Source organism: Bacteroides sp. Ga6A2, from assembly GCF_000702225.1.
Classification (GTDB): Bacteria; Bacteroidota; Bacteroidia; order Bacteroidales; family Bacteroidaceae; genus Ga6A1.
Window position 1 is genome coordinate 1 of record NZ_JNKX01000011.1, and the last position, 57,671, is coordinate 57,671.

At 43.2% G+C, this 57,671-nt stretch carries 52 protein-coding genes, 4 tRNA genes, 1 pseudogene and 1 riboswitch; of the genes and pseudogenes, 25 read left to right on the top strand and 32 right to left on the bottom strand.

What is annotated here, in order from left to right:
- The first annotated feature begins 283 nt into the window (after nt 1-283).
- A complete protein-coding gene (locus T538_RS0102320; protein WP_031531901.1) occupies nt 284-1,450 on the top strand; it encodes a MalY/PatB family protein in 1,167 nt (388 codons plus the stop codon).
- A gap of 77 nt (nt 1,451-1,527) precedes the next feature.
- Here T538_RS0102320 and T538_RS0102325 read toward each other — a convergent pair whose 3' ends face one another.
- Entirely contained in the window at nt 1,528-1,914 is a 387-nt protein-coding gene (locus tag T538_RS0102325) for a hypothetical protein (RefSeq protein WP_031531902.1), read from the bottom strand.
- Nucleotides 1,915-2,393: 479 nt separating this feature from the next.
- Here T538_RS0102325 and lepA point away from each other — a divergent pair, with 479 nt between their 5' ends.
- A complete protein-coding gene (lepA, locus tag T538_RS0102330; protein WP_031531904.1) occupies nt 2,394-4,175 on the top strand; it encodes a translation elongation factor 4 in 1,782 nt (593 codons plus the stop codon).
- Between the two features lie 306 nt (nt 4,176-4,481).
- On the opposite strand, the gene T538_RS0102340 is transcribed toward lepA, so the two are convergent.
- Entirely contained in the window at nt 4,482-5,408 is a 927-nt protein-coding gene (locus T538_RS0102340; protein ID WP_031531905.1) for a bile acid:sodium symporter family protein, read from the bottom strand.
- Between the two features lie 13 nt (nt 5,409-5,421).
- Nucleotides 5,422-6,495 carry a tRNA 2-thiouridine(34) synthase MnmA gene (gene mnmA / locus T538_RS0102345; protein ID WP_031531906.1) on the bottom strand — a complete coding sequence of 358 codons (1,074 nt, stop codon included), beginning with the start codon at nt 6,493-6,495 and terminating at the stop codon, nt 5,422-5,424.
- 167 nt (nt 6,496-6,662) lie between these two features.
- On the opposite strand from mnmA, the gene cysK reads away from it, so the two are divergent.
- Complete coding sequence (cysK, locus tag T538_RS0102350) at nt 6,663-7,610, top strand: cysteine synthase A (RefSeq protein WP_031531907.1); 948 nt, start codon at nt 6,663-6,665, stop codon at nt 7,608-7,610.
- Between the two features lie 3 nt (nt 7,611-7,613).
- A complete protein-coding gene (locus tag T538_RS0102355; RefSeq protein ID WP_031531908.1) occupies nt 7,614-7,907 on the top strand; it encodes a hypothetical protein in 294 nt (97 codons plus the stop codon).
- Here the strand turns inward: T538_RS0102355 and T538_RS0102360 are convergent.
- The 3 genes from T538_RS0102360 to T538_RS0102370 are packed head-to-tail and all read right to left on the bottom strand — an operon-like array spanning nt 7,885 to nt 10,766.
- Nucleotides 7,885-8,943: an endonuclease/exonuclease/phosphatase family protein gene (locus T538_RS0102360; RefSeq protein WP_051655826.1), complete on the bottom strand. Its 1,059-nt coding sequence runs from the start codon at nt 8,941-8,943 to the stop codon at nt 7,885-7,887. The genes T538_RS0102355 and T538_RS0102360 overlap by 23 nt on opposite strands.
- Nucleotides 8,944-8,957: 14 nt before the next feature.
- A complete protein-coding gene (locus T538_RS0102365) occupies nt 8,958-10,430 on the bottom strand; it encodes a right-handed parallel beta-helix repeat-containing protein (protein WP_031531910.1) in 1,473 nt (490 codons plus the stop codon).
- Between the two features lie 30 nt (nt 10,431-10,460).
- Entirely contained in the window at nt 10,461-10,766 is a 306-nt protein-coding gene (locus tag T538_RS0102370) for a hypothetical protein (RefSeq protein ID WP_031540756.1), read from the bottom strand.
- A gap of 66 nt (nt 10,767-10,832) precedes the next feature.
- On the opposite strand from T538_RS0102370, the gene T538_RS0102375 reads away from it, so the two are divergent.
- The 10 genes from T538_RS0102375 (at nt 10,833) to T538_RS0102420 (ending at nt 15,655) form a co-directional block, all read left to right on the top strand.
- Nucleotides 10,833-11,042: a hypothetical protein gene (locus T538_RS0102375; RefSeq protein WP_031531913.1), complete on the top strand. Its 210-nt coding sequence runs from the start codon at nt 10,833-10,835 to the stop codon at nt 11,040-11,042.
- A 22-nt stretch (nt 11,043-11,064) separates the two neighbouring features.
- On the top strand, nt 11,065-11,688 hold the full coding sequence (locus T538_RS0102380; protein WP_031531914.1) for an OmpH/Skp family outer membrane protein: 624 nt from the start codon (nt 11,065-11,067) through the stop codon (nt 11,686-11,688).
- A 76-nt stretch (nt 11,689-11,764) separates the two neighbouring features.
- Nucleotides 11,765-12,007 (top strand): hypothetical protein, encoded by a 243-nt coding sequence (locus T538_RS0102385; protein ID WP_031531915.1) that lies wholly within the window; start codon nt 11,765-11,767, stop codon nt 12,005-12,007.
- 74 nt (nt 12,008-12,081) lie between these two features.
- A tRNA-Gly gene (locus T538_RS0102390) sits at nt 12,082-12,154 on the top strand.
- Nucleotides 12,155-12,162: 8 nt separating this feature from the next.
- Nucleotides 12,163-12,245, top strand: a tRNA-Leu gene (locus T538_RS0102395).
- A 24-nt stretch (nt 12,246-12,269) separates the two neighbouring features.
- A tRNA-Leu gene (locus T538_RS0102400) sits at nt 12,270-12,352 on the top strand.
- Nucleotides 12,353-12,373: 21 nt separating this feature from the next.
- Nucleotides 12,374-12,446, top strand: a tRNA-Gly gene (locus tag T538_RS0102405).
- 265 nt (nt 12,447-12,711) lie between these two features.
- Nucleotides 12,712-13,044, top strand: a complete 333-nt coding sequence (gene speD, locus T538_RS16935) for an adenosylmethionine decarboxylase (protein WP_034538764.1) — start codon at nt 12,712-12,714, stop codon at nt 13,042-13,044.
- Between the two features lie 2 nt (nt 13,045-13,046).
- A complete protein-coding gene (locus T538_RS0102415) occupies nt 13,047-14,552 on the top strand; it encodes a polyamine aminopropyltransferase (protein ID WP_031531917.1) in 1,506 nt (501 codons plus the stop codon).
- A 26-nt stretch (nt 14,553-14,578) separates the two neighbouring features.
- Nucleotides 14,579-15,655 carry a DUF4178 domain-containing protein gene (locus tag T538_RS0102420; protein WP_031531918.1) on the top strand — a complete coding sequence of 359 codons (1,077 nt, stop codon included), beginning with the start codon at nt 14,579-14,581 and terminating at the stop codon, nt 15,653-15,655.
- An 80-nt stretch (nt 15,656-15,735) separates the two neighbouring features.
- Here T538_RS0102420 and T538_RS0102425 read toward each other — a convergent pair whose 3' ends face one another.
- The 3 genes from T538_RS0102425 to T538_RS0102435 form a co-directional block, all read right to left on the bottom strand.
- Nucleotides 15,736-17,370 carry a GLUG motif-containing protein gene (locus T538_RS0102425; protein WP_031531919.1) on the bottom strand — a complete coding sequence of 545 codons (1,635 nt, stop codon included), beginning with the start codon at nt 17,368-17,370 and terminating at the stop codon, nt 15,736-15,738.
- 139 nt (nt 17,371-17,509) lie between these two features.
- Complete coding sequence (nspC, locus tag T538_RS0102430; protein WP_031531920.1) at nt 17,510-18,697, bottom strand: carboxynorspermidine decarboxylase; 1,188 nt, start codon at nt 18,695-18,697, stop codon at nt 17,510-17,512.
- A gap of 39 nt (nt 18,698-18,736) precedes the next feature.
- Nucleotides 18,737-21,115, bottom strand: a complete 2,379-nt coding sequence (locus tag T538_RS0102435; RefSeq protein WP_031531922.1) for an ATP-dependent helicase — start codon at nt 21,113-21,115, stop codon at nt 18,737-18,739.
- A 205-nt stretch (nt 21,116-21,320) separates the two neighbouring features.
- Nucleotides 21,321-21,412: riboswitch (TPP riboswitch) on the top strand.
- A gap of 37 nt (nt 21,413-21,449) precedes the next feature.
- Between T538_RS0102435 and T538_RS0102445 the strand changes: the two genes are divergently transcribed.
- From T538_RS0102445 to T538_RS0102465, 5 genes are all read left to right on the top strand, one after another.
- Nucleotides 21,450-22,100: a thiamine phosphate synthase gene (locus T538_RS0102445; protein ID WP_031531923.1), complete on the top strand. Its 651-nt coding sequence runs from the start codon at nt 21,450-21,452 to the stop codon at nt 22,098-22,100.
- 25 nt (nt 22,101-22,125) lie between these two features.
- Nucleotides 22,126-23,853 (top strand): phosphomethylpyrimidine synthase ThiC, encoded by a 1,728-nt coding sequence (gene thiC, locus T538_RS0102450; protein ID WP_031531925.1) that lies wholly within the window; start codon nt 22,126-22,128, stop codon nt 23,851-23,853.
- Between the two features lie 67 nt (nt 23,854-23,920).
- Nucleotides 23,921-24,529: a thiamine phosphate synthase gene (locus tag T538_RS0102455; protein WP_031531926.1), complete on the top strand. Its 609-nt coding sequence runs from the start codon at nt 23,921-23,923 to the stop codon at nt 24,527-24,529.
- Between the two features lie 41 nt (nt 24,530-24,570).
- Nucleotides 24,571-25,509, top strand: a complete 939-nt coding sequence (locus T538_RS0102460) for a ribose-phosphate pyrophosphokinase (RefSeq protein ID WP_031531929.1) — start codon at nt 24,571-24,573, stop codon at nt 25,507-25,509.
- A gap of 76 nt (nt 25,510-25,585) precedes the next feature.
- Nucleotides 25,586-26,377, top strand: a complete 792-nt coding sequence (locus T538_RS0102465) for a hypothetical protein (RefSeq protein WP_155992961.1) — start codon at nt 25,586-25,588, stop codon at nt 26,375-26,377.
- Nucleotides 26,378-26,454: 77 nt separating this feature from the next.
- Here T538_RS0102465 and T538_RS0102470 read toward each other — a convergent pair whose 3' ends face one another.
- Entirely contained in the window at nt 26,455-26,760 is a 306-nt protein-coding gene (locus T538_RS0102470) for a Dabb family protein (RefSeq protein ID WP_031531932.1), read from the bottom strand.
- 530 nt (nt 26,761-27,290) lie between these two features.
- On the opposite strand from T538_RS0102470, the gene T538_RS16940 reads away from it, so the two are divergent.
- On the top strand, nt 27,291-28,589 hold the full coding sequence (locus tag T538_RS16940; RefSeq protein ID WP_034538780.1) for a permease: 1,299 nt from the start codon (nt 27,291-27,293) through the stop codon (nt 28,587-28,589).
- Nucleotides 28,590-29,174: 585 nt separating this feature from the next.
- Here T538_RS16940 and T538_RS17535 read toward each other — a convergent pair.
- The 3 genes from T538_RS17535 to T538_RS0102500 form a co-directional block, all read right to left on the bottom strand.
- Nucleotides 29,175-29,489: a hypothetical protein gene (locus T538_RS17535; protein ID WP_031531936.1), complete on the bottom strand. Its 315-nt coding sequence runs from the start codon at nt 29,487-29,489 to the stop codon at nt 29,175-29,177.
- 87 nt (nt 29,490-29,576) lie between these two features.
- Nucleotides 29,577-30,140, bottom strand: a complete 564-nt coding sequence (locus T538_RS0102495) for an outer membrane beta-barrel protein (protein ID WP_031540758.1) — start codon at nt 30,138-30,140, stop codon at nt 29,577-29,579.
- Nucleotides 30,141-30,375: 235 nt separating this feature from the next.
- Nucleotides 30,376-30,888 (bottom strand): flavin reductase, encoded by a 513-nt coding sequence (locus T538_RS0102500; RefSeq protein ID WP_031531938.1) that lies wholly within the window; start codon nt 30,886-30,888, stop codon nt 30,376-30,378.
- Between the two features lie 194 nt (nt 30,889-31,082).
- Here T538_RS0102500 and T538_RS0102505 point away from each other — a divergent pair, with 194 nt between their 5' ends.
- Nucleotides 31,083-31,574 (top strand): hypothetical protein, encoded by a 492-nt coding sequence (locus T538_RS0102505; RefSeq protein WP_031531939.1) that lies wholly within the window; start codon nt 31,083-31,085, stop codon nt 31,572-31,574.
- A gap of 89 nt (nt 31,575-31,663) precedes the next feature.
- Here the strand turns inward: T538_RS0102505 and T538_RS0102510 are convergent, their stop codons facing one another.
- The 19 genes and pseudogenes from T538_RS0102510 to T538_RS0102600 all read right to left on the bottom strand — a co-directional run bounded on the left by T538_RS0102510 (nt 31,664) and on the right by T538_RS0102600 (nt 51,049).
- Complete coding sequence (locus tag T538_RS0102510) at nt 31,664-33,283, bottom strand: glycosyltransferase family 39 protein (protein ID WP_031540759.1); 1,620 nt, start codon at nt 33,281-33,283, stop codon at nt 31,664-31,666.
- A gap of 15 nt (nt 33,284-33,298) precedes the next feature.
- Nucleotides 33,299-34,267, bottom strand: a complete 969-nt coding sequence (locus tag T538_RS17540; protein ID WP_031531941.1) for a glycosyltransferase family 2 protein — start codon at nt 34,265-34,267, stop codon at nt 33,299-33,301.
- 3 nt (nt 34,268-34,270) lie between these two features.
- Nucleotides 34,271-35,218 carry a glycosyltransferase family 2 protein gene (locus tag T538_RS0102520; RefSeq protein ID WP_031531942.1) on the bottom strand — a complete coding sequence of 316 codons (948 nt, stop codon included), beginning with the start codon at nt 35,216-35,218 and terminating at the stop codon, nt 34,271-34,273.
- 4 nt (nt 35,219-35,222) lie between these two features.
- Nucleotides 35,223-36,107, bottom strand: coding sequence for a DUF4422 domain-containing protein (locus T538_RS0102525; protein WP_031531943.1), 885 nt, complete (start codon nt 36,105-36,107; stop codon nt 35,223-35,225).
- Nucleotides 36,108-36,126: 19 nt separating this feature from the next.
- Nucleotides 36,127-37,086: a glycosyltransferase family 2 protein gene (locus tag T538_RS17545; RefSeq protein ID WP_051655828.1), complete on the bottom strand. Its 960-nt coding sequence runs from the start codon at nt 37,084-37,086 to the stop codon at nt 36,127-36,129.
- Nucleotides 37,074-37,865, bottom strand: a complete 792-nt coding sequence (locus T538_RS0102535; protein ID WP_031531946.1) for a glycosyltransferase family 32 protein — start codon at nt 37,863-37,865, stop codon at nt 37,074-37,076. The genes T538_RS17545 and T538_RS0102535 overlap by 13 nt, the downstream gene beginning before the upstream one ends.
- Before the next feature lie 63 nt (nt 37,866-37,928).
- A pseudogene (locus tag T538_RS19195) lies at nt 37,929-38,075 on the bottom strand (DapH/DapD/GlmU-related protein); the annotation flags it as partial.
- A 554-nt stretch (nt 38,076-38,629) separates the two neighbouring features.
- Entirely contained in the window at nt 38,630-39,247 is a 618-nt protein-coding gene (locus tag T538_RS0102545; RefSeq protein WP_051655829.1) for an acyltransferase, read from the bottom strand.
- A 56-nt stretch (nt 39,248-39,303) separates the two neighbouring features.
- On the bottom strand, nt 39,304-40,380 hold the full coding sequence (locus tag T538_RS17550; protein ID WP_031531950.1) for an acyltransferase family protein: 1,077 nt from the start codon (nt 40,378-40,380) through the stop codon (nt 39,304-39,306).
- Complete coding sequence (locus T538_RS0102555; RefSeq protein ID WP_051655830.1) at nt 40,377-41,177, bottom strand: glycosyltransferase family 2 protein; 801 nt, start codon at nt 41,175-41,177, stop codon at nt 40,377-40,379. The genes T538_RS17550 and T538_RS0102555 overlap by 4 nt, the downstream gene beginning before the upstream one ends.
- A complete protein-coding gene (locus T538_RS17555) occupies nt 41,174-42,031 on the bottom strand; it encodes an alpha-1,2-fucosyltransferase (protein WP_031540760.1) in 858 nt (285 codons plus the stop codon). The genes T538_RS0102555 and T538_RS17555 overlap by 4 nt, the downstream gene beginning before the upstream one ends.
- Nucleotides 42,032-42,037: 6 nt before the next feature.
- Complete coding sequence (locus T538_RS0102565; RefSeq protein ID WP_369794964.1) at nt 42,038-42,967, bottom strand: glycosyltransferase family 4 protein; 930 nt, start codon at nt 42,965-42,967, stop codon at nt 42,038-42,040.
- A gap of 202 nt (nt 42,968-43,169) precedes the next feature.
- Nucleotides 43,170-44,207 (bottom strand): acyltransferase family protein, encoded by a 1,038-nt coding sequence (locus T538_RS0102570; protein ID WP_031531956.1) that lies wholly within the window; start codon nt 44,205-44,207, stop codon nt 43,170-43,172.
- Nucleotides 44,204-45,634 carry a hypothetical protein gene (locus tag T538_RS0102575; protein WP_031540761.1) on the bottom strand — a complete coding sequence of 477 codons (1,431 nt, stop codon included), beginning with the start codon at nt 45,632-45,634 and terminating at the stop codon, nt 44,204-44,206. The genes T538_RS0102570 and T538_RS0102575 overlap by 4 nt, the downstream gene beginning before the upstream one ends.
- An 11-nt stretch (nt 45,635-45,645) precedes the next feature.
- On the bottom strand, nt 45,646-46,809 hold the full coding sequence (locus tag T538_RS0102580; protein WP_031531959.1) for a polysaccharide pyruvyl transferase family protein: 1,164 nt from the start codon (nt 46,807-46,809) through the stop codon (nt 45,646-45,648).
- 45 nt (nt 46,810-46,854) lie between these two features.
- Nucleotides 46,855-48,204: a hypothetical protein gene (locus T538_RS0102585; protein ID WP_031531961.1), complete on the bottom strand. Its 1,350-nt coding sequence runs from the start codon at nt 48,202-48,204 to the stop codon at nt 46,855-46,857.
- A complete protein-coding gene (locus tag T538_RS18755) occupies nt 48,194-49,465 on the bottom strand; it encodes an ABC transporter ATP-binding protein (RefSeq protein ID WP_031531962.1) in 1,272 nt (423 codons plus the stop codon). Before T538_RS18755 ends, T538_RS0102585 begins: the two co-directional genes overlap by 11 nt.
- Before the next feature lie 12 nt (nt 49,466-49,477).
- Nucleotides 49,478-50,320 carry an ABC transporter permease gene (locus T538_RS0102595; RefSeq protein ID WP_031531963.1) on the bottom strand — a complete coding sequence of 281 codons (843 nt, stop codon included), beginning with the start codon at nt 50,318-50,320 and terminating at the stop codon, nt 49,478-49,480.
- 6 nt (nt 50,321-50,326) lie between these two features.
- Nucleotides 50,327-51,049, bottom strand: coding sequence for a polysaccharide biosynthesis/export family protein (locus T538_RS0102600; RefSeq protein ID WP_197025741.1), 723 nt, complete (start codon nt 51,047-51,049; stop codon nt 50,327-50,329).
- Between the two features lie 279 nt (nt 51,050-51,328).
- Between T538_RS0102600 and T538_RS0102610 the strand changes: the two genes are divergently transcribed.
- The 4 genes from T538_RS0102610 (at nt 51,329) to T538_RS0102625 (ending at nt 57,198) form a co-directional block, all read left to right on the top strand.
- Nucleotides 51,329-53,404 (top strand): beta-galactosidase, encoded by a 2,076-nt coding sequence (locus tag T538_RS0102610; RefSeq protein ID WP_031531967.1) that lies wholly within the window; start codon nt 51,329-51,331, stop codon nt 53,402-53,404.
- A 147-nt stretch (nt 53,405-53,551) separates the two neighbouring features.
- Nucleotides 53,552-55,024 carry a glycoside hydrolase family 28 protein gene (locus T538_RS0102615; RefSeq protein WP_051655832.1) on the top strand — a complete coding sequence of 491 codons (1,473 nt, stop codon included), beginning with the start codon at nt 53,552-53,554 and terminating at the stop codon, nt 55,022-55,024.
- Nucleotides 55,025-55,153: 129 nt separating this feature from the next.
- Nucleotides 55,154-55,747 carry a MarC family protein gene (locus T538_RS0102620; RefSeq protein WP_031531970.1) on the top strand — a complete coding sequence of 198 codons (594 nt, stop codon included), beginning with the start codon at nt 55,154-55,156 and terminating at the stop codon, nt 55,745-55,747.
- Between the two features lie 77 nt (nt 55,748-55,824).
- Nucleotides 55,825-57,198: a sodium-dependent transporter gene (locus tag T538_RS0102625; protein WP_031531971.1), complete on the top strand. Its 1,374-nt coding sequence runs from the start codon at nt 55,825-55,827 to the stop codon at nt 57,196-57,198.
- Nucleotides 57,199-57,671: the final 473 nt, after the last annotated feature.

Here is a 57,671-nt window from a genome sequence, read left to right on the forward strand (position 1 = left end):
TTTTATATTGCATGTTGTAAAGATACGAAAACTTTACGACATAACGAAGCCCTGGCTTGAGAAAGTCGGGGCTTTGATATAAAAAAAGGATGTGCCTATTTTGACACACCCTCTTATAAATCCTCGGCAATTATAAAAGCAATTTTGAATTATGAATTCTGAATTGTTAATTGTCAACTGTGAATTGTTAATTGCTTTGAATTGTCAAAGAATAAACTTGCAGATGAGGCAAACATTGGCTATCTTTGCCCATTGCTATAACATTTTTCACCAATCATTTTATATGGAGACATACAATTTTGACGAGATAGTGAACAGACGCGGCACAAACTCGTACAAGTGGGACGTTTCGGACAAGGAGAACTTTCTGCCGATGTGGGTTGCCGACATGGATTTCAGAACATTACCTTATATTATAGAACGACTTCAGCAGAGGGTTGCACACGGCATATTTGGCTATACAGCCGTGCCCGACAGTTATTACGATGCGGTTACAAACTGGTTTGTACATCGCCACAACTGGCTCATGCAGAAGGAATGGATAATCTACACATCGGGCGTTGTGCCTGCCATCTCGGCAATAATAAAGGCAATGACACAGACGGGCGACAAGGTTCTGGTGCAGACTCCGGTCTACAACTGCTTCTTTTCGTCGATAAAAAACAACGGATGCGAGGTTCTATGCAACGAACTGATATACGAGGACGGCACTTACAGAATTGACTTCGACGACCTTGAGCAGAAGGCTGCCGACCCTAAGACAACGGTAATGATTCTGTGCAATCCGCACAACCCTGCCGGACGCGTGTGGACACGCGACGAACTCGCACGCATAGGCGAAATATGCCTGAAGAACGATGTCTTCGTAATTGCCGACGAAATTCATTGCGAACTTGTGATGCCGGGACACCGCTACACTCCATTCGCCTCAATATCGCCAGAAATTCTGGACAACTGCGCCGTGTGCACATCGCCAAGCAAGGCATTTAACATTGCTGGACTACAGATTGCAAACATCACGATTGCAAACAACAAGACAAGGCGAAAAGTAGACCGCGCCATAAACATAAACGAGGTTTGCGACGTAAATCCGTTTGGCGTGGAGGCTCTGCAAGCGGCATACAGCAGCAAGGGAGCGGAATGGCTCGAACAACTGAACGCGTATCTGTACGACAACTACTTGTGTCTGTGCGAGTTCTTCGAGAACAATCTGCCTCAGTTCCCTGTTACAAAACTCGAAGGAACGTATCTTGTGTGGGTTGACTGCTCGGTTCTGGGCAAGCCGTCGGACGAACTTTGCGGCGAACTTCTTCAGGCTCAAGGACTTTACCTGAACGAAGGAACGATGTACGGCACATCGGGCATCGACTTTGTGCGCATAAACATAGCCTGCCCAAGAGCGGTTTTAATAGAAGGTCTGCAACGATTCAAGAATTATGTAGTTTACTGATTTTCTGAATTTAAGATATAAAAAACTGCCGTCCGATTTTCTTGCATCGGGCGGCAGTTGCCTTTTCTTCTTCCAAATCAATAGTCGTTTTTCGTAAAAGTTTCGGAGATAATCAGTTTTCCGTTTCCGTAGAACTTGTATTGCAGCGTTGCGCCCTCGTCCTTCTGCTGTTTCAGGCTCACATCGTTTACAATATTGTCCCGCAGAGTCTCCCTCATCTTCGACTTCAGTCTTTGCTGAACATCGGGCTTAAGAAATTCGCCGTCGAACGAGTAGTTGAAGACGAAAACGTTCTTGTCTTCGTCGTAACTTACGCTGTCGAGCACGTTGTTCTTGTCAATCCGCACCGGACAACGGTCGTTCTGCTGCTCGGCAAACTCCTTGATTTTCGTTCTTTTAAGGTTTCGCGATGCACATCCGGCAACGAGAAGAGCCGACAGAACTATAATCAGATATTTTCTCATCGTTTTATGTTTTTTTGGTTGCGCAAAAATAAAGAAGAAAAAACAAAAATTAACTAATAAATGTTAAAAAAATGCATTTATATTTAATAATATTTGTTCATATTATATATTTTTTGTTTCTTTGCTCCCGATTACAGAACTCATAGCGAAATCGCTATTTTTAGTAAACAGTATTATACTTTAAAGAACTTTTATTTTAACAATTAAACAAGAGAGGAAAGATGGAACAAGTCATTAGAATTATGGTAGCGGCATTTTCAGCCGTATTGCTTTACATCTGCAATATGCTGATTATGTAAAAGCATCATTCGCAACGACAAACAACAAAGCTTTAAATGTAAGAAGATTTAATGAGTGGCATTGTTCGCTTTCAAGCGTCAATGCCACTTATTTTTATGCCTTCGCGAGGCTGCCGATTTGGTGCTTTACGTTCTTTTTTGTATCTTTACACCCAATTTTCGAATCGTATTTTATAACAGATGAAACATATCAGAAATTTCTGCATCATAGCACACATCGACCACGGAAAGTCAACGCTGGCCGACCGTCTGCTCGAATACACAAACACCATAAAGGTTACCGAGGGACAAATGCTCGATGACATGGATCTTGAGAAGGAAAGAGGAATCACCATCAAGAGCCACGCCATACAGATGGAGTACGAATACAAGGGCGAGAAATACATTCTGAACCTTATCGACACTCCGGGACACGTAGACTTCTCTTACGAGGTGTCGCGCTCTATCGCCGCATGCGAGGGCGCGCTGCTTGTTGTCGACGCCACTCAGGGCGTGCAGGCACAGACAATCTCGAACCTTTACATGGCTATAGACCACAACCTCGAAATCATTCCGGTTATAAACAAATGCGACATGGTTAATGCCATGCCCGAAGAGGTTGAGGACGAAATCATAGACCTTATAGGCTGCGACCGCGAAGACATAATACGCGCATCGGGAAAGACCGGCGAGGGCGTTGAGGACATCCTCCATGCCATTGTCGAAAAAGTGCCTCATCCTGTAGGCGACGAAAACGCTCCTCTTCAGGCACTTATCTTCGACTCGGTTTTCAACAGCTTCCGAGGCATCATTGCATACTTCAAGATTGTAAACGGCTCGATAAAGAAAGGCGATCAGGTTGAGTTCATCAACACCGGAAAGCAATATTCAGCCGACGAAATCGGTGTTCTGAAGATGGATTTGTCGCCACGTCAGGAACTGCATTGCGGCGACGTGGGCTACATCGTTTCGGGCATCAAGACAGCCACCGAGGTTAAGGTGGGCGATACGCTTACGCACATTGCCAACCCAAGCAAGGAGGCTATTGCCGGATTTGAAGAAGTGAAGCCGATGGTCTTCGCAGGTGTTTACCCTATCGAGACCGAGGATTTCGAGAATCTGAGAGCATCGCTCGAGAAACTTCAACTTAACGACGCATCGCTTACTTTCATGCCTGAGAGTTCTGTTGCGCTGGGCTTCGGATTCCGCTGTGGATTCCTCGGACTGCTGCACATGGAGATTGTTCAGGAGCGACTCGACCGCGAATTCAACATGGACGTGATAACCACCGTGCCAAACGTATCGTACATGGTTTACGACAAGCACGGCGACTGCAAGGAAGTACACAACCCAGCCGGAATGCCCGACGTTACGCTCATCGACCGCATCGAAGAGCCTTACATTCAGGCATCTATCATAACCACAGCCACTTACATCGGTCCTATCATGACTCTGTGTCTGGGCAAGCGCGGCGAACTGATAAAGCAGGATTTCATCTCGGGCAACCGCGTTGAACTTCAGTTCTACATGCCTCTGGGCGAAATCGTCATCGACTTCTACGACAAACTGAAGAGCATCTCGAAGGGTTACGCATCGTTCGACTATCACCAGTGCGGATTCCGTCCAAGCAAACTGATAAAACTCGACATTCTGCTTAACGGCGAGCCTGTTGACGCGCTCTCAACACTTACGCACGTTGACAACTCGGTAGACTTCGGCCGACGTATGTGCGAGAAGTTGAAGGAACTTCTGCCACGCCAGCAGTTTGACATCGCTATTCAGGCAGCCATAGGCGCAAAGATTATCGCCCGTGAGACTGTAAAGCAGGTGCGAAAGGATGTAACGGCGAAATGCTACGGCGGTGATATCAGCCGAAAGAGAAAGTTGCTCGAAAAGCAGAAACGAGGCAAGAAGCGCATGAAGCAAATCGGCAACGTTGAAGTGCCGCAGAAAGCCTTCCTCGCTGTATTGAAGCTTGATTAAAAGATGATAAATAAAGCGGTTATGAAATTATTCAGTAACCGCTTTTTTATATGTTTGCAGCCCCCTCTTCTGAATATTGTTTTAAACTTTTTAACTTAACAAATTGTCAGAATCCAGATAACTAACAAACTTACTTATAATCATTTTATTGCGTTCAATGATATCTTCTTCATTAAAATCATCTTTAAATTCTGCAAGATTAATAAGTTCTCTAATTTTCGCAGGCTCTTTTCGGATCACAAAAAAGCGATTCTATCGTTTTTTGCTCAATATTTATATTACTAATATCACTATTTTTTTCACTTATCACTTTTCTCCTCTCCCATACCACTTAGCAACAAGCGCGCCGCTGATATTGTGCCACACGCTGAAAATCGCTCCGGGGATTGTAGCCAACGGGAAAGCAGCAAAATGAAGTACGGCAAGGCTTGATGCAAGACCTGAATTCTGCATTCCGACCTCTATACTTATTGCCACATTCTTTGGGTGAGACAGATGCAGAAGATGTCCTATCAGATAGCCCAAGGCCAATCCGCTGACATTATGCAGCATAACCACCAGAACAACCAGCAATCCACCGTCCAGCACCTTGCCGGCGCTGTGCGCAACAACAATGGCTACAACCAAGGCAATCATCACCGACGAGAATGCAGGCAGATAAACCACGGCACCTCGGGTAAACTTAGGCAGAAACTTCTGGCAAAGCAAGCCGAGAACTATCGGCGCAATAACTACATACAATATGCTCTGCAACATTCCGAAGGTATCGACATTAACCATAGTTCCGGCCAAAAGCCACACCAGCAAAGGCGTAAGCACGGGCGCAAGAATTGTAGAAACGGCAGTCATGCCAACAGACAAAGCCAAATCGCCCTTTGCCAAATATGTGATAACGTTCGAGGCCGTTCCGCCCGGACAATAGCCAACGAGGATTACTCCAAGAGCGAGTTCTTCGGGAAGTGCGAAGATGCGCGTAAGAGCCAGAGCCACAAGCGGCATGACCGTAAACTGAGCCAGACAGCCAAGCAGAACATCCCTCGGGCGGCTCGCCACAATGCGAAAATCGGTTGGCGAGAGCGTGAGTCCCATGCCGAACATTATCAGTCCGAGCATCGGGTTTATAGCCGATGTGCTAACATAATTGAACGGCACAGGAAAAAGCACCGCAACAACTGCCGAAAGGAGCACCAGCGCTCCCATCCAATGGGCTATAAAATTACAGATTTTCAGCATATTCGGTAATCGTTTAGAATATACGAATCTCACCGCTGCCAATGCACAGGCGGTGCTCTTCGTCGTAAACCACACAGAACTGTCCGGGTGCAACGCCGTGTATTGGCTCGTCGGACTTTATCCCCCATGTGCCGTCCTCGCGCATCGAAATTGTTCCCGGGTTATACTCGGGCGTGTGGCGAATCTTGAACGTTATGCGATGCTCGCCACCATCCTCGCCCCACGGATTTTCGGTTATGAAATGAAAATCTTCCATATACCACTCGGTGCTGTAGGCATCCTTCGGACTGTATCCGTGCGAAACCCACAGAATGTTATTCTTCACGTCTTTCTTAACCACAAACCACGGACCGCCACCAAAGCCAAGTCCCTTGCGCTGACCGATAGTGTGAAACCAGAGTCCTTTGTGCTCGCCTATTATCTTTCGGCTATCGATGTCAATTACGCGTCCCGGATGCTCTCCCAAGAATCGGCGCACATACTCGCGGAAATCAATCTGCCCGAGGAAGCAAACGCCCTGACTGTCCTTTCTGTTGGCATTGATGAGGTTATTCTTCACGGCAATTTCGCGCACTTCTTCTTTGTGCAGAGAACCGATTGGAAACATCGACTTGCTTACCTGCTGATAGTTTAGTTGGCAAAGGAAATCGGTCTGGTCCTTCACCGGGTCGGGACTCGTTGCCAGCCACACCTTACCATTATGAATGACAGTCTGAGCATAGTGTCCTGTAGCGGTAAAGTCGAATTCGTGTCCGATTTTCTCTTCGAAACAACCGAATTTTATGAGTTTGTTGCACATCACATCGGGGTTTGGCGTGAGTCCGCGACGCTCCTTGTCCATCGTATATTTTACAACCTGATCCCAATATTCGTGATGAAGGTCAATCTGCTCTAACTTGCAGTCGTACTTTCGCGCAAGCCACTGGCACACTTCCCAATCTTCCTCAGAAGAACAGTTCCACGCTTCCTTCTCTTCGGGACCAATGAGAATATAAAACAGAGTAGGACGATGTCCCTGCTCACACAACATATGAAGAGCGACGGCACTATCAACACCGCCCGATAATAACAATGCTATATTTTCCATAAAAGGGTTGATTTTAGACTGCAAAATTAGTGTAAAAAAGTCAGAAAAACAAAATATACCATATAGATGGTATGCGATTACTTTGCTGTCGGTATTGGAACAAACAAAAAAACGCCCTATCTTTGCAATATCAAACATAAACAAAAACCATACAAAAAAATACAATTATGAGCAACATTGCAAACCAACTAACCGAACTTATCGGTCGCACACCACTCGTAAGACTGAACCGTTTCGGAAAAGAACTTAATCCGGGAGCAGAAATAGTAGTAAAAGTAGAATCATTCAATCCCGGCGGAAGCGCAAAAGACCGTATCGCCCTCGCAATGATTGAGGATGCCGAGAAGAAAGGCCTTCTTACTCCGGGCGCAACCATCATAGAGCCAACAAGCGGAAATACAGGTGTTGGACTCGCACTCGTAGCAGCCGTAAAGGGCTACAAACTTATACTTACAATGCCCGATTCGATGAGCATTGAGCGTCGCAATCTTCTGAAGGCTTACGGCGCAAAAATCGAACTCACTCCGGGAAAGGACGGAATGCAAGGCGCAGTTGACAAGGCTAACGAACTCCACGCACAGACTCCGGGTTCGTTCATCCCAATGCAGTTCGAAAATCCTGCAAATCCTCAGAGACATTACGCAACAACAGCCGAGGAAATTTGGAAAGACACCGACGGAAAGGTTGATATCTTCGTTGCCGGCGTTGGTACTGGCGGTACAGTAAGCGGTACAGGCAAGAGACTGAAAGAGTTGAATCCGAACGTAAAAATCGTTGCTGTTGAGCCAGCAAGTTCACCTCTCATCACAACAGGAAAGGCTGGTCCTCACAAGATTCAGGGAATCGGCGCGAACTTCATTCCAAAGACTTACGATGCAAACGTTGTTGACGAAGTTCTAACAGTAGAGAACGACGATGCCATCCGCTCAGGCCGAAGACTGGCTCAGGAAGACGGTCTGCTTGTCGGAATCTCATCAGGAGCGGCAGCATACGCAGCACTTCAACTTGCATTGCGCCCGGAAAACAAGGGCAAGCGCATCGTTGCCCTGCTTCCAGATACTGGCGAACGCTATCTGTCAACAGTTCTTTACGCTTTCGAGGAATATCCGCTTTAATTTATGGCAGACGCAAAGAAATTTGTCTGTTGCCTCGAATGTGCAAACGGCACTTTCATGCAGTGGTTCGACAATCCGGTGGTGTGCGAATGTAGCGTAAGAACGGCTATCAGATTCGTTGCAAAATCGAGCAAGATTTGTTCAGACTTCCGCCCATCGAACAATCCGAATCCCGCCATCAGGCACTTCGACTCATACGAAGAGTCTCAGGCGATGTTCAGAGAAAGAACGGAGACAAAACTGCGAAAGTATCTGCAAGAGGAACTTGACAAGGCTAACGAGAAAAAGAATCCCTAAAGACAATACGTATCGGGAGGTGGTCGCTGTACCCTTCCCGATACTTCATGCCGTTATACGTCCTGAAGGGTTTCATTCCACCAAACTTTAAATCGGGTTCGAGCAAGAACTCAAAATCGCATATCTGCGCATCCTCATAGGTTGTGCACAGATTTTTTGTATCCGTAAGCAAGAGCCCGTTTACGATACATTGGTCTATGATGTTCCAATATCCTTTATACCGATAAGTACCAATAGTATTACCGTTCTTTTTCTGCTTTCCGTTCATCAGATTATAATACGAATTTGCCTTTATCGAATCGTTCTGCGCAGGCGGACGGACCGCACCAACGACCTCGGCAACAGGTTTTGAATCGGGATAATCGTTGAAGTCTCCGATAATGATGATTTTCGGCTTATGCCTTACGCTTTGTATCGAATCGGCCGTCTGACGGATTTTCTCAGCCACGTGGACTCTGAAAGGCTCACTTTTCAACCTTCCGCCAAGCATACTTGGCAGATGCGCTACCATGACATCGAGCGTGTCGCCACTCATCACGCATCCCGAAACATGAAGTATGTCGCGCGTCGGGCGTTGTCCCGCCTTCTGTTCGATACGAAAGAATTCCGATTGTATCAGTTTGAAAGTCTCTGGCTGATAGAGCAACGCGACATCTATTCCGCGCGCATCAGGCGATTCGGTAACGCAATATTTGTAGCCCAGATTTCGCAGAGGACTTCGGCGCGTAAGGTCGTACAAAACCGAGTCGTTTTCCACCTCGCAGAGCGCAACAATGTCGGGCGGAGTCTGTCCCTCGCCTACCGCCACAATTGTCTGAGCCGTATGCGCCAGTTTCTTCCAATATCGCCGCGGACTCCAGCCACGAATTGCGCCGGGCAAGAATTCGTTGTCGTTTTTAAGCGAGTCGTGCTTTGTGTCGAAAAGGTTTTCGCAGTTCAGTTCCATCACGACAAAACGGTTCTGCGCCGTCATTTTCTGATGCGGAAGAATACACACAAAAGCGGCAAAAGCCAGTTGCGCAAAGATGTTTTTCATAGGCTTCGTTTGGTTTATTTTTTATACTGATAGCAGCCGATGTCGGGCTTTCCAACGCGTTCAACGCCGTCCTTGTCATACGGAAGAAATTCCGTAGCTTCCATAACAGCCCGTCCGCGAGCGCGCGAAAGCGAGTCGAGATGAAAGTCGTAGACGAAGTTTTCGTGGTCTATATTTCTAAAATTGGCAGCCTGAATAATCTGCTTTTCGGACTTGTCTTTTTTCGGTATTCCCGGCTTTTCGGCAAGCATTTCATTATCCCAAACAATTTCGGCAAACCGCGGATTATCCTTAACTTCCGGAGTTCGGATAAGGCATCCCACAAAGTTGTAGTCGAAAGGAATTTCGGGCATTTTCGGCGGAATTCCCATGAGTTCGTCCTTGCCAATTCCGGTAATTATGCAATTCACAAAATCGCAGCCAAGCAACGGCGTACGCTCGTCGGCAGAGAATCTAAGCGCAACTCCACGGTCGGCGCTCCACGGATAGAACTGCGCCAAGGTACAATGTACAAAACGACATCGTCCGCCTTCAATGTGAACGCAGTCTCCGCCAGCGTTTGTAATTTGCGAATTCAGCACTTCGATGGTGTTATTTTTGCTGAAAATTCCGTGTTTCGTCACGTTGTGAACAATAGAATTCCGGAGAAGAAGTTTCGATTTCTCTACACCCGACGAATCGCAGATAATTCCGTAGTTTCCGCTATGAATATCGGCATTTTCGATGATATTGTCGTTACTCGACTTGCAAATCCTTATTCCTTCCCATTGCGCATTTACACGGTCGTAAGGCAGATACCAGAGCAATCGGTCGGTTCTGTCGCCTCGCATCACGACGGGCTTTTCAACAGAGCCGTTCACTTCGAGCCGCCCGTAGACTTTCAGCCCTGCCCCGCTATGGAAGAACAGTCTGACACCTTCGGCAATTCGGAGCGTAGCACCTTCTGCCACGCAAAGGCTGTCGTATATCAGATAAGGTCTTGACGATGAAAGAGTTGTATCAGCATTTACCACCAATCCACGGCAGACTTCGGCATCTTGCGCACTCGCCATCAGCAGAACTTTCTGCATCACTCCACTTTCGAGTATGAAAATCAGCGAATCTTTAATCTCCACAGGGTCTTGCTTGCCCGTTACGTCGGCTGTCAGTTCGACAAAGACGTACATGCTGTCGTTCGAATGAATCTCAACATCGCTGAAATCCGTTCCCATCATGCCGTCGACATTCACTCTGAAGCCAGATGTTCCGCCAGATGCAAGTCGGATATTGCTTACTCTGATGCCTTCGTTCTGATTGTTAAAGACACGGATATTCTGAGTAGAAGAGCCTACCGATGTAAACACCGTATCGAACGAAACGGTGTCTTGCGAAAACGAAAGCAAAGCCGACCTGTCTGTCGTGAAACTCTCGTCTACGCTGCACGAAACAGCAACAGACGCAAGCAGCATGGCAACGACAAGCGATAAGAGAAACGAAATCCTTTTCATACCTTAAATAACGCGCAAAGGATGCAATTATTATATATTGGTACTCTGCATTCGCCACTCCATCTGCGGATGAACGGCACGATATTCGTCCTCCATTTCCGAGGCAAAGACATTCAGTTCAATTCTAATGTTTTCCTTGTCCTTGAAAGGCACGGCAAACACTCCGCCGGTCTCGTAAAGGTTGTTTTTCAAGTAGATATCGTACTTTTCGGCAGCCCTTCGGATGAACTTTTCCTTCAATTCCATAGCCGACGGCGACGCGCATGACAATCCTTCAACCTCAACCTGAACCCAGAACAATAAAATCTTTGACTTTTCAATATCGGTAAATATCATAATTATAGGTCTATTTTATGCAAAGTTACAAAAAAAAATGTATCTTTGCGGCAAATTGCGTTTAAAATGATAAAATTAGCACTAACTTGTGTGGCACTACTTGCCGTATCAATGATACTTATGTGTATTAACATTCTGCTGAAGAAAAACGGCAGATTCAGAAGCCAGCATGTGGGTGCAAACAAGGCTATGAGAGATAACAAAGTGGGCTGCGTACAGAGTCAAGACTTTCAGATGCGCCTCGACAATCCCAGAGCCGTGAAAGAACGATTATAAAATTATATACTATAAAAGAAAAATGAAGAAAATGACTCTTATGTGTGGCAGCCTCGCTGCTGCTACATTACTTCTGTTTACCCAGTGTAACCAGACCGCAGAGACAACACCAAGCGCAGCATCTACCGCTGCCGGCACATCAATGAAAATTGCTTATGTCGAGGTTGACTCTCTTATGAACAATTACAATTTTGCCAAGGACTATACAGCACTTCTTACAAAGAAAAGCGAGAGCATCCAGAGCACTCTTGCAAGCAAAGGTCAGGCTTTGCAGAACAGAGCAGCCGACTTCCAGCGCAAGATTCAGAGCAACGCCTACACTCGCGAGCAGGCTGAGAACGAGCAGAGAAACCTTCAGCAGATGCAGCAGAGCCTCGAGGCTCTTCAGGGACGCCTTGCACAGGAGTTCCAGTCTGAGCAGAACAAGTACAACGAGACTCTTCACGACTCTCTGAACCACTTCCTTGCTCAGTACAACAAGGATAAGAAGTTCAGCCTCATCCTTACAAAGAGCGGCGACAACATTCTTTATGCCGACAAGACTTACGACATTACAAACGAGGTTGTAGCAGGTCTTAACAAGCGTTACAAGCAGCCAGCCGAACTGAAGGGCGCATCTACTTCAAAGAAGGAAGAGAAGAAATAATCAGACAACACATATTATAATACGAAAAGGGAGTTTCGAAAAAGATTCTCCCTTTTTTTCTTAGACACGTTTCACTATGGTTTTATTCAGTTTCGATTTTCAAGTTCCGGAGAACAGTGAACTCGTAAATGACGAGATAAACGACCGCGTTCAGGCGGTAATAAGATGCTTTGACGAACGAAGCAAGGTTGTAGACCCTAACGGCCCGTGGATTATCCGTTCCGAAAGCCGAGAGGCTGCGCGCGAACTGCGATGCAAAATCCTTAACGAATTGGACGACCTTGACGTGATTTTTGGTGCAATTGAAGATTTTCGATAAAAAAACTGCCAAAAAGTTTGCAGGTTTAAAAATAAGTTGTATCTTTGCATCGCTTTTGAAAACAAAGCAACCACGCGGAAGTAGCTCAGTTGGTAGAGCACAACCTTGCCAAGGTTGGGGTCGCGGGTCCGAGTCCCGTTTTCCGCTCAAATAAAGCCCAGGTGGTGGAATGGTAGACACGTACGTTTCAGGTGCGTATGTCTTTGCGGACATGCAGGTTCGAGTCCTGTTCTGGGCACGACTGGTATGACCGAGATATTTTGGAGAGGTGGCGGAATGGTAGACGCGCTACTTTGAGGGGGTAGTGGGAGTTGTCCCGTGGGAGTTCGAGTCTCCTTCTCTTCACAATATAAAACATTCAGTAATGCGGAAGTAGCTCAGTTGGTAGAGCACAACCTTGCCAAGGTTGGGGTCGCGGGTCCGAGTCCCGTTTTCCGCTCACAAAGAAAGACTTGATTCCTTACGGATTCGAGTCTTTTTCTGTTTATCACTATTTACAATAGTAATTCTTGCCGCCTATAGTGCAGAATGCATTTATAATAAAAGAACAAAGAAATCATAAAGACACAAATGTTATCCTATAAAACCTTTCATTAATTATAGGATAACATTTTTCTTATTATCTCTCCTGCTTTTCATTTCTTTGTTTTTTATTCCCTTAAAACTAAAAAATATATTATCTTTGCCGCCAAATATTTAATAAAATGGCAAAAGAAATATTAATCGATTTCTTTAATTGTGACACGTTGGTTATTGATAATTTGGAAGCATTAAAGAAAATTACGAAACTTATCGTAGAGGAAATCAATTCAAAAATCGTGGAGGAAACTTGGCATGTTTTTCAGCCCGTTGGAATTACATACGTGGCTGTTATCGCCAAATCTCATGTTACTATTCATACATGGCCTGAAAAAAAAGCTGCTGCTGTTGATATTTTTTCGTGTGAAGATTCTATTCCTGACAATTTCATCGAAAGAATCCAATCCGAATTTCATGCAGAATCTCATAAAAAACAAATTGTCATTCGCAATATTTAACAATGGGGAAATACAGACTTCTGATGCTTACAACCTTGATAATTTCAGGTTGTTCAATTTGTTATGAACTGATAATAAGTGCATTAAGTTCGTTTCTAAAAGGAGATAGCGTTTTGCAGTATTCCGTTACAATAGGAATATATATGTTCGCAATGGGACTGGGTTCTTACTTGAGCAAATTCTTCAAGAACAATCTTTTCAATTGGTTTGTTTCCGTAGAAATAGGAGTTGGACTCATAGGCGGACTTTCAACTTTAATTCTATTTTTATCCAACATATACCTCGTTTGTTATCAGATTATTATGTATCTTATAATTCTGATAATCGGTATTCTTGTAGGATTGGAAATTCCAATCCTGACACGAATAATTGAAAACAACGAAAACAATCTCAGAGTTACAATTTCGTCTATTTTCAGTTTTGATTATATCGGCGGTTTAATTGGCTCTATCGCATTTCCCCTGCTTCTGCTGCCGCATTTGGGATACTTTTGTACGGCCTTTTTAGTCGGTTCGCTTAATATTATTGTTTCTCTGATTATAATTTTAAGCTACAAAAACAGTATCGTACATTACAACAGATATCTAACGGCAACTTTATTTATTTTAGGAGGAATGATTATAGGAACCATTTTCTCTGAGAACATTTCAAATTTTGTAGAAGACGGACTTTACCGCGACAAGGTTATATTTGTAAAACAAACAAAATATCAGCATATAGTACTGACAAAGCACCGTGACGACCTGCGGCTTTTCATCAACGGAAACGTTCAATTCTCCTCTGTTGACGAATATCGTTATCATGAAGCCCTTGTTCACCCCGCAATGTCAAAAGCTTCAAAACAAGAAAATGTTCTGATTCTTGGTGGCGGCGACGGTCTGGCTGCTCGTGAAATTTTGAAATATCCTACAATTCAGAAAATTACACTTGTCGACCTCGACCAAGAAATCATCTCACTCTGCCGCGACAACAAGACAATAGCAAACATCAACAAAAACTCTCTGAGTAATCCGAAAATGGACATTGTGGTTGACGACGCCTATAATTTCCTGACAAAAAACACATTTAAATACGATGTAATTATTGTTGATTTGCCAGACCCTAACAATGAAGCACTCAACAAACTATACTCAAATATTTTTTACCGTTTGTGCAAAAGATCACTCTCTGAAGGCGGAATTCTCACCGTCCAGTCAACAAGCCCGTATTTTGCAACAAAAGCATTCTGGTGCATAAATAAGACCATCGAAAGTGAAGGCTTTAACGTAATGCCTTATCATTTGGAAGTTCCAAGTTTCGGAGACTGGGGATTTAATATCGCATCATTGAAACCGCTGGATCAGAATTTCAATTACACCGTAGAAACCAGATATTTAACCTCCGAGAATTCACATTCGATGTTTTTGTTCGGGAAGGATGAACTGGAAAAAGACGATATTTGTATCAATACTATGTCAAAACCAATGTTGATGCAATATTATATCGAGGCTGATAAGATATGGAAATAATAACTTTATAATAATACTTAAATATAATGGCAATATTCTTTAATGTAGGTGATGAAATAAGTCTTTACGGGACTAATTATACCGTAAAAGGAAAAATCACATTTTCCAGCAATAATTCAGAATGGTGGGACGAATATAAGATTGTTTCCGGCTTAGGCAAGGAGCATTGGCTCAGCATTGATGGCGACGAGATAACTTTGTGGCAAACGACAAGTTACGTAAACATCAGCAATATGAAACTTTTAGATTCAGGCACAAAAAAAGCTGTTGCCTGTTTTGGAGATGTAGATGTTGACCGTGGCGAAAAAGCAAATTATAAGGAATACAAGAAAAGTCACAGCGACTATATAGAAATAGAAACTTGGGACGACGAAACCGAATATTCATTAGGAAAAATCTGTTCATCGAATAGTATAACCATAATAAAGCGTTCCTCTACAAGAATAGGTTCGGCGAGATTTTTATCAGAGAAAAAAGTCATTGGAGGAGTTTTAATTTTAGGCATACTATCTGTCATTTTTACTATATTCTGTTTTTCTCCAAAGCTAAACTTAAAGCACAAAATAGACTCTGATAATACAAATTATAAATTTGAGACAGCCATCACCGGACTTGAAAACAAGACTGCCGATATTTACACAAGTACTGAATCAAGCGACTATGTAGCAAAGGATATTATAAAAAAGATAGAAGGCGACATTGAGTATGTTCAGGAAAACCCTCTTGACACAAATACAATCGCCATTCTTACCAAAGATGAAATGTGCATTGTATACCGCAGTTCAGTAAACAATTCGACCCTTGTGCACTTGGCTGAACGCAAATGGACATTCAACAATCTGGACGCACCTCTGTATGCAGCTGATTCTATAACTGACGATTTTTACAGAAGTTTTTATGAGTATACAGCATTTGCATCGGATTCTTGTCAATACAAATCATCAAATAGCAACCATTCGCATTTTCATACTCACGGCGTTCACTTCCCTATTTTCTACGGTTGCAGCAACAGTCGTTATAATTCATACGCATCAACCGTGCGTGAATCGTCCTTAAGCAGACGTACAAGCTCTGGTGGCGGTAGCAGTGGCGGCGGAAAATAATATCAGAATGCAGATAAGAAAAAAAGACGGCAGCCCTACTTCGGATTGCCGTCTTTTCTTATATATATTTACTAAAGTTTTTATTCTGCAAACTTCACATCTACGGTCTTGATTTCGCTACCAATGTTCAGGTCGAAATAACCGCGGAATGGAAGAATCTTGACTGCCTGCTGATCCTCAACACGCATGAACTTGTCTGCCTGATAAACATACATGTTCTGGTGGCTCACAACGCTTGTATAGTTACCGTTAAATACGCCCATGCCCTTCAAATCTACAGCATCTCTTGTAGCAGCCATCTTAATCTGCTTCAGACGCATGAAAGGCTGGTTTACAGAACTTACAAACATATAAGGCTTGTTAGGAACAGGATTTGCACAAGGAGCGAAGTACAATGTATTTCCTGCAAAGTTCTGATACTCGTAAATCTTGCATCCGTCAGGAAGCTGCGCCTTATCAATAAAGAACGGAAGAGTAACAGTATTTACTGTTCCCGGCTTGAACACACGATAGAACAAAAGCAACGAAGTTGTTGTCTCGTATGGCATGAAATAATCCTTGCCATCCATGATAAAGATACACTTTGCTGTGTATTTTCCGTTGTTGTTGCGGATTACGTTATTACCAAGGACACGGTCGTTGAATGCAGGATTTGTCTCGTCGATTACAGCAATATAGTTGTTCTCGCCGCTCTGCTTACCGATTGGAATAGCCTCTCCCTTTTCACCACCGCGGTTGCTGCCGTCTGGATTCATGTAAACAACCATTGTCTCGCGTGAGCCTTTGTAAACGATAGCCTTGTACATCATGTTACTGAAGTCAGCCTTGCGGAATACAGGAGAATCATCCTTTCCAAGAGTAAGACCGTAAGCATCGCCAAGCAAGCCAGCCACAGTTCCGTTCTTGAACTCCTCATCGCTCTTAACAGTCTCAGGAGAGTTGTTGTAAGCCTTCTTGCTATAGCAATTCTCTACCGCAACCTGTCCGTTCTGATAACCGATAACGCCACCGGCATTCTTTGAGCCACTCACGATGTTTGAAATGCTATAGCAGCCTGTAACCATTGTCTCGACTGACATTCCTGATGCCTGACCAATGATACCGCCGGCATTACCACTCTGACGGTCCATTGAGATTACGGTACCCTTAGAGAAACAATATCTGACGTTTGCTCCAGAAGCGTAACCTGCAATACCACCGGCATTACTCATTGTTGCAACAACATAGCCCTCATAACTACACTTGTTGATAGTATTCATGTTGTTACCAGCAATACCGCCCATATTCTTCATTCCAAGAATATAACTGTCTGCTACGTTCAGGTCGTGGATAACACCCTTGTTTGTACCAAACAAGCCTACGTTGGTTGATGCTGAATTCTCGGCAGAAATGTACACACCTGAAATTGTATAGTTATTTCCCTTGAACTCTCCGCTGAAAGGAAGTTTGTCTGTCTTGCCGATAGGCGTCCATCTCTTCAACCCTTCGCCGTTTGAGTTCATACCGTCACTCAGAATCTTAAGTGTGCCAAGTACATTCTCGTTGATGGTAATATTGGCCTTCAATTCAGCCTTGATGCCACCATTTCCATTGTTTACCTGATCGCGGAACCACTCCAAATCTGAGAGGTTTGTAATCTGGTAATATTCCCCCTTTAGGACTGGATCAGCCCACAAAAAACCTGCTATTGAAAGAGCCGACAAACACAATGTCATTCTCTTCGTTGATTGTTGAAAAATCGACATAGTTTTTCAGTTATTTTAGATTATCTAATTCCAAAATTTTATTTTTTATCATTGGCAAATATAATAAAATTTAAATTAACTGCAAAAAAAAAGTTAAAAAATGCTAAAATCAGCACATTCTATCACGATAATCCTCGTATTTATAATTCCTCAGCACCGAAATATCTCCGTTTTCACACAGGAATGCGATTGAAGGGTGATGGATTCCGTTGAACATATTTGTCTTTACGGTAGTGTAATGAATCATATCCTCGAAGATAATCTTCTCGCCAATCTGAAGTTCGTGGTCGAATTGCCAACTTCCCATGTAGTCGCCGCTCAAGCAACTGTTCCCGCCAAGGCGATATATGTGACGCGCCACGGCACCGGGCTGCTTGCAGGCATCGGCATCGAGAGTCTCTGCACATCGAACGGCCGGCTGATAGGGCATTTCCAAGCAATCGGGCATGTGGCATGTAAAACTTACGTTGAGGATTGCTGTCTGAATTCCGTAATTCTCGACAATATCGACAACCTTTGCCACAAGCGGACCTGTCTGCCATGCAAAGGCACTTCCCGGCTCGAGGATGATGCGAAGGTTTGGATATTTCTGCTTGAATGCCTTCAAGATTGAAATAAGATGTTCAACATCGTAGTCGGCACGCGTTACCAGATGGCCGCCGCCCAAATTGAGCCAATTGACTTTGGTAAGCCACTTGCCAAACTTCTCGTCGATAACCTTTAATGTTGCCTCGAGCGCATAACTGTCGTTCTCGCAATGACAATGGCAATGCAATCCGTCTATGCCTTCGGGAAGAACATCGGGCATTTGCGACTGAAGAACGCCAAAACGCGAGCCCGGCGCACACGGGTTGTAGAGTTCGGTCTCAATCTCGGAATGTTCGGGATTTATTCGGATTCCGCACGAGATTTTCTCATCGGACACCTTATTATAATTGCTAACCGTTTGAATAAAGCGACTATACTGCGAAAAAGAGTTAAAAGTTACATGACTCGCGCACTTCAGAATTTCGTCGAACTCGCCTTCCTGATAGGCCGGCGAATAGACGTGCGCGCGGCTGCCAAACTCCTCGAAGGCAAGGCGTGCCTCGTAAAGCGAACTCGCCGTTGTGTGACCGATGTACTCGCGGAACACCGGAAATGTCTTCCAAAGGGCGAAAGCCTTGAAAGCCAGAATAAACTCGACCTCTGTCCTATCCATTATAGAGCGGATAAGCGAGAGATTGCGGCGCAAGAGTTTCTCCTCCATTACATAACACGGATTCGGAATAGAATCCAACCATTTGTCTTCAACCATATTTTACCTATATTTTAAGCGGTTTTGGAAGCCGCATTTTTAAATCTTTTTGAATTTTGCAAATTTCAGCAGAAGGGTCTTCTCGCCAGCGTTTACGAACTGTACTTTTGCCTTTGCCGAATCTGCCGAGCCAAGCAACTCAACTACCCTGCCCTCGCCAAAACGTTCGTGCGCGATTCTGTCGCCAACGCTAAGTCCGCCAAGCGATGTAACCGATGTTTTATCGACAGATGCCGTTGGTGTAACGACCTTTTTCAATTTTCGAGGCGGAAAGTCGGTCTGGCGAGGCTGAACAACTCTTTTGGCCGAGTTTGCCACCTGCGAAACCTTTGAATAATCTATCCGACTTTTCTGCATCCACTCCGGCACATCTTCGTCGTAGCCCGAACTTCTGCCAAACGGCGAACCGCCATAAGTCTTTTCAGAAGGTGACTCCATGCTGAAACTGCTGCCGCCCATCATACGAATGCACTTAGGGTCGAGTTCGCGCAAGAACCGGCTTGGCGAACTGAATTCCATTGAACCGAAGCGGAATCGGCTTCGGGCAAACGACAGAACGCAGTTTTTCTCGGCTCTCGTAATTGCAACGTAAAACAGGCGGCGTTCTTCCTCGATGGCGCGCGGCGATTCGTAACTCATAGCACTTGGGAAGAGATTTTCTTCCATTCCGACAACAAAAACCGTGTCGAATTCGAGTCCTTTTGCCGAATGAATGGTCATCAGAGTGACCTTGTCTCCACCGTCATCAGACTCATCAAGGTCGGAAATAAGCGATACCTCGGAAAGGAAATCGGGCAGCATAATCTCATCGATGCCTTGCTCCTGACGCTCTTCGACAAAACTCGCCAAGGCATTCTTCAACTCCTCGATGTTTTCGAGTCTGTCCTGACTTTCGCTATTCTTTTCGGCATACAAATCCTTCAGAATTCCGCTTTCTGAAATTATCTTCAAACCTATTTCCGAAGCGTTCATCTGCTTGGCAGCCTCCTGAAAGCCGAATATCAAATCCTGAAAATTCTGCAATTTCGTGAGAGTTCCCTTGTTTACGTCGAGTCCGAATTTAACAGGTTCAGAAAGGACATTCCACATCGAAACCTCGTTAGAAACGGCGCACGCCGAAACCTTCTTTATTGTTGTTTCGCCAATTCCGCGCGCCGGATAGTTGATTATTCGCTTCAGAGCCTCCTCGTCGTTTGGATTTATTGCCATTCGCAGATATGCGATGACATCCTTTATCTCCTTTCGCTGGTAGAACGACAATCCGCCGTAGATTCGGTAAGGAATGTTGTTGCGCATCAGTTCGTCCTCAAAGATTCGGCTCTGCGCGTTGGTGCGATAAAGAATGGCAAAGCGTTTGTAACTGCGCTCGCCCGAATTGTAATATTCGCGAAGCCTCTTAACGATGGTTATGCCTTCTTCGCGGTCGGAATAAGTATTGTAAACCTCGATTGGCTCGCCTATTTTGTTTTCAGAAAAGACATTTTTGTCTATCTGATTACTATTCTTTGCAATAACGCTGTTCGCAGCATTAACGATGGTCTGGGTTGAACGATAATTCTGCTCCAATTTGAAGACCTTGGCGCAATTATATTGCTTTGTAAAGCCGAGGATGTTCTCGATGTTTGCTCCGCGGAACGAGTAGATGCTCTGGGCATCGTCGCCAACCACGCACACGCGCTGCTTGTCCTTCGTCAACTCCCATACAATCTTGTGCTGGGCCACGTTCGTATCCTGATACTCATCGACCATAACGTACTCGAATCGCTCGGCATACTGTCGGCGCACCTCTTCGTTCTTCGAGAAAAGAAAATATGTGTAGACCAGTAAATCGTCGAAATCCATCGCATTCGCCTTTCGGCAGCGGTCGACGTAAGTCTGATACAGCAATCCTGCCTTCGGAATCCTTGCGCGCTCGTCACCCTCGACGGTTGCCCTGTCGCTGCGATACGCACCGGGAGTTACAAGATGGTTCTTTGCACTCGATATTATTCCTGCGATAGCCGAAGGCTTGTATGTCTTATCGTCAAGCCCCATTTCTTTGATGATGGACTTTATCAGACTCTTCGAATCGCTGGCATCGTATATCGTAAAATCGCGAGTAAAGCCTATTTTATCAGCCTCAACACGCAGAATTCTCGAAAAAATTGAATGGAACGTTCCCATCCACAGATATTTAGAGCGATTGAAACCAACTTCTTGTGCAATACGTTCCTTCATCTCGCGCGCCGCCTTGTTGGTAAACGTAAGCGCAAGAATCCGTGAAGGGTCGAGTCCAAGATTCATCAGATATGCAATCTTGAACGTCAGCACTCTGGTCTTTCCAGAGCCTGCGCCAGCAATCACTAACGATGGACCTTCGTTATACAGCACAGCCTCGCGCTGACTCTGATTAAGTTCATCAAGAAAGTTTTCTTTCATTTACATCATTATTATATAGTAGTGCAAAAATACAAAAATACGGCAATTTCTCCGATTTTTTCAGCAAAAACAATCTGGCGGCGCACGAATGAAGTTTTGCCAAGGCTGAGATTTTTCGGAAAAAAGAACAATAAGTTCAAGCATCAGACAAAATTAGCCGCCGAAAACGTCCGACTTTTACTTTTTTTAATTACTTTTGCAGCCGTATATGACAAAGGGGTGCCTGAAAAGGCTGAGATTATACCCTTATAACCTGATCCGGTCAATGCCGGCGTAGGGATTGTTTCTACAGTTCACATTCATCCGCCCTTGTCTATATATAAATTAAGGTAAGATGAATCTGAAGAATTTTCAACTACAGTTTATAACACATTTCAACGACTCTACGGATTACGTCGAATCGGCTTTGTTGGCTCTCGAAGGTGGTTGCCGCTGGATTCAGCTTCGCATGAAGGACGCATCGGTTGATGAAGTACGGGCCGCAGCCTTGCAGATTATGCCTGCTTGCCGAAAAGTTGGAGCAACCTTCATCATAGACGACCACGTTGAACTTGTAAAGGAGATTGAAGCCGACGGCGTTCACGTTGGCAAGAATGATATGCCCGTAAACGAGGCGCGCCAGATTCTGGGCAACGACTTCATTATAGGCGGAACGGCTAACACCATAGACGATGTTGAAATGCACTACCGCAACGGCGCAAACTACATAGGCTGCGGTCCGTTCAGGTTTACCACAACGAAGAAGAACCTCTCGCCTACCCTCGGGCTCGACGGCTACAGAAGTATCATCGGTGCGATGAAGGAAAGAGGCATCGACATACCGCTCGTTGCCATTGGCGGAATTACGTCAGACGACGTGCCGAGCATAATGGAAACAGGCGTATGCGGCATCGCCCTTAGCGGAACAATCCTCAACGCTGAGAATCCGGCAAGCATGACAGCAAATCTTCTGCAGCTTATTTCGGACGCAAAAGAAAAACAATAAAAAACAAAATATTTCAACTAAAAACATGGATAGCAAGACAAAAATTTCATATCCAGCATCAGAAAAAGTGTACCTTCAAGGAAAAATCTATCCTGAGATAAAAGTTGGTATGCGAAAAATCAACCTTACGCCAACCGTTAAGGTTATCGATGGCAAGAAGGTTATAACCGAGAACGACCCAGTTTATGTTTACGATACAAGTGGAGTTTTTAGCGACCCAAATGTAGAAGTCGACTTAAAGAAAGGACTTCCCCGTTTGCGCGAAGAGTGGATTCTGAAGCGCGGTGGCGTTGAGCGTCTTTCCGAACTGACATCAGAATATGGCCGTATGCGTCAGGCAGACAAGAGTCTCGACCACCTGCGTTTTGAACACATCGCCCTACCATATCGCGCCGAGAAAGGCAAGAACATCACACAGATGTACTACGCCAAACAAGGCATCATCACTCCCGAGATGGAATATGTAGCCATCCGCGAAAACATGAACTGCGAACAACTTGGAATCAAGTCGCACATCACCCCCGAATTTGTTCGCGACGAGGTGGCAAGAGGTCGCGCTGTTATCCCAGCCAACATCAACCACCCCGAGGCAGAGCCGATGATTATCGGCCGAAACTTTCTTGTTAAGATTAACACTAACATCGGTAACTCTGCCACCACATCGAGCATAGACGAGGAGGTTGAAAAAGCCGTTTGGAGTTGCAAGTGGGGCGGCGACACGCTGATGGATCTTTCTACCGGCGACAACATTCACGAAACACGCGAGTGGATTGTACGCAACTGTCCAGTTCCAGTGGGAACCGTACCAATGTATCAGGCTATGGAGAAGGTTAACGGCCATGCCGAGAAACTGACTTGGGAGTTGTTCCGCGACACACTTATCGAGCAATGCGAACAGGGCGTTGACTACTTCACAATTCATTGCGGAATCAGACTTAAAAATATACACTATGCCAACGACCGTCTGTGCGGAATGGTAAGCCGCGGCGGCTCAATCATCTCAGAATGGTGCAGATATCACAAGAAGGAATCATTCCTTTATGAACATTTCGACGACATCTGCGACATCGTGGCTCAGTACGACGTAGCCCTCTCGCTCGGCGACGGACTGCGCCCGGGAGCAACATTCGATGCCAACGATGCCGCTCAGTTTGCCGAACTCGACACTATGGGCGAGCTTGTTGAACGCGCTTGGGCAAAGAACGTTCAGGCATTTATCGAAGGCCCAGGACATGTTCCAATGCACAAGATTCGCGAGAACATGGACCGCCAGTTGGAGAAGTGTCACGAAGCACCGTTCTACACGCTCGGCCCTCTCGTTACCGACATCGCACCGGGCTACGACCACATAACAAGTGCCATCGGAGCGGCTCAGATTGGATGGTACGGCACGGCAATGCTATGCTACGTTACGCCGAAAGAGCATCTCGGTCTGCCTAACAAGGAAGACGTGCGCGTGGGAGTTGTTACATATAAGATTGCAGCTCACGCAGCCGATATGGCAAAGGGACATCCGGGCGCAACCGTGCGCGACAATGCCCTGAGCAAGGCGCGATACGAGTTCAGATGGAAAGACCAGTTCAACCTTGCGCTCGATCCCGACAGGGCTCTCGAATACTACAAGGCTGGAAACCACTTCAACGGCAAGTACTGCACAATGTGCGGACCGAACTTCTGCGCAATGCGTATAAGCCAGAAACTACGCGACTGCGAGTACGACTCCGAAGAAGAGGCAAAATTGGGAGAAAAATAACGAAAAATGCACCTCGGTGCATTTTTTTTTATACCTTTGCAGTCAAGTTATAAATAGCCGAAAGAAGATGAAGCTTATTTTAATGACAACTCCCGATTTTTTTGTTGAGGAGGATAAAATTTTGACCGCCTTGTTTGAAGAAGGCTTAGACATTCTTCACCTAAGGAAGCCAAACACAGCCCCTATATACTCGGAACGTCTACTTTCGCTCATTCCCAAACAATACTACAAGCAGATTGTTGTTCACGATAACTTCTACTTGAAGGATGAGTACGGTCTTCTCGGCATTCACCTTAACAGTCGCAACCCGCAGATTCCGGCAGGATACAACGGACACGTAAGCCGCTCGTGCCACTCGCTCGAAGAGTTGAAAAACGAGCGACGCAAGTGCAACTACTGCTTTCTGAGTCCGATATTCAACAGCATCTCAAAAGAGGGATACGAATCTGCCTACACCTTCGACGAACTGAAGGATGCCAACCATGCCGGCATCATAGACAAAAAGGTGATGGCTCTTGGCGGCATCAGCATAGACAACATTGCGCAGGTAAAGAAAATCGGATTCGGCGGCGCCGTGATTCTGGGCGACTTGTGGAACCGTTTCGACATTCACAGCACATCAGACTATAAGGAACTGATTGACCACTTTAAACTGCTAAGGCAGGCAACCGAATAAAGAACTGAATAGAAAAACAAAACATATATCATTTCAAAATAATGAGCGAAAGAGCACCTTTTGGAGTATTCTCGGGTACCAAGACAAGATACCTTGCAGAAAAAATTTGCGCAGCCCTCGGCTGTCCGCTTGGTAAGATGGACATCACCCACTTTGCTGATGGCGAGTTTGCCGTCTCATTCGAGGAGTCTATCCGTGGAAAAGTAGTTTTCCTTGTACAGTCAACCTTCCCAAACTCTGACAACCTGATGGAGTTGCTGCTTATGATCGATGCAGCCAAGAGAGCATCGGCAAAGAGCATCGTTGCCGTTGTGCCTTACTTTGGATGGGCACGTCAGGACCGTAAGGACAAGCCAAGAGTTTCTATCGGCGCAAAACTGGTTGCCGACCTGCTGAGCGTTGCCGGCATCGACCGCCTCATAACAATGGATCTACATGCCGATCAGGAGCAGGGATTCTTTGATGTTCCGGTAGACCATCTGTACGCATCGACAGTTATGATGCCATACGTTCAGAGCATGAAACTGAAGGATCTCTGCATTGCTGCCCCTGATGTTGGCGGCTCTAAGCGTGCCAACACATACGCAAAATACTTCAACTGCCCTCTTGTGCTTTGCAACAAGACACGTGCAAAGGCTAACGTTGTAGCAACAATGCAGGTTATTGGCGACGTAAAGGGCAAGGATGTTATCATCGTTGACGATATGGTTGATACAGCCGGCACAATAACAAAGGCCGCAAACATCATGAAGGAGCAGGGTGCAAACTCGGTTCGCGCCATCGCATCGCACTGCATCATGAGCGGTCCGGCAAGCGACCGTGTTCAGGATTCTGCCCTCGAAGAGATAATCTTCACAGACTCAATCCCATACACCGACCGCTGTGCCAAGGTTAAGCAGATATCGGTTGCCGAAATGTTTGCCGAGACCATCCGCCGAGTAATGGACAATGAATCAATCAGTTCTCAGTACCTTATTTAATCAGAACTGATTCTCAACAAGATACAAAATCCGGATGCATTTATTTAATGTGTCCGGATTTTTCAGAATACACAATATGATAAACAAACTATTAGTCATAATCTTTGCCTTCACCTTGTGCAATAACGCCAATGCTAAATGCAATGCCGATTTGTTTGCCGACAAAGTAAACATCAGCATTTGGATAAACGACATCTTTTTCGAAAGTAACTTTACAATTACCGAAAATCAACTTGTTTACAGTCGAAAATATTGCAACGTTGAAAAACAGAAATCAAACAACAACGGGAAAATACGCAAGATTGTTTTAGACAACGATTCGGCTAAAACATGTATCGAATACGCAAGAAATCTGTTCTTCGAACACAATAGACATCTCGTAAGAAGCACGAAATCAGAAGAGAAATCATACGATACGCCAATAATCAAAATAACCTACTACAAAGGAAAAGACATCATACTAAAAAAGTGTTTTCTGTATTCAGAAAAACTTGCAGAATACGACGAACAGTTCACCTTTATGTACCAGTTTTTCAATTCGGTAATAAATAAGGAGAACAAAATTGTCGGCTACAAAGAAAGTGAGTTTTTCTGGCTTGAATATGACAATATTGACATGTTTCAGCAAACAGAAATAAACCGCAAAACTCAAGAGGTTTTCAGCAATGATTCATACGGAACAATACTAATCTTAAAAAAGTTAGCAGAATACAAAGAAGAACTCAACAAAAAATACAACAAGAAAAGGTTCAATTCGGCAAAACGAATTAAGCATAAAATCCAGAAAACAAGAAAGAAAAACCTTAAAAAACAAAAAAGATATTACAACAGAAACATAAAGAATCTGTCGCCAACAACATCTGTATAAAAACCGAAAAATCCATCATCACAATTCTTCAGTTTGAATTTTGATGATGGATTTTCAGCCTTTTCTTCGAGAAGAAATCAAATCTCGAAATCGAGGCACGAACGCTGAACGGTGTAAGGTCGAACCTTTCCGTTTGCCACGGCAACATGCTCAGGATGAACGGCATAGCCCTTCAACGCCTCTTCCGACTCAAGCGTACTATCGAGCATAACATCGGCATTCGACGAAGCCAGACGGCCGTCGATGTTAACCTTCACGTCAATAAGTCCCGGAACCTTGCCGACCAAGCCTTCGAGTCCTTCCTTTATACCTTTCTTAACACTCGACTTCTCCTCTTCTGAGAGTTCGGGACTCAATGTCCACAAAATTATATGCTTTACCATAATCTTATATTTTAATTTGTTATTTGTGAAAATTACATCTGCAAATGTAAGAAAAAAATTAACATCACGCAGCACTTTCGGCTTATGATGTTACGTCAAATCGGCTTTAATTCACCTATATTCGTTGTAAACCTTCACTAAATATACGGCTTATGTGCGGCTTGCTTCTCCGAACCTTCTCCGTACCTTCCCCGTAGCTTCCCCGTTCCTACCCCGTAGCTACTCCCTTACCATCCCCTTACTTTCGGCTTACTAACGGCTTACCATCGGCTTGGCATCGGCTTACTTCAATATAGCTTGCCTCAATGTAAAATCTATCTTGATGTGAATTTGCAACTTTCTCTACTAAAGAAATTGTCAATTGTCAACTGTCATTTGTGGATTGCTTAAATTTTTTCAACTTTCAAGTTTCAATTCTCAACTAAGCAAATTATCAATTGTGAATTGTAAACCTATCGGCGTTTTTGCCTTTCACTTGCAAGAATTATTGCATACTTTTGCAACCAGAAAACAAAAAAAACAAATACATTATGCACGAAATTATTCACCTCATCAACGAGATGTCGCCCTACCTTCTTCTGGGCTTCCTTCTTGCCGGACTGATGCATTCGTTTATTCCCGGCTGGTATTACACAAAGTTTCTTGCCAAGAAATCGTTCCGAAGCGTTATAAATGCCGCTCTCTTCGGCATTCCGCTGCCGCTCTGCTCGTGCGGAGTAATTCCAACGGCAATGTCGCTGCGCAAGGAAGGAGCATCGAAAGGCGCGGTAGCCTCGTTCCTAATTGCCACCCCGCAGACGGGAGTAGACAGCATAATTGCCACATTCAGTCTGATGGGACTACCTTTTGCCATTGTGCGCCCAATAGCCGCCCTTCTGACTGCCGTTTTTGGAGGAGCAATGGTAAATACAACCGATGACAGCAAGGAGAAACCTGTAGAGACAAGCGATAAACACAACGACCACAAACACGAGGGATTTATTGATAAACTGCGCGAGGCTCTGGAATATGCATACATCGAGATGATGGAGGACATTGGCAAATGGCTTGTAATCGGTCTTGTAATAGCCGGACTGATTACAGTCTTCGTCCCAGCCGAAATGTTTGCCATCTTCAACGGAAACACGCTCGCATCTATGCTATTGGTTCTGTGCATCGCCCTTCCAATGTACCTGTGTGCCACCGGAAGCATTCCGATTGCCGTGGCTCTGATGATGAAGGGGCTTACTCCGGGCGCGGCACTCGTTCTGCTGATGGCAGGTCCGGCATGCAACTTCGCATCGATGCTGGTAATCCGAAAGGTGCTTGGCGTGCGCACTCTCATCACATATCTGGCATCAATAATCGTCGGCTCGATAGCCTTTGGATATATGATTGACTATCTTCAGTTTAACGGAATAGTCAATTTTCTCGAGCATCTCACCTATCAGCAGGCTTGCTGCGCCGAAGGCGACGGCTGGTTTGAGTGGGCTTGCACCATTCTGATGATTCTGATGCTGATAAATGCCATCGTTCTGCCAAAACTCGGACTTCGCAAGGCACACCACTGCCATTGTCACGACGGGCATCATCACGATGAGGACGGCTATTCGTGCGGATGTGAATCTGACGAGTGTCACAGCGAGCAGAATGTAGTAAAATATATTGTTGAGGGCATGAACTGCAACCACTGTCGCATGAATGCAGAGAAGGCTCTACAGCAAGTCGAGGGCGTTGAGAGCGCAACGGTAGACTTGACTTCGAAAGAGGCTGTAGTTAAGGGCTCTGCCACCGAGGAACAACTCAAACAAGCCATCGAAGCAATAGGCTTCGAACTGAAAAAGGCATAAAAAACGACCTCCGCACAAAGTTTCAATCTATTGTGCGGAGGTCGCTTTTTGCTTCTGAAACAAATATCAAAGTCTGAAATAAACGCCGAACATCAGAGACGATTTCATATCGAATTCGAAATTGTTCTGATTGCTTTTGTCGTCTGAAAACTTAGTTCTGGAATAAACATAACTGAGATTGCCGAAATGAGCCTCAACCGAAACGAAATCGGCCAACTTATAAAAAATTCCCGGACAAACAAACACGCCAAAGGTGTTTATCTTTGGTTCATACACCTCGAAACGAGTTGAACTATAAGAATATCCATCGGCGTTGTATGTAAATCCTTCTTCAAAATACGGAACATCAATTCTGCCTATCTCGGTTACTCCCTTAACCGTGCTTCGGTTGTATGCAAATCCGCCATCTACAAAAAATGTTACCTTGCCAGCATTTGCAAACTTGTATCGTGCAAAAGCTTGAATATCATAAGAATATATTTTCTGATTGGTTTTATCCCAAAACGGTCATTAGAAAAAATAAGTAGCAAAATGTAAGTTGGTTTAATTATTCAGAGTCAATCATTAGTACTTTTTGCTTATATTTTATAGGCTCTGGATACTTATCTGAACATTATGTAAGGCAAAATTTCTAATGACCGATTTGGGTTTATGGTACTCGAAACTGTTTATTCCATTATCTACATAAATTTCAGAACTCAACTTCGGATTTGTACGACTATATCCAACGGCAGCACCAACCGACCATTTTTCGTTCAAATCGAAGAGAATTTCGGGTTTGCTGATGAAACTCTTACTATCGTCGGAATAACTATATCCCAACTCGCCACCAAGCCATACCTGAGCTTTCGCAGTTGCGGCAGACAAAACGACAAACAATGTAAGGATGATTTTTTTCATGATAAAAGATTTAAAGCAAAATCGCCATCATCCGTTTCTTCTGAAAGATGATGGCGATTTGCATATGCTTTTACTGATTATTTCGAATTAGAACTTGAAGTAAACACCGAAAGTGAATGCAGATGCAGCCTTCAAATCAAATGAATTAGTCTTTGATTCAACACCGCCACCAACATCAGCTTTTCTGAACATATAGCTCAAATCACCAAGGTGTGCATCGAAGCAAACATTGTCGCTAATCTCGTATGAAAGACCCGGCTTAAAAAATACTCCATAAGTTTCTGCATTATCCAATTCACTTCCATTGAAATGCTCTGACTGATAACGAACGCCACCATCAATGAAGAACTTTACATCACCAGCCTCAGCAAACTTGTAACGAGCAAATGGATCGAAAGACCAAGTATTAGTTCTCTCATTATCATTATGATAGAAGCCAACACCAATACCAAGAGACCAATTTTCATTCAAGTCGTAAACCAACTCAGGCTTGAAAGTAAATGTCTTATTCTCATAAATTTTTTCAGACAAATCACCCTTTTCACGCTCTGTCTTAGTGCTATAAAAACCAAGTTCACCACCGACCCAAAGCTGAGCCTTTGCAGTTGTTGCAGCAAGTGCGATAACTGCCATCAAGAAAAATTTCTTCATGTTAATTGTTTTTAATAATTTAACAAATCCTTTATATTTTGCTCGGCAAAACTAAAGCATAAATGACAAATATCAAGTATTCGATACGCCAAAACATGCTTTACAACACATTTTCTTGACAAATATCAAAAAACTGCGCAAAAAAGGTCGGCATCTACAAAAAAGCCGACCTTTTATTCTGTTTATTCAATTTTAATGTTACGAATTAAACACAATTCTTCCACAAAACAAACGATTATTTTGTATAAACGCTCTCGATTTCAACGATATACAGAGTATGGTCTGTTCCGCCAGCATTGGCGTTGTAGAACTTCTTGTACAACTCGGCATCGGCAAAATCAGACTCAATCATATCCGTAGCGAAGAGTTTTCGACAGCAGACAGTCATTCGCGCCTCATCGAAAGTCATTGTTCCATCCTCGAGTTTCAACGGAGTAAGTCCGGCAAGCGCAACCTTGTCGCTATCTCTTCCGCTCTTACTTCCGCAAATCTGCAATGCTTTTCGGTATTCTTCGGCATAGAACGAAAGCGTAAGACGGCTGTTCTGCTCGATAAACTGGTGAGTGTATCGCTCCTTGCGCACGAAAAGGAAGGCAACCGGTCTGTTCCAAAGCCAGCCCATTCCGCCCCACGAAGCCGTCATGGTGTTAAAGTTGCTGCTGTCGCCAGCGGTTATCAGCATCCAGTCCTTATTTATAAGGTCGAACACGTTTTCTTTTGCAAGAACCTCAAAATTTAATTTGTTCATAATAAATTCATTGTTTTTCGTTATTCGTTGTGCAAAAATAGTCATAAAATCGGTGCATCCATAACTCCGCGAGCCATTTGTGTGGCAAAACGCCGCAATTTGGCACAAAAAAAGCACCCAACCGACAAATAAATAAAATTATTTTATATTTTTGTAGCCGATATGTTTAATTATTAACAAATTGAAGAAACAAAATGAAGACAATAAAGAAACTGATGATGCTGCTTGTTGCGGTATTCTCACTAATGACATTCTCGGCATGTGATTCCGACACAACCACAAGATGGGAACTCGAAGGTGTTTGGACTGGCGACTTTGCTATGCAGCTTTATCTTGGAGGTCATTACAGCAAAGAAGCTTACAAGACAACTCTTTATTTATACGACAATAGAGAAGGTAAACAGGTTGACTATTACAGAATAGGTAATACCTCAACCATCGACACAAACTACTTTACTTGGGATGTAAGAGGCGGCAGAATCATAATGAATTATGATGACGGCACAATGCGCGGACAAACAGTAACAATAAGCAGTTATACCTTGTATAACGGATATTGGGAAGGCATCGTTGATAATCAGCATTTTAAAATGTTTAAAGAGGCCAGCGCATACGACAGCTACTACGATAGCTATTACGCAAAACAGCGCAACAATACATCACTGCAATCAGCAGAGGAAGAATAAGACAAAAACTCCTTGCAGAAGCGATTTTTCTGCAAGGAGTTTTTTACAAATTACATCTGCGGATTATTCGCAGGGCAAGACGCCAAAACTTATTTGCCTTTTACTGGTTTATAAACAGAATACGCTTCACTCTTATAAACAAGATAATAACTATCATTATACGATTTTACAAATCTAAGTTCTGAATTCTCGGCATCGCTCGAATAATGTTCAACAATAACTATCGGTAATTGTTTGTTTCGGGCATAAGCCTTCTGCATCTCATTATACACTCTGTCTGCCGAATGCCAATTCCTAACTCTCAGCACAAATGGGGATACCGACGCATAGTTTACAATATACAAATCGGAAGTAGAAGGAACAGCAAGACACTTATCCTTGTCGATATATTGACTTATAGTATTGAGTTCGGAATACTGCTTAAACTGCTCTTTAGTGATTTTTATTCCACCGATGGTTTTGTTATCTATTTCATATTGCTTACCGCTAACAGTATTCTGAATATTATCTCCAACTCTATAGACAAACAAAAGGAAGAATAATAAACAGAATAACTTTGCAGACATCAAATTATATCGTCTTATTTCGTTAACTATAACATATACAACAAGCGGAGTTGACAGGTATAGCGCATAATATCCTACGGTTTCCAGATACATATCAGAACCTAAAGGTATTACAAAAATCATATAGATTATGCTCAGACAAACGAATGCCGACTTTAGGTCACGATTACGGTATAAATAGCACAATAATGCTAAAACGTGGACAGAGTACAGAAAGACAATCCAACGTACACCATAGAACAAGAAAAGCACAGATGCACCAAAAAAGGAAACCAAAAGCCAATTTGAATAACTTTTAAAACGAACATCAATAAATCGCAACAGAACCCAAAACAAACCTAACGCACCTCCGTATATTACAGTCATCTTTAAGAAATACAAAACAACCAGAATCATAGAAGCCATATTATGAGACTCTGCACCAGACTCAGCAACACCAGCGAGCGATTTTAGTCCTACAATATAAGCACCAAAATGCCCCAAAGACAACATCAACATTATTACGACAAACACTCCAACAAGTGTGCCGCAGAAGAAAGCCTGCAGATGTTTTCTTATTGATTTTTTACAAAAGAAACAGAACAAAACAAGAAGGAAACCCAATCCTAAATATACCAAGTTAGGCGTTCTTACAAAGATATTTATTCCTACAAGGAACCCAGATATTGCAATTTTCCTATACGAGCCTTTTTCAAATCCGTTGACAAAAAAGTATAAAATCCATACGGCAAACGTTACAGACAGCGAATCGTAATAAAATTCCATTTGTCTATCATAAAAACATACTACAGGAATTAGTAAACTCAACATAAGTATTTTATTCGTCATTATGTTTTTGTACAACAGACAAAGTCCCAAAAGCATAATAGTATCACTACATACCTGCAAAAAGCGCAATCCTAACAATTCATTTTCATTCCATACAGACAAAAAAACATGTCCCAACAAGTTCGCCATATAGAAGTTTTGAGTAAACGGCATCGCATCGGCATTATTCAAAAAAAGCTTATAAGATAGAATATAATAAATTGAATCACCACATATTTTCCAGTATGGCAACATTACTATCTTAAACAAAAATATAAGAGCAAATACGAATATCAAGAAATAATTCTGCTCAATAAATCTTTTAAAAACTGTCATTTTCAACTCGCAAAACTAAAACAACCGTTTATAAAATACAACAATATTAAGAAACAGCGAAACTGAAAAAGTCAGAAACAATGCCTCGGTTTTAGCAAAGAGACTTCCGCTGTTATTCAAGCAAAATACAAGATGGGCTTTATTTGCCTCAACAGCCTTTATGTAATCGCGTTTCTGTGTTTTATTCATCATTGGACAATCGCATGTCCATATCATATTGGCAATGTCAGCTGCAAACTTCAAAAAACATCTGTCTTTCTTGTATTCGTACAGTTTTATAGCAGAATCGACAACGGCAAACAAACTATACGGTTTACGCTCGTTGAACTTGTTTGTTATCGATGTTTTCTGAATAATATACTCGTATATTGATTCAGGAACATAAGTTATTCTCTCGGCATAGCCGAACAGTTTCAGTCCAAATTCAACATCGTCAGGAACAACGCCGTCGGTAAACGAAATGTTATGTTTTTTTAGATACGAAGCAGAAATTATATTCCTCCATGGACAAACAACGTAGTTTTTCTTGAAGAAATTTACGCCATTTATGCTTTTTGAGGCTGGCATATCTCTTTTTTCCACAACTAGTTCGTCGGGATAATGAAATCTGGCATCGAAGGTTATGATTTCTTGGTCGGGATAGTCAGATATGGCTTTCAGAGCAACTGCCAGACTGCCGTCTGAAACATAGTCGTCGCCATCGAGAATCCACAGATACTCGCCTTTGGCAACAGACAATCCTGTATTCTTGGCGGCACAAACGCCTCCGTTATGCTCGTGGCATACCAAGCGAATGTTTCTGCCAGAATGTCCTGAAATATAATCGGAAATAACTCTTACAGACGCATCCTTAGACACATCATCAACTACAATGACTTCAACATCGGCATTGTTCGTATCATCGAGCTGTTTAACCACGCTGTCGATGCATCGAACTATCACAGCCTCGAAATTATAGCATGTTATTATTACAGACAGTTTCATTGGTTACAAGTTGAATTTATTGATTACACGCAGGGCAAGACGCCAGCCAAACAACGATTTCAGAATCGTCAAGGTTCTTCTTTTGGGCAGAATGAACGAAAGTTCGTTTTCGCGCAATCCGTCGAAGAATACCCGCTCTACATCCTTCGAAAACGGATAATTCTCGTATAGCCAATATCCGTAGCCACGAGATATGGCATTTCTGTTCTCTTCGGTATTCTGATAGTCGAGAATCATCTTGGCTATGCCTTTGAAGGTTGAAATATACGATGCCAACGCTTTTTCATTCTTGTTTCGGCTAACCGTACCCTTGCGCTGCCTCCAAATGGCATATTCATTCTTGCCAGAGAAAAGCATCTTGTCGGCAGCATTGTACACACGAGAAAAAAACTCGCCGTCCTGATTCTTCAGTACGCTCTCATCCCATCTGCTAACAGAATCGACAATATGACGCGGAACAAGATGGCAGTGAGGACATCTGAATCCAGCTCCAGTCCAAATGCCAACAAGCATTTCAATACCCGGAACAAAATCGTGGTCGATGGTTGTAGGAGGCTGCCACAATCTGCCATCCGCCTCGAGCATATAGATTGGAGAAAAGGCGGCAGAATCGTTTGTTCCTCGCTGCATTATTGCATCCATCAGCGACTGGATGTGTCCTTTTGTTATAAAGTCGTCGGCATCGTGAAACATCACGTATTCGCCGCGGCTCATCTCGAAAGCATAGTTCCGTGCCGAATTTCCGCCCTTCTTCGGATTTGTGTAAAGGCGGACTCTGTCCGACAGAAATCTCTGCACCACCTCGACCGAATTATCGACAGAATGGTCGTCAACAACGACAATCTCAATATTCGGATAAGTCTGGGCGAGGCAACATTCTATCGTCTCGGCAACAAATCCCCCAGAATTGTAGAGAGGAATCAATATGGATACTAAAGGTAATTTTTCCATGTTGTCAGATGTTGTACCCGTCTCTTCTGCAATTGTCATCAAAATCAGAATCCAAGTCTGGGAAAGAGTGGTTGAACGGCTGACTCAACCTAAAAATAAAGTTGCTTCGCCATTTGTTAAGCAGAATTTTAAACGGACTCATATTCTGCCCGTCATCCAGCATCAGAACTGGCAGATGCTTTATTTTCAATCCGTTATGCTGGCAATAAAGCGGCAGCAGAATCTCGCCCATAAAGCCGTATGTGCGTTTCTGGAAAGGATAATCAACCACCTTTATATATCGTTCAAGTTCCTCTAGCATCGGGAAAAGCCATTGGCAATAATCCTCGAAAATTTCCTTTCGGGTGAAGAACATATTGTAGGCAATCCATCGATTGTCCATGCACCAGAATTTGTGGATGCTCTCCTTGTATTCAGGATGATTTTTCAGCAGAATTCTGCCAAGCAGATGATATTCTTCGGGAAGATGCGCCTTTATGTAACACTCCGAAACAGATTCGTTCATGTACCACGGATTTGGAAGAATGATGTCGTAGTTGCCAAGCACCTCGTCAGGATTCTGCCACGTTTTTTGCAATTCGCAGAAATCTTCTACCGACATGTGCCTTACATAGTCGATTTTCGAAGTTTTTTTTGAGAAATCAAAATAGCGACGATAGTGAGCCAGACCGACATAATCATAATCCTTCAGATTCTTCCATGCCCAATAAAGTCCCGTCAATTCGCAATAATTAGGATTCTTGCTACTGATGTTGTCGCCCGTATCATCGCCGTCAAATCCAAGATTTACAGACGATTGAGCCTTACCCACCTGCAAAGGACGGAACACATCGTTGCTCAGAACAAAATCGTTTTTGTGAGCACAAACTATTATTTTGCTTTTTACCATAATTGCAAATGTAACTCTTTTATTTCACTTTTGAAAGCAACGAGAGAATTTTGTCCTTACCCGATGCCGACAGAGGTTTCAGCAACGCCAAAAGTCTGAATTTCTTGTTCTGGCAAGATGAAACCGAGTCTCCAAAGATTTGCCAGAACAGATTGTGAAGTCTGATTCTTTCATCGGGACTCAACTGCTTGATTTCATGAAGGTAGCAAGCCGTTGCCATATCAACTTCAGCCCTCAGAATCTCGGAATAATATTCATCAGAAAATAGTTCTTTGTAACGTGCAAAAGTCAGACTCAAACCACGAAGCGTGTAATAATATGTGTAGTCGTTCTTTGGCTGCAAGAAGAAATAGTGATAATGGCACTCGGGCAACATTCTGATGCTCTGCACATGCTTCATGTAGTGCGTAATAAACTCCATGTCCTCCTGACATTTCATGTCCTCGCGGAAGCGGATTTTATTGTTTTCGATGATACTTCTCTTGTACATCATAGTCCACAAGTAGCCGAGTTGATTGCGTTTGTAAAGCATGAACAGCGCGCTCTTCAAGTCGCCTTTCTGCAAAGACGCCTCGCGAACCTCGTCGAAATCGAAGGTCTTTGAATACATTTTGCCGTCCATGTGCCAGAACCTTCCTTGAACGAGAACGTCGCTGTCGGCAATGTTTCCGATGAAAGCCGAAAGATAAGTAGGCTCAAGAATATCGTCGGCATCGACAAAACAGATGTATTCGCCTCGTGCTTTGTCGAGTCCTGTGTTTCGTGCTGCACTCGCGCCTCGGTTTTCCTGACGAATATAGACAAACCGACTGTCGGCAGCGCTGAAATCACGACAGATGGCAGGACTTCCGTCGATGCTGCCGTCATCAACCAGAAGCACCTCAAAATCCTTAAAATTCTGAGATGCCACCGATTCGAGGCACTCCTTCAGTCGCGCCTCTGCCTGATAAATCGGGATTATAATGCTTATTTGCAGCATCGCCTTATCTTGTTTACAATTTTCTCGCCGATTCTCCACAGCGGATAGAAAAACGGATAGTAGTTCCTAATCTTGTAACCGATGCCCGATGAATGCTCGGTCCAGCTTCCGTTGCAGAGGTGAATAGCATAACTTTCTTTCGAAAGCATGAGTGCATTTCCGACGAAAATATCGGATTTGTAAATGTGCATATCATCGGCGAGATGCTGTTCTTCGTCAACGTAACGATAGCCGTATTTTTCCATCTGCTTGGTAATGTACAAACCTATGACCAAATCGCACGTTTTGTTTACATCGAATGTCTGCTGATTGTAGAAATCGAGGCAATTCTTCAGAAAAGACAATCCTGCCGACGCCCCCATGATAGCAGCCTGAACACCGAATCCCTTCACGCTCTCGTCGGTCGTATTCCTGCCTTCCGAATCGAGTTTCTTCGCCTCGACATCGTTATACACGCCCGGGTTTATCTCGTGAGAAGTGAAGAAGTTGCAATCGAGAAACTTATCGAAATTCCGGAATACTCTGACATCAGAATCCATATAAATTCCGCCTTCGGTGTAAAGGGCATAAAGTCTGATGTAATCGGCAACAAAAGCCCACTTGCGAGCCTTGTAAGCCTCGCGGACAAACGGAACGCTGTCGAAATCGAAACTATCGGAATCCCAGACTTTTATCTTGTAATCGGGCAGAAATTCCTTCCATGTGTCGATACATCTCTTGATAAAAGGCGGATATTCCTCACCGCTAAACCAGCACAAGTGTATTATTTTCGGAATCATATTTCAATAGAACATGGTATGGCTACCATCGAATTTATATTTCAGATTTTTATTTCGCTCGCCAATCTGCCTTGCCGGAACACCGCCGACAAGCATGTAAGGCTGAACATCTTTCGTAACTACGGCACCGGCAGCAACAACCGCTCCCTCGCCAATCTCCACTCCCGGCAGAATGGTTACATTCGGACCAATCCACGCGTATTTGCCGATTTTCACACGTTTCGTGCCCGGCGAACAAGCAAACATCGGGTCGTTATAGTCGTGCTGCTCCGTCCATATTCTAACGTCGGTGCTGATGTTTACCTGTTCAGCAATCTCAATGCCATTGCGCGCATCGAGCAAACATCTGTCGCCCACAACCGTAGCCTCGCCAATCTTCAGTCGCGACGGACAACGGATTTCCGCTCTGTAATAAATAACAACATCTTCCGCCAACTGAATCATATACAGATGTTTATAAAGAAATCTGCGGATATAATGCGACGGAATAAAGCCAATTTTAATTATCAGATATTTCTGGCTATACGACTGTACAAGAGTGATTAAGAAGTGCTTTACCAATGATTTCCTTTCTTGCTCGGCACATTGAGGCGCGCTCGCAGAACCGTTGTTTCCGTCGTCTTGTGGCATATTGGCAAACATCCGGCTTTCGCGCTTATTATAAAGCCATACAATAGGCAGCGACAAGACGAAAACGACATACGGCATCAGCCACAAGAATGCGACGGCGGCACACAAATATATCATGAAATCCTTAATCTTAATTATACATTCTCCCATTCAGAAGTTTCTTCATTATACTTTTTTATAATCCTTGCCGGATTTCCGGCCACTACGCAAAAATCCGGAACACTATGCGTAACGATGCTTCCGCCACCGACAACGCAATGCTTACCAATAGTAACGCCCGAATAAATCTGACATCCCAAGCCAAGCCAACTGCCCTCGCCTATTCTCACAGCACCCTTAGAAACGATAGGCTGCTCGTTTATCGGTTTTGTTATATCAACATAGTCGTGGTCACGGTCCGAAATATGAACATTTGGAGCAAAAAGCACATTGTCTTCTATCGTAACTTCAAAACTACATCCTATCCGGCAAGCCTCGCCAATGCGAACATTGTTGCCAATCTTCAGAATAGGCGGCTCGGAAGAACCGGGCTTGCAAGCCGACACACACAATTCAACATCACGACACAACTGCACGTTCTCTCCCATCTCAACATTTTCGGGATGCGAAACACGCACATTCCTCCCTAAAAATGTTGAATGATGCGACTTTCTGAACGGTTTCAGAAACCACCAAAGTCTGACGAGATACGGAATGTGAGTTATACGATATTTCCAATTGCCCATAAGCGTCGTTATTACTTTCTTTTCCATAAATAAATTTGTGTATCAATGGAATTACATTTCAACATAAAAACGAAATTAAAACTTCATCTTTTATGCAAAGAAAACAAATTATTTATTAATCGCAAAGATTTTTGCTTAATGCCCTCAACAAAATACATTATCACCAAAGGAACTGCAATACCAACAATAGTATATGCACAACACCACAAAATGCCATTGTAGTTAAGAATGACTGTAAAATCAGACATATTTTTAATTGTGAGATCGTCGTAAATCAGAATTTTTACAAAACTTACCAACTTGAAAGCCAAAATATGCAAAGCTAAAATATACAGAGAATCATTGCCCAATATGATAAAAATACGCTTTAACCTTTCCGTTTTGCAAATTCGCTTTGACACATAATAAACAAGATACATACCGAGAATAGTTACAACCATATACTGCCAATAGCCCCAGAAATCCTGAGACACAAAACTCAAACCACGAAAACGTGAAAATACAATCAGCAATGCAAAGCTGAACAATGCAACAAAAGCGTTCATCTTGATTTTTTCTTCGTATCGATGCCACATCTCACCTACAAACAAAATATAAACAAGAACAAACGAAGATTCTAAATAAAAATCCGTTCTGAATGCGCTTTCAAGCAAAAACACTCCGAAGAACATTGAACAAGCGACAAAAACCGTTAGCAAAAGATTTTCATACTTCGGCTTTAAGAGAAAAACAGCATATCGGATTACAAAATATACAGCAAGGCACATTATGGCACTGATTATATACCAAAATGGCATTAGCAGCAATTCCGAAGGAACGAGTTTGCACACAACAAAGCATCTTCGGACAATATCAGACAAAGAATATTGGTTTTCATAAATATGTAGACTTGCAAGAAAATTATGCAGTAAGATAAATGCAATCTGCCACTTTACAAACGTCAGATACAACCCTTTAAATTTTCTTTTCACAAAATCCATTGGATTTTCGAGATATTCCTTTTTGAAAAAATATCCCATTGAAAAGTAGAATACAGAAATATGGAACAAACTGAAAAAAATGAACAGCCATGCAGGACATCCACTATGAAATATCACAATCATAGATATTGCCAATCCTTTCATTACAGAAAGAACTTCGTTCGACTTTTTCTTGCTCATAATCCTACTTTTAGAAGAATTTTTGCTACGAACGACAAAATTTTCGCCACACAACTTTCACCATCAATATTATTCATTATAGAATGAAATCTGTCGATAGAAGAATTGTATCTTTCCTCATATTCGCGGACAATCGGCTGCGGAAAAAGTTGTTGCATAACGCTGTGTTCCTCGGCAAGTCTTGTGTCTTCGTTGTAACTTACACCATTCAAATCGTATTTGGCAACGATTATATTGAGATGCTGATACAAACGCTCGTTTTTTACAAGTTCTTGCAACCAGAATTTCCAGTCGGCACAGATCTTCAAAGTTTCATCATACGGATTATCAAGCAGCAACTGCCTTTTTATGAATGCAGACTGATGATTTATGCCGATATACACTCTCCAAAGTGTGATGTATTCAGGAGCATAGGCATAGCGGTTTTCAGACTCGTTTTTGTAAAAATATGTATTTCCAACGGCGATGTCGACGCCATCTTTCAGTTCCTTAGCCACGCACTCCAGAACATCGTTGGAATAAAACGAATCTCCCGAATTCATAAATATACAATATTCGCCCGATGCATGCTGAACGCCCTTGTTCTGTGCATTATACACGCCCTTGTCCGGCTCGCTAACACCAAAAGTTATGTACTTTCCGTACTCTTCGAGCAAAGCAGCACCGCCATCTGTCGAGCCGCCGTCGATAACTATCAGCTCATAGTCGGTAAAAGTCTGGCATACAACGCTGTCGAGCGTTTTCCGAAGCCCTTCCTTGTTATTGAAATTTATGGTTATTATCGAGAATTTTTTCATTCTATAAAATATTCTTGTTTCTGTTCATCGAGTCTGATGCGCTTGCCGTTTTCGAATAAATCAAGCGAAACAATCTTCGAAAAAGACTCCTTATCGACATTTATTTTCTCGCTGAGAATCAGACATAACGGAACGTCGCCATAGAAAGATGCCCACTGCGAATAACTGCTAGGAGGTCCGATGATAAGGTCGCATCTGCTAAGAGCGTACAAATCGGTTATTCCATCGGATTTTTCAATCATGAACATATCGCAAGCATCTTCGGAAATACAGAATTTCTCGTTCGAACAAATAAAAAATCGGATTTTCTGGCCCTCATATAATGCGCGAATCTGCTCGACGATACGCAGATAACATTCGTCAGAAAAATAATATTTTCCGCCAAGATAGGATTTGTAATCGCCTCGCCTGATGTGAACTCCGACCGTTATGCCATCGAAATCATCGAAATATTTGCCGACCTTCGAAACGATTGACTCGGCAGGTCGGAGAAGTTTAACAATTTTCGGTTTCTGCTCCGAGATAAAAGATTTGTCGTTACGATGCTGCCATCCGTCTATAAAAGAAAGAAGTTTCACCTCATCGAGATTTCGCAAATCTTTCTTTATCTCTAGATTAAATTTTTCAGAAAAAGTGATGAATCTCCACGCAAGGAAAGTCGGCTCGGGACTGTCATTCGAGAGCATGAAACGCAACATTCCGCAGCGTTTTAGATGCGGGAACGCATCGACATATTTCTTGCTGGCAAAGAAAACGTACATTCTTTGCTGACGGTGCAATGCGTAGGCAAGTGCCGGAACGAAAGCCCACAGGCGGTTGCACATCTGTGCGTAATGTTTAACGTAGAGTAGCATCTGCTATTATATTTTATGACAAACCATTTTATAGACTTCGGCAAGTTTCTGCGCCGATTCTTTCCACGAATAATTATTCAAGGCTTTGTGTCCTTTGTCAATTAAAGCTTGTTTCTGTTCGTTCTGCAAAGTTAAGAAATTTCTCAGACATTCCGTCAAAGTGTTTTCTTTTTCGTTGAGAGAAAAATACATCGCTCCGTCTTTTGCAATCTCTGGAAAGCAACTTGCATTGTTCAGCAAAACGGGGCAACCGCATCGCCATGCCTCTAGAATTGGGATTCCGAAACCTTCGTAGAGCGACGGATAGATGAAACATTCGGCATTGACATACAATGTTGCCAGTTCGTCGGCCGAAACGAACATCTGATGTACTCTGTCCTCTATTCCGTGTTGTCTGAACAACGTCATTTCATCGGCAGAGAAAGGCGTTCCGGTGCAAACGATATTCAGATTCTGACGTGCGCGCATAATCGGCAGCACAGCCTCGATGAAAGGCACAAAATTCTTGTACGTCCACCGACTTCCGACATACAAAATGTATGGATATTCAATCGGCTTGTCCTTTAGCGAATACGACGACAAAGCCTTCGGCGCACCATGATAAATTACAGTAATTTTATCCTCGGGAATGCCATAAAGTTCAATCACATCTTTCTTTGTATTCTCACTCACAGCCACGATGTGGTCGGCTCTCTGAGCGAGTTCCTTCTTGCGTCTCATCTCCAAACCAGAGAGCGGAAACATCTCTGGATATCTCTCCATAGCCATGTCGTGAATCGTTACAACAAGAGGCTTGTCCCCCAAATAAGGCAAGAAATAATCATCGAAGAACGTTGGATGAAACACGTCGAAATCACCTTTTTTCAGCAAATCTATGCAGATGTCTCTGTCCATAAGATATTCGTTCAGTTTTGTTTTCTGAGCTTTGTACCTCAACGTTCTGTATAATATTTTGCAAGAAAATGCTTTCCTGTAAAGGTGTTCTATCGGCATCATGTAGACATTCTCACACATGGAAGCACCCACAACAGCCTCAACATCATCCGGAAGACAATGAATCAGTTCGGCGAAACAACGCGATACTCCACCGTGTGTCTGCATCTGAAATGCCTGAAAGTCAAACAAAATCCTTACCATATCACCAACCTAAAATTAGTTTTCTGTGTTTGAATGATGGAGCAAGATATATTAATCCAACTGTAACACTCACAACTACAAAGAATGTCAACAATACATATAGTGAATAATAATCTTTCAAGACTATTAATGATGTAACATCAACCAATCTATACCAAACATTCAATATAATAAAATGAATCATATAAATAGCCATGCTATGTCTTCCTATATAAAGGAATATTTTAGAAGGCATTTTTGAAGAATATTTGCGATAAACGAATTGCAATAAATACATAAATGCCACAGAAGACGCCAACCCTACTATAATTCTATATACACACGGCTTTATTATTGCAAAATTAAAAAGTAACCTACCATTTTCAAAATACAAAAACTCAAGTCCGCATAAATAAAAATACGAAGTTCTATTCCAATAAGGAATAAGAATACAATACAATGCCAACATGGTCACTGTCACCAATTTCCAATGCTTGTTAATAGTATTTTTATACAAACTGAAATAATATCCTGCAATATAAAACGGATATATAAACTTAACCCATCTCAAATCATTAACAGGCAATGCAAATAAGAGAAGAATAGAAATCAATACAACAAAAGCACTTTTTTCTTTAATTTTATTTGCACCCCATAAGCACAGTATCGACAAAAATAAAGAATACAAGAACCAGTATGCTAAAGGAGAATACAAAAAATATTTAATAACCCCTTCCAAATCAGCATTTTCTCCAAATATAAATTTGCCTACTGTATTTGTAACAACTCCACTCCAAAAAATCGACGGAATTATCAATTGTGAAAAACGCTTCTTGAATACATTCCAGAAAGACATATTCAACGACTTTGCCACGAATAGTCCAGAAACGAAAGCAAACATCTGCATATGAAACGAATATATAAACACAAATAATGGCATGTCTAAGTAATATGCCCCTTCTTGAGGCATACTATATTGCACGGAATGTCCTAAAACGACAAACAATATCAGAACACACTTTATAAAATCTATTGAATCATCACGCTTTTGCATTTTCATTTCACTTCGTAAACATCAAAATTTGCATTCATATCAAAATCTACACTATATACCATCTTAAAACGACCTTTCTTCACATATTCAGTAATAAAGTCGCAATATTTCCTTCGGTAATAGTCTGAAAAAACAATACGAGAATTTTTATTCAAAGAAACAGAGTCATTAAGCATTTTTAGTTCAAACCCATTAGCTTTGTATTCAGGATGAAGCCAATAACTGACATATCTATTTATCTGATGCACATTATTCTTTGCCTCCTCATCATTCTCTCCATCGACATTGAAATAATAGATATCTCCTCTTTTTGAATACTCTCCCATCTCCCTATAGAATGGCGTAAAGAAAGCTCTGCATTTCTGATTTATCGAAGCTACAACCCATCCGCGTTTTGCCGAGATATAAAATATCGGCAACATACAGACAACACACGCAAGAATTCCTACATTACCAAACTTACTTTTAAGTTTCTCTTCAACTTTTCCTATCAGAAAAACGACATAAGGCGCAAGCAAAACAAAGCAAGGGTAGTAATAATAAGGACGCCAAAATGTAAGTATAAAATAAGCAGACATATAAGCATATGAAGAAACAAATGCAGCATCCACTATCGGATAATACTTACGTTCTTTAAAAAACTGAAATATCCTTACAGGCAAAAGGATAACCATCAGCCACAAAGCAGGAAAAACTTTAAAGGTAAAAACAACATTACTCAAAAACGGATTTGACTCTTGCTCCACATACTCCGTATCACCTGAAAACTGAATAAAAATGACATATAAACTCAAGAATACAACAGTACTTGCAATCATTGCAATATATGCCATTTTCTCTTGCTTATTCAGATGCTTTCTTCTGAATAAAAATTCAGTTATAGCAAATGTTAAAAGCACTCCAAACAACGGTTCTTTTGTATATGGAATATAAAAGACAAGCAAACAAAACAACAATATCTGCCAAGGACTTTTATTTTCTTTATGAAATCCTTGCAGCATAACTATCATAAGCAAGAGTTCGACTATTACAATTTTTTCTGGAAAAATTATATTCAAATAAACTTGTAGAACTTGATATAATAGCCATGAGAAAAAAGCAAATTTCACAAAACCACTTCCCTTAATCTTCAATAATAAAATAGAAGCTGAAAAAAACAAAAATGCAACCCAAATATAATGAGCCAATGGAGTCTCACCATACGGAATCAATACAAGAAAATTTGTATCAAAATGGTTACATGGAATAAAACGTCCCTTTCCTACATGACGCATCAATGATTCCGGTTGTCCAAGCGCAGTTGTATACAGCCATTCATAATCATCGCACGAACACCACGCGGCATTCTTTACAATGTAATACGCAAAAAAGGAGACAATCAGTCCATAAATGAAGTATGACACATAAGATGAATATTTATTTAACACCTGCATTTTTTATATTTTTATGAATATATAGCATCAAGTAAAAAAGAGGACGATTCTGCAACTTTCTCTTTTAAAAGCCGATTGCATTTTGAGTAGTCAATCTCAAAAGAAGCAACTTCGTTAAAGGTTCTGCCATCAGAAATGCATTTTTCCTCGATTTGCAAATCTGACAGTAAATTTAGAACACGAGCATTTCCGCCTGAGTGGATTCCCTTGAGTGGAACATAAACAAAATTCTTATGGAACAAAATTGAAAAAACAACTCCGTGAAAAGATGTCGTTATAACGATTTCGCTGTATCTTATCAACGAGAGCCATTTTGGAATTGACGGATAGACATATTTTGCGCCTTTCAAAATTTCACTTCCATCAAAATAACCGCTCGATGCCGTGGCTATCGCACTCAAACTATTCTCGTGACAAAACGCCAGAGTCTCGTCCCAACAAATCTCATCGGGAGATTCTATATTAAGTTGGTAGACAAAAGCATATCTGTCTGAAATCAGCCTTTTCTCTGCAAGATTTTCGAAGGCATTAGCACCCAACAATAAAGTCGGGTCTACAACTTTTGCAGCCTTTATTCCTACGCTTTTGCAAATCTCAACACCTTGTGTTTCGCGAACACTTACAGCATCAAAACGACTAAGATTTTCTGCCAATTTTGGCTTGAGATTTTCGGGATATTCGTTCATCGAGAAACTTGCAGCATAAGCAATGCGCCTCACATCCTCACCTCCAAAATCAAGATAGAATGCCAAATTCTCTGGTTTCGACAGCAATTGCGCCCACACCTGGTCGCTCCCTACAATATAGCAATCGGCTATCGGAGGATTTTTCTGTAAATCAGCCAGATTGTTATATGTTTCCGACATTTTTATATTTTTTTTCAGAAAGTCTTCGAATTTCCGTTTCTTTTCGTGTCGATATTTTTCAAATTCCTCGTTGGCGAGGCGTCTCTTTTCCACGCACATTCCAAACAACGACACTAAGGGATAAATTACATAGACTTTAAGAAGCATTTTCCACAACGAAGTGTACTGCCGTTCTGCCTTTATGAATCTGTAAGATATCAAAAAAGGATTATGTTCTTTTTCACGCAGATATTGTTGCAGAGCATAACACTGCAACATCTGCCCGTAATTATCTTTCGACTGCCATAATGTTAATACGCCTATTTGCATAAAAGACTTTTTTTTAGAAATTAAACTTCCAGCAAATTAACTGTTTTATTTCTTATAGAATTTCAACTCGTCATTATCATATATCCTCACATAACCGCCTTTCGGCACAGAATCAACAGAAGAAATATATGTAAACTTGTAATTAAGGTTTCGCGGGGTCATCCAATATCCTATAAAAATCTCATCATTTTTCACCTTGTAGCCATAATGCAAATCACTCATCTTTAATGAATCAGTAACTGCATATATCGTATTTGTTTCAGCAATTCGGGCAAGATTCTGGAAATATTCTGGATAATACGTTCTGTTATATGATGTTGCCTCTCCCATCACAATAATATTCTTGGCAGACTTATACAACAACAAGCACAAAAAGACATAAACTAAGTATTTTATTTTTTTCTGTTGCAGAAGTTCACTCAAAGCCTTGCAAATAGACGGCAATGCCAATACTACAGACGGAATAAAATAATATCCATCGTTTAACTTCAGAATGAAATAAGCCGAACAATATGCAACCGACATGAACAGGAAAGCATCCAGTACTGATATCTCCCGACTTTTCAGAACTATATATATGCGATAAAACAAGAATCCCCCAATAATTATCAAAAAAGGCTGGTGCTTGAATGATTCCACAATATTCTGAATATAACTCAACTGCACACGTCCCTGATTGTAAAATAAATCGGAGTGTAGAAATACTATAAAATAGTATAACAACGCATAAACAAGCGCATTAAGCAGACAGAAGTAACAGAATCGCTTTTCATTAACTTTTATTTTTCTCTTTCTAAAAATAAGATTTATCAAAGAAAAGACAACAAAAACTCCGAATACCGGCTCTTTGGCATACGTTATGTACAAAACAACGATGCACAATAGAATCAAAAAAACAAAAGAGTTCTCATCATGAAGTTTTTGAAATAAATACATGAAAAGAGCAAAGCCAAGAATTATTATTTTCTCAGGATATATTATGCTTAAATATACGTTTACAGATTCATAAACAAAAAAAGAGTAAGAAACCAAGAGCAATACACCATTGGTACCTGGAACATGCTTTTTTAATGCCTTAAGAAGGAAAAAAGAAGCCAAACAGAATACCATTGAAACCAACAAATAGTGCACAAATGCCGTGTTTCCGTACGGCAAAAAAAGAGTTAAATTCGAATCAAAATGATTAAACGGCACAAAACGGCCGTTTCCGACATGATATGATATCGGCTCAGCAATGCCTAATGCCGTCGTCTTCACCCATTCAAAATCATCACCATTAACCCAATTTGCATTATGCAGAATGAAGAATACCGCAAGCAAGGCAACCGCCGCTATACAGAAATAACAGAAATTACCAATAAATACATTGCGAATATTTATTCTTTCACCCAACATTCCACTCTGGTTTTACAACTACAAGACCGTTATTTACACCGTTGTATTTCAGATAGTCCGTTCCGTTGTCGAAAATTTTACAGGCGCAGATTTCTCTCACGGCATCGAGAATCTGAACGTTTGGCACATGAAGAACGATGTCGAACGCATAGTCGCCCGGCGCAAATATACAACTTGGCAACTTCAGGTCGAACGTGTATTCGCCGTCCTTCTCGGTGGCTTCGGATATCAGATACTCGAAAGTACACATTTTTACCCTGTTCTGCGTGTAGAAGCCAACGCCAAGAACGCACTTCGAATCAACAACAAATCCGCTCTGCTTGCCGAGTTTTATCGACAGATGGATGCCTTCGTCAAACTTATACATTCCTATCTGCTGATTTTCTGTTCCAAGAAGCGATGCCTCCTTTACAAACAGATTCTTGCTGCTCGACTTTTCGTTGGCAACATATTTTGAATCGCGCGAACCGCCTTGCAGATAGTACGACACGGTTTCCTGAATTGTCGATGCATACTTTACCGTTCCGTTTTCGAGCAGAATGCCTTTCTGACAGAGGTTTAGCATCGAGTCCATATTGTGGCTCACGAACAGAACCGTTCTACCCTCGCCCTTCGACACATCCTGCATCTTGCCGATTGCTTTCTTCTGAAATTCGGCATCACCAACAGCAAGGACCTCGTCAACAACCAAGATTTCAGGCTCCAGAAAGGCAGCAATGGCGAAGCCAAGGCGTACCGTCATACCGCTCGAATAGCGTTTTGTCGGCGTGTCGAGATAGCGAGCAACACCTGCGAAATCAACTATTTCGTCTAGTTTGCGAGTAATCTCGCTCCTCGTCATGCCCATGATAGAGCCGTTCATGTATATGTTCTCGCGTCCTGTCAGTTCGGGATGAAATCCTGTTCCGACTTCGAGCAGAGAAGCGATTCGTCCTCTTGCCTTTATCGTTCCAACGGTCGGAGTTGTTACTCTCGAAAGAAGTTTCAGAAGAGTAGATTTTCCGGCTCCGTTTCGGCCGATAATGCCAACTACATCGCCTTTATTTATATCGAACGTAATATTCTGCAAAGCCCATACATAGTCGGATGTTCCTTTTGTTGAACGGTCGTTCACCTGACCGACTTTCAGGTATGGATCTTCCTTTCCGAGAATCCTCGTCTGCCACCAACGGTTAAGGTCGTGCGACAAAGTTCCCGTTCCCATTACTCCAAGCTGATAAAGTTTTCCTACACCCTCAAATTTGATTGCTACGTTACTCATATCTGTTCAGAATTAAATGGTATCCATAAAGTTACGCTCGGTCTTGCTGAATAGCACAAGTCCGATGAAGAGTGAAACAACAAGGCACACAGCCGAATACAAAAGCATAGACCAGTCAACAACTCCAGCTCCAGTTACGCTGTACCTGAAAAATTCGAATATTGAACTCAGCGGATTGAGTTGCAGCAACCAGCGATACTTCTCGGGAGCCGCGCTGAGCGGATAGATTATCGGGGTCGCATACATAAAGAGCTGAATACCAAAGGTTACAAGCATATTCAAGTCGCGGTACTTGGTTGTGAGCGATGTCACAATCAATCCCCACGACATGGCAAACAAAGCCGTCATGGCAATCAGCAACGGAAAGAGGATTATCGTCCAGTTTACCGACATCTGTACTCCCGTGAATACGTAATAGAGATAAACGCCAAGCCACAGCACAAACTGTATTGCGAACTTCACCAAGTTCGATGTCAAGCCAGAAAGCGGCACAACCAATCGCGGAAAATAGACCTTTCCAAACACAGCGGCATTAGTCATGAACACCGTAGAAGATGCCGTGAAGCAGGCGTTGAAATAGTTCCAGAACAGGATTCCGCTCATGTAGAATACAGCCTGCGGAACACCGTCGGTTGATATTCCAGCCAATCCGCCAAACACAACGATGTACATGATTGTTGTAAACACCGGCTGAATGAAAAACCACAGCGGACCTAAGATTGTCTGCTTATAAACTGTTACGATATCGCGCTTGACATACATTCTGTATAAGTCGCGATATCTCCAAATTCCCTTAATGTCAATATCAAACAGGTTCTTACACGGGGTAATAACCATGTCCCACTTTTCTTCCATAATATTTTATTTAACCAAGGCAATAACTGCAACTATTGTCGAAACAACTCCCAAGCCTGTACCAACCAAACTCCACCACTTTGCAAAAGGGCTGTTGTCTATCAGCACCGTAGAACTTGGCTCGACATAAATAATGTCATTTTGCTGAACATAATAGCAAGGAGAGTTGAAAAGTTTGGCATCCGTTATATCAAAACGATACATTATACGCTCGCCATTCACTTCTCTGTAAAGTCTGATGTTCTGTCTGTGTGCTCCAACCGTAACATCGCCTCCGCATTGTCCAAGAACATCGAGGATTGACGTACGCTCAGATGTAAGGCTGATGACACCGCCGCTGATAGCACCGAGCACAGTTATGTGAGCGTCCTGAAAATCGACCTTCACCGTCGCATCGTTAATATATCCTTTGTCCTTTATCAGTTGTTCGAGTTTACGGGCACATTCTTCTCTTGTCATTCCAAGTACACTTATTTTGCCAAGAAGCGGAACAATGATATCGCCTTCGGGTGATACAGTAAAACCGCCCATACCTTCAGCCAAGCCACCTTGCACACCCGATGTGGTTCCACCCAATATAATCTCGTTTGTAAAAGGTTCGAGCAACTCTTTGTCCTGACAATGAACCTTTATCGTCAAACGGTCGGCAGCCTTTATGCGCAGCTGGTAATCTTGCATAATCTTCTGCGGACTGGCAAAAATCGAGTCTGAGCCTTGCAGCAATATCACTTTCTTGGGAGAAACACATGACGTCAGGCTACAGATAAATGCAGCAACAATAATACTTACAAGAATATTAAAATGTCTATTCATCTATATAAATTCATTCTAAAGTATTTTGCAAAGATATGTTAATTTTACAAAACGACAAAATTCAGACTATTCAAATCAGCGCAATCTTTTTGTTTCGGGTTTTCTTTAATAAATTTATTTGTATATTTTTGCAGAACTTTTGATAACAAAAGCAACACTAAAAGACAATTATTTCCAACAAACAGTAATCAAAATATGAAAAGACTAATAATATCGGTAATGTCATTTTTCTGTGCTACAGCACTTTTTGCCCAAAGCACATTCGAGTTTGGCACGAACGCGAATCCCGACGGAGTGAAGATTGAGGTCGACTCGCACGGGCTAATAGTTGGCGGAAAGCACATTCTGCCCGTGATGGGCGAGATTCATTACAGCCGAGTACCGCAGAACGAATGGCGACGCGAAATTAGAAAGATGCGCGCCGGAGGAATAAACATCGTGGCAACATACGTCTTCTGGATTCATCACGAGGAGGAAGAAGGCATCTGGAACTGGAGCGGCAACCGCGATTTGCGCCGTTTCATCCAGACCTGCAAGGAAGAGAATATGCCTGTGGTTCTGCGCATCGGCCCATTCTGCCACGGCGAGGTTTATCAGGGCGGATTTCCGAAATGGTTGGTTGAGAAGTCACAAGGAAACAAAGAATACAAACTACGCTCCGAAGGCAAAGGTTTCATTGAGGAGACACACAGACTTTACAGCAACATCTTTGCGCAGGTTAGCGGTCTGATGTGGAAAGACGGCGGACCAATCATCGGAGTTCAGATTGAGAACGAATGTCGCGGTCCGTGGTCGTATTACATGAAACTGAAGGACATGGCGGTGAAAATCGGCTTCGACGTACCGTTCATGACCCGAACAGGCTGGCCGAAACTCAACGGAAAGGAAGAGTTCGGAAAACTTCTGCCGCTTTATGGCGACTATGCCGACGGATTCTGGGACAGAAAACTCACAGACATGCCGGGCGAATATCCTAAAGCCTTCATAATGAAGGATACACGACTGAGCGGAGCGATTGCGACCGAGACATTCGGTACTAATCAGGATACAAAAATGGAGGCCTCGTCGCTAAAATATCCGTACCTGACGTGCGAATTGGGCGGCGGAATGATGCCGTCATATCATCGCCGAATAAACATCAGCGGAAACGAGGCTTTTCCGCTTGCCATCTGCAAACTCGGCTCGGGCTCTAACCTTCCGGGATACTATATGTATCACGGCGGAACGAATCCATACAATCCAAAGCACACGATGGCCGAATGTCAGGCTTCTGCCGTTACAAACTACAACGACATGCCGCACATGTCGTACGACTTTCAGGCTCCGCTTGGCGAAATGGGACAGCCTAACATGAACGCATATCATCAGACGCGATGGCTTCATCAGTTTCTTGCCGACTGGGGCGAGGAACTGAGCCAGATGGACGTAGATTCGCTATCGGAGCACTACGCACGCCGCGGCTGCTTCGAGTTCAGAAATACATACGTCAGAATAAAGAACGAACAGGGCGTTGCAAGCGTCACGCCAAAAGAGATGATGTGGAACGGACAGAGCATCTCGTCATCGACCGTGCAGCCGTTTGCCAAGACCGAAAGCACGCTCTACTTCATCGGCGTAAAGGGCGCAAAGAAATCTTTTCTGACTATCGGAAAGAAAAAATACACTCTGAAAGCCGACAAACCGATTATCATAGGCGGAAAGGAATTCGTGGCTCTTTCAGAAGAGAAAGCGAAATCGGCCTTCGTCATCGACGGAAAGATGCACTACGCCAAGAACGGCGGAATCCTTTACAAAACGCAGGACGGCATTGTTGAGGAATGTTGGAAGAGCATCGGTACTATCGAAGCAAGCAAACAGAAAGAGCACGACGGATTGCGCGAGGTGAAACTCGGCACGCAGAAGGTGGCCGAACAGCCTTACGAGGCGGATTTCGGCAAGGCTGCCGTGTGGAGCATCGACTGCAACAGTCTGAAAGACGCCGAAAACAAAAACGACCTCTTCCTGAAGATTTCGTACAAGGGCGACTGCGCACGCATCTATGCCGACGGACAACTTGTAGAAGACAACTTCTGGAACGGCAAGCCGATGTATGTCCGTGTATCCGACATAGCCGGAAAACAAATAGAACTGAAGATTCTTCCGCTTGGCAAGAACTACCCAGTCTACTTGCAAGAGGCTCAGAAAAAAGAACTTGAGACGGCAACAGACGGTCTTCTGCTTTCGCTCGACGGCATCGAACTGATTGAGCGTTCAACCGCCCTGCTGAAATAACATAAAAACCCGGACGAATCCCGAAGGCATCCCGAACTTAGGCTTCGTCCGAGTTTATTTTAAGTCGTCGGCAACGATAATTAAAAAAATATCACTAACTTTGCCCTCAATACTAATTTTATATTAAAACAAATATTCTTAAAAAACATGAAAAAGATTTCTATTCTTGCCTTGCTTATGTGCTGCGCAAGCGTGATGTGGGCACAGTCTTCGCTTGACGACAAGTTCAAGGAAGCCGACAAGATTGTTGAGAACATCAAGAAGACATCGTTCCCAAATGCCAAGTTCAACATTAAGGATTTCGGCGCAGTAGAGGGCGACGAGAAGAAACTGAACCACGAAGCGATTGACCGCGCCATAATCGAGTGTACGACAAACGGCGGCGGAAGCGTCATCATCCCAAAGGGCGTTTGGTACACAGGTCCGATAACGCTGAAGAGCAACGTAAACCTTCATCTCGAAGAAGGTGCCGAACTGCGCTTCACAACCGACGACTCGTACTACTACCCTGCCGTAAAGACTCGCTGGGAAGGCCTCGACTGCTACAACGCCCATCCGCTCATCTATGCCTATGGCGAGACTAACATAGCCGTTACCGGAAAGGGAATCATCGACGGACAGGGCGCACCCGACAAATGGTGGTACATGAAGGGCAAGCGATTCAACCCCGACAATAAATACCGCGACCAAGAAAAGGACGGCGGACGCGACAAACTTCTTGCCTACGCCGAGACATTCACCCCGGTAGACCGCCGTCAGATGAAGGCCGAAGACTGTCTCCGCCCTCAGCTTATCAATTTTTACAACTGCAAGAGCGTTCTGATTGAGGATGTTACGCTTCAGAATCCTCCGTTCTGGGTTATCCACCCTCTTTTCTGCAACGACCTCATCGTCAGAGGCGTAACCATCAACAGCGGCGTGCCAAAGGGCGCAACTCACGGAGTTCACGCACCTAACGGCGACGGTTGCGACCCAGAGAGTTGCAAGAACGTGCTCATCGAGAACTGCCAGTTCAACACCGGCGACGACTGCATCGCCATAAAGAGCGGACGAAATGCCGACGGAAGAAAGCGCGTTGTGCCAAGCGAGAACATCGTTGTAAGAAACTGCAAGATGAACGACGGACACGGCGGCGTGGTTGTAGGAAGCGAGATTTCGGGCGGATTCAGAAACCTTTACGTCGAGAACTGCCAGATGGACAGTCCTAACCTCGACCGCGTAATCCGCATCAAGACAAGCAACTGCCGCGGCGGAGTGATAGAGAACATCTACGTCCGCAACATCGAGGTTGGCGAGTGCGGTGAGTCGGTAATGCGCATCAACCTTCAGTACGAGAACAAGGAGAAGTGCGACCGCAGTTTCCCGCCATCTGTAAGAAACGTGTATCTTGAGAACGTTACCTGCAAGAAGGCTCAGTACGGACTTCAGGTAAACGGCCTGAGCGACGACGACAACGTGTACAACATCAACATGACAAACTGCACGTTCGACAACATCGCAAAGGACAACTACAAGTGCGACGGCAAGTTCCACGACATCAACCTTACAAACGTAAAGATGAACGGCAAGAACGTGAAGTTCTCAAATGTTACTAAAAAGGCATCTAAAAAGAAAAAATAAAGAAAATTCCATCTTTAAAATTTCAAAAGGAATTACTTGAAAAAGTAGTTCCTTTTTTCTTGCCATTTGTTTTCTTTGTTGGATATTTTTTGCATATCTTTGCACCGTTAAATTATATCGTACGAAAAAATGTTTGAACTGTTTAGCTTTCAGGAATGTCTGAGCGCATTTATCGTGCTCTTTGCCGTGATTGATATCATAGGCTCAATTCCTATAATACTTACCTTGAAAGAACAAGGACGTGACGTAAATCCATACAAGGCTACGCTCTATTCGCTTGCCCTGCTGGTTACCTTCTTTTTCGTTGGCGACATGCTGTTGCAGTTGTTTCAGGTTGATATCGCATCGTTTGCCCTTGCCGGCTCGGTGGTAATCTTCCTTGTGGCTCTCGAGATGATTCTCGACATCGAGATTTTCAAGAACCAAGGCCCTATACAGTCGGCAACGCTCGTTCCGCTTGTGTTTCCTCTCATTGCCGGAGCAGGCGCGTTCACTACCCTTCTGTCGCTAAAGTCAGAATACCACACACTAAACATTCTCATTGCGCTCATAGCCAACTCGCTGGTTGTATTCCTGGTTCTCATCTCAACCGGCAAGATTGAGAAGCTGCTGGGCAAGGGAGGCATCTACGTTATCCGCAAGTTCTTCGGAATAATCCTGCTTGCCATCGCCGCCCGACTGTTCACTACAAATCTGCTGCAACTTTTGCATTCAGTAAATTAAAAGTCGAAAATCATTTCTTTTTAACACAAAAATACCGAAAAAACGAGTATCTTTGCAGTCTGAATTAGAAAACAGACATGACAAAAGATACTCGTATTTTTTTTGGAAGCAAGATTGGAGCAATACTTGCCGCAGCCGGTTCGTCGGTAGGACTCGGCAACATCTGGCGTTTTCCAACCGAGACAGGCGCAAACGGAGGCGCGGCATTCATTCTGATTTACGTTCTCTTCATGTTCATCCTCGGCATTCCGGTAATGATTTCGGAGTTTGCCGTAGGACGATACGGACAATGCGCCGTGGGCAATGCCTTCGAGAAGATGAGCGGCGGCAAGAAATGGTGGCGGCTGATGGGCTTGGTTCCCGTCGTGTCGGGTTTTCTGGTGCTGAGTTACTATGCCGTTGTTTCGGGCTGGACACTCGAATACGCCTTCGTTGCCGGAGCAAACGGCTTTGCCGGAAAGACAGCAGCCGAATACACGGCCGATTTTCAGTCGTTCTCTTCCGACCCCGTAAAGCCGTGCATCTGGCTCTTCATTCTGCTTGCCCTAAACTGCGCCATCGTTGCCATGGGCATTCAGAAAGGCATTGAGCGAGGTGCAAAAATCATGATGCCTATTCTGTTCGTCTCTATACTCGTGCTTGCAGTCTACTCCATGACGCTTCCCGGCGCAGGCAAAGGTCTTGAGTTCCTTTTCAAGCCCGATTTCAGCAAGGTTACGAGTTCGGTCGTACTCTCAGCCATGGGACAGGCATTCTTCTCGCTCAGCGTTGGATTGTGCTGTCTGTGCACATACGCCTCTTACTTCCGCAAGGATGTCAATCTGGTAAAGAATGCCGTGAGCGTGGCTTCGATAGACACTCTTGTGGCCATAATGGCTGGCCTGATAATCTTCCCGGCAGTCTACTCGGTCGAGGGTCTGTCGCCCAACGAAGGTCCGTCGCTTGTGTTCATCACCCTTCCCAACGTGTTCCAGCAGGTATTTGGAGGTGCTCCGGTGCTTGCCTACCTTTTCTCTCTGATGTTCTATTTTCTGCTTGTGATGGCAGCCATAACATCATCAATCTCGATGCTCGAGATGCCAGTATCGTTCTTTATCGATTCGTTTGGAACAAGCCGCACAACGGCATCTGTCATCGTTACTGTCGTGTGTTTTGTTCTGGGAATAGCGTGCGCTCTCTCGTTCGGAATCTGGAGCGACGTAAAAATCTACGGAATGGGCTTCTTCGACTTGTTCGACTTTCTTGTAGCCAAGTTCATTATGCCTATAGGCGCGCTAATCTTGTCAATCTTCACCGGCTGGATTGTAAACGAAAGACTTCTGAAAGCCGAACTTACCAACAACGGCACTCTTAAGCAACCAATGTATGGCATTTTCCGCCTCTGCGTGAGATACGTCGCACCAGCCTGCATCATTCTTATATTCCTGAATGAACTTGGGCTGCTGATGTGATTTTAAACAATTCACAATTTTTTTAGTTGAGAATTGAAAGCTGAAAGTTGAAAAACTTGAGCAATTCATAATTGACAATGGACAATTGACAATTTTATTTAATTGAAATTTGAAACTTGAAAGTTGATTATTCGTATCAAGGTAGATTTTACATAGAGGCAAGCTATATTTAAGTAAGCCGACGGTAAGCCGAAAGTAAGGGGATGTCAAGGGAGTACCAAGCCGAAAGGTATGGAGTAGATACGTTCAAGATACGGAGAAGTAAGCCGGAAGATACGGGGTAGCTACGGGGTAGGAACGGAGTAGCTACGGGGAAGGTTCGGGGAAGATACGTCCAAGGTACGTCCAAGGTACGTTATGCAAAAAAGAAGGTGGCTTCTTTTTTGCATAACAGGCCCATAGCGCATAAACAGTCATTTGTAAAGTCTCCCAAGGCATAGCCTTGCAAGATAATCAACTGAGCGGAAAAAGAA

Coding starts and splice junctions, on each gene's coding strand:
- T538_RS0102495 (WP_031540758.1), bottom strand. CDS start 30,140: ATGAAGAAATTTTTCTTGATGGCAGTTATCGCACTTGCTGCAACAACT.
- T538_RS0102595 (WP_031531963.1), bottom strand. CDS start 50,320: ATGGAAGAAAAGTGGGACATGGTTATTACCCCGTGTAAGAACCTGTTT.
- T538_RS0102465 (WP_155992961.1), top strand. CDS start 25,586: ATGATAAACAAACTATTAGTCATAATCTTTGCCTTCACCTTGTGCAAT.
- T538_RS0102615 (WP_051655832.1), top strand. CDS start 53,552: ATGAAAAAGATTTCTATTCTTGCCTTGCTTATGTGCTGCGCAAGCGTG.
- lepA (WP_031531904.1), top strand. CDS start 2,394: ATGAAACATATCAGAAATTTCTGCATCATAGCACACATCGACCACGGA.
- T538_RS0102435 (WP_031531922.1), bottom strand. CDS start 21,115: ATGAAAGAAAACTTTCTTGATGAACTTAATCAGAGTCAGCGCGAGGCT.
- T538_RS0102520 (WP_031531942.1), bottom strand. CDS start 35,218: ATGGAAAAATTACCTTTAGTATCCATATTGATTCCTCTCTACAATTCT.
- T538_RS0102375 (WP_031531913.1), top strand. CDS start 10,833: ATGATAAAATTAGCACTAACTTGTGTGGCACTACTTGCCGTATCAATG.
- T538_RS0102325 (WP_031531902.1), bottom strand. CDS start 1,914: ATGAGAAAATATCTGATTATAGTTCTGTCGGCTCTTCTCGTTGCCGGA.
- T538_RS0102340 (WP_031531905.1), bottom strand. CDS start 5,408: ATGCTGAAAATCTGTAATTTTATAGCCCATTGGATGGGAGCGCTGGTG.
- T538_RS0102610 (WP_031531967.1), top strand. CDS start 51,329: ATGAAAAGACTAATAATATCGGTAATGTCATTTTTCTGTGCTACAGCA.
- T538_RS0102500 (WP_031531938.1), bottom strand. CDS start 30,888: ATGAACAAATTAAATTTTGAGGTTCTTGCAAAAGAAAACGTGTTCGAC.
- T538_RS0102580 (WP_031531959.1), bottom strand. CDS start 46,809: ATGCAAATAGGCGTATTAACATTATGGCAGTCGAAAGATAATTACGGG.
- T538_RS0102460 (WP_031531929.1), top strand. CDS start 24,571: ATGAGCGAAAGAGCACCTTTTGGAGTATTCTCGGGTACCAAGACAAGA.
- T538_RS0102625 (WP_031531971.1), top strand. CDS start 55,825: ATGACAAAAGATACTCGTATTTTTTTTGGAAGCAAGATTGGAGCAATA.
- T538_RS17535 (WP_031531936.1), bottom strand. CDS start 29,489: ATGAAAAAAATCATCCTTACATTGTTTGTCGTTTTGTCTGCCGCAACT.
- T538_RS0102355 (WP_031531908.1), top strand. CDS start 7,614: ATGGCAGACGCAAAGAAATTTGTCTGTTGCCTCGAATGTGCAAACGGC.
- T538_RS0102505 (WP_031531939.1), top strand. CDS start 31,083: ATGAAGACAATAAAGAAACTGATGATGCTGCTTGTTGCGGTATTCTCA.
- T538_RS17555 (WP_031540760.1), bottom strand. CDS start 42,031: ATGCTACTCTACGTTAAACATTACGCACAGATGTGCAACCGCCTGTGG.
- T538_RS0102385 (WP_031531915.1), top strand. CDS start 11,765: ATGGTTTTATTCAGTTTCGATTTTCAAGTTCCGGAGAACAGTGAACTC.
- T538_RS0102535 (WP_031531946.1), bottom strand. CDS start 37,865: ATGATTCCGAAAATAATACACTTGTGCTGGTTTAGCGGTGAGGAATAT.
- T538_RS0102525 (WP_031531943.1), bottom strand. CDS start 36,107: ATGGTAAAAAGCAAAATAATAGTTTGTGCTCACAAAAACGATTTTGTT.
- T538_RS0102510 (WP_031540759.1), bottom strand. CDS start 33,283: ATGACAGTTTTTAAAAGATTTATTGAGCAGAATTATTTCTTGATATTC.
- T538_RS0102455 (WP_031531926.1), top strand. CDS start 23,921: ATGAAGCTTATTTTAATGACAACTCCCGATTTTTTTGTTGAGGAGGAT.
- T538_RS0102420 (WP_031531918.1), top strand. CDS start 14,579: ATGGCAATATTCTTTAATGTAGGTGATGAAATAAGTCTTTACGGGACT.
- T538_RS0102585 (WP_031531961.1), bottom strand. CDS start 48,204: ATGTTGGGTGAAAGAATAAATATTCGCAATGTATTTATTGGTAATTTC.
- thiC (WP_031531925.1), top strand. CDS start 22,126: ATGGATAGCAAGACAAAAATTTCATATCCAGCATCAGAAAAAGTGTAC.
- T538_RS17545 (WP_051655828.1), bottom strand. CDS start 37,086: ATGCTGCAAATAAGCATTATAATCCCGATTTATCAGGCAGAGGCGCGA.
- T538_RS0102470 (WP_031531932.1), bottom strand. CDS start 26,760: ATGGTAAAGCATATAATTTTGTGGACATTGAGTCCCGAACTCTCAGAA.
- T538_RS17540 (WP_031531941.1), bottom strand. CDS start 34,267: ATGAAACTGTCTGTAATAATAACATGCTATAATTTCGAGGCTGTGATA.
- T538_RS18755 (WP_031531962.1), bottom strand. CDS start 49,465: ATGAGTAACGTAGCAATCAAATTTGAGGGTGTAGGAAAACTTTATCAG.
- T538_RS0102445 (WP_031531923.1), top strand. CDS start 21,450: ATGAATCTGAAGAATTTTCAACTACAGTTTATAACACATTTCAACGAC.
- T538_RS16940 (WP_034538780.1), top strand. CDS start 27,291: ATGCACGAAATTATTCACCTCATCAACGAGATGTCGCCCTACCTTCTT.
- T538_RS0102365 (WP_031531910.1), bottom strand. CDS start 10,430: ATGAAAAGGATTTCGTTTCTCTTATCGCTTGTCGTTGCCATGCTGCTT.
- cysK (WP_031531907.1), top strand. CDS start 6,663: ATGAGCAACATTGCAAACCAACTAACCGAACTTATCGGTCGCACACCA.
- T538_RS17550 (WP_031531950.1), bottom strand. CDS start 40,380: ATGAGCAAGAAAAAGTCGAACGAAGTTCTTTCTGTAATGAAAGGATTG.
- T538_RS0102380 (WP_031531914.1), top strand. CDS start 11,065: ATGAAGAAAATGACTCTTATGTGTGGCAGCCTCGCTGCTGCTACATTA.
- T538_RS0102555 (WP_051655830.1), bottom strand. CDS start 41,177: ATGAAAAAATTCTCGATAATAACCATAAATTTCAATAACAAGGAAGGG.
- T538_RS0102415 (WP_031531917.1), top strand. CDS start 13,047: ATGGGGAAATACAGACTTCTGATGCTTACAACCTTGATAATTTCAGGT.
- T538_RS0102370 (WP_031540756.1), bottom strand. CDS start 10,766: ATGATATTTACCGATATTGAAAAGTCAAAGATTTTATTGTTCTGGGTT.
- T538_RS0102425 (WP_031531919.1), bottom strand. CDS start 17,370: ATGACATTGTGTTTGTCGGCTCTTTCAATAGCAGGTTTTTTGTGGGCT.
- speD (WP_034538764.1), top strand. CDS start 12,712: ATGGCAAAAGAAATATTAATCGATTTCTTTAATTGTGACACGTTGGTT.
- T538_RS0102570 (WP_031531956.1), bottom strand. CDS start 44,207: ATGAAAATGCAAAAGCGTGATGATTCAATAGATTTTATAAAGTGTGTT.
- mnmA (WP_031531906.1), bottom strand. CDS start 6,495: ATGGAAAATATAGCATTGTTATTATCGGGCGGTGTTGATAGTGCCGTC.
- T538_RS0102545 (WP_051655829.1), bottom strand. CDS start 39,247: ATGGAAAAGAAAGTAATAACGACGCTTATGGGCAATTGGAAATATCGT.
- T538_RS0102360 (WP_051655826.1), bottom strand. CDS start 8,943: ATGAAAAACATCTTTGCGCAACTGGCTTTTGCCGCTTTTGTGTGTATT.
- nspC (WP_031531920.1), bottom strand. CDS start 18,697: ATGGTTGAAGACAAATGGTTGGATTCTATTCCGAATCCGTGTTATGTA.
- T538_RS0102575 (WP_031540761.1), bottom strand. CDS start 45,634: ATGCAGGTGTTAAATAAATATTCATCTTATGTGTCATACTTCATTTAT.
- T538_RS0102620 (WP_031531970.1), top strand. CDS start 55,154: ATGTTTGAACTGTTTAGCTTTCAGGAATGTCTGAGCGCATTTATCGTG.
- T538_RS0102320 (WP_031531901.1), top strand. CDS start 284: ATGGAGACATACAATTTTGACGAGATAGTGAACAGACGCGGCACAAAC.